At 58.5% G+C, this 56,096-nt stretch carries 56 protein-coding genes and 2 tRNA genes (1 of these 58 cut by a window edge); 24 read left to right on the top strand and 34 right to left on the bottom strand.

The genetic code is table 11. From position 1 onward, the window contains the following. The 3 genes from B3R00_RS04330 to B3R00_RS04320 form a co-directional block, all read right to left on the bottom strand. Positions 1-25, bottom strand: the start of a protein-coding gene (locus tag B3R00_RS04330; RefSeq protein WP_219162998.1) for a DUF1840 domain-containing protein. 338 nt of this gene lie to the left of the window's left edge; only the first 25 of its 363 coding nucleotides appear in the window; the start codon lies at positions 23-25; the stop codon falls past the left edge of the window. 4 nt (positions 26-29) lie between these two features. After that, on the bottom strand, positions 30-1,292 hold the full coding sequence (locus B3R00_RS04325) for a class I SAM-dependent methyltransferase (RefSeq protein WP_286997637.1): 1,263 nt from the start codon (positions 1,290-1,292) through the stop codon (positions 30-32). Positions 1,293-1,418: 126 nt separating this feature from the next. Continuing rightward, positions 1,419-2,033 (bottom strand): hypothetical protein, encoded by a 615-nt coding sequence (locus tag B3R00_RS04320; RefSeq protein WP_174862339.1) that lies wholly within the window; start codon positions 2,031-2,033, stop codon positions 1,419-1,421. 118 nt (positions 2,034-2,151) lie between these two features. Between B3R00_RS04320 and B3R00_RS04315 the strand changes: the two genes are divergently transcribed. Then, on the top strand, positions 2,152-2,445 hold the full coding sequence (locus tag B3R00_RS04315) for a polyhydroxyalkanoic acid system family protein (RefSeq protein ID WP_174862340.1): 294 nt from the start codon (positions 2,152-2,154) through the stop codon (positions 2,443-2,445). Between the two features lie 193 nt (positions 2,446-2,638). Here B3R00_RS04315 and B3R00_RS04310 read toward each other — a convergent pair whose 3' ends face one another. Continuing rightward, positions 2,639-2,893 (bottom strand): acyl-CoA-binding protein, encoded by a 255-nt coding sequence (locus B3R00_RS04310; RefSeq protein WP_284213749.1) that lies wholly within the window; start codon positions 2,891-2,893, stop codon positions 2,639-2,641. 330 nt (positions 2,894-3,223) lie between these two features. Between B3R00_RS04310 and B3R00_RS04305 the strand changes: the two genes are divergently transcribed. After that, positions 3,224-5,260: a molybdopterin-containing oxidoreductase family protein gene (locus B3R00_RS04305; protein ID WP_286997635.1), complete on the top strand. Its 2,037-nt coding sequence runs from the start codon at positions 3,224-3,226 to the stop codon at positions 5,258-5,260. Positions 5,261-5,445: 185 nt separating this feature from the next. Here the strand turns inward: B3R00_RS04305 and B3R00_RS04300 are convergent, their stop codons facing one another. Next, complete coding sequence (locus B3R00_RS04300) at positions 5,446-5,844, bottom strand: winged helix-turn-helix transcriptional regulator (protein WP_286997634.1); 399 nt, start codon at positions 5,842-5,844, stop codon at positions 5,446-5,448. Between the two features lie 179 nt (positions 5,845-6,023). Here B3R00_RS04300 and B3R00_RS04295 point away from each other — a divergent pair, with 179 nt between their 5' ends. The 5 genes from B3R00_RS04295 (at position 6,024) to B3R00_RS04275 (ending at position 10,444) form a co-directional block, all read left to right on the top strand. Then, a complete protein-coding gene (locus B3R00_RS04295; protein WP_286997632.1) occupies positions 6,024-7,031 on the top strand; it encodes a zinc-dependent alcohol dehydrogenase family protein in 1,008 nt (335 codons plus the stop codon). 275 nt (positions 7,032-7,306) lie between these two features. Further along, positions 7,307-8,851, top strand: coding sequence for a sensor domain-containing diguanylate cyclase (locus B3R00_RS04290; RefSeq protein WP_286997630.1), 1,545 nt, complete (start codon positions 7,307-7,309; stop codon positions 8,849-8,851). A 60-nt stretch (positions 8,852-8,911) separates the two neighbouring features. After that, the gene (locus B3R00_RS04285; RefSeq protein ID WP_286997629.1) at positions 8,912-9,319 is read left to right on the top strand and encodes a hypothetical protein; all 408 of its coding nucleotides are present in this window, start codon (positions 8,912-8,914) and stop codon (positions 9,317-9,319) included. 7 nt (positions 9,320-9,326) lie between these two features. Further along, positions 9,327-10,277: a hypothetical protein gene (locus B3R00_RS04280; protein ID WP_286997628.1), complete on the top strand. Its 951-nt coding sequence runs from the start codon at positions 9,327-9,329 to the stop codon at positions 10,275-10,277. Continuing rightward, complete coding sequence (locus B3R00_RS04275) at positions 10,235-10,444, top strand: hypothetical protein (RefSeq protein ID WP_286997627.1); 210 nt, start codon at positions 10,235-10,237, stop codon at positions 10,442-10,444. The genes B3R00_RS04280 and B3R00_RS04275 overlap by 43 nt, the downstream gene beginning before the upstream one ends. A gap of 182 nt (positions 10,445-10,626) precedes the next feature. On the opposite strand, the gene B3R00_RS04270 is transcribed toward B3R00_RS04275, so the two are convergent. Continuing rightward, positions 10,627-11,652 carry a fumarylacetoacetate hydrolase family protein gene (locus B3R00_RS04270; protein WP_286997626.1) on the bottom strand — a complete coding sequence of 342 codons (1,026 nt, stop codon included), beginning with the start codon at positions 11,650-11,652 and terminating at the stop codon, positions 10,627-10,629. A gap of 135 nt (positions 11,653-11,787) precedes the next feature. Between B3R00_RS04270 and B3R00_RS04265 the strand changes: the two genes are divergently transcribed. Together B3R00_RS04265 and B3R00_RS04260 are read left to right on the top strand one after the other, a co-directional pair. Further along, positions 11,788-12,597 (top strand): DUF3108 domain-containing protein, encoded by an 810-nt coding sequence (locus B3R00_RS04265; RefSeq protein ID WP_286997625.1) that lies wholly within the window; start codon positions 11,788-11,790, stop codon positions 12,595-12,597. Between the two features lie 149 nt (positions 12,598-12,746). Then, a complete protein-coding gene (locus tag B3R00_RS04260) occupies positions 12,747-13,043 on the top strand; it encodes a BTH_I0359 family protein (protein ID WP_219163012.1) in 297 nt (98 codons plus the stop codon). A gap of 80 nt (positions 13,044-13,123) precedes the next feature. Here B3R00_RS04260 and B3R00_RS04255 read toward each other — a convergent pair whose 3' ends face one another. Next, the gene (locus B3R00_RS04255) at positions 13,124-15,463 is read right to left on the bottom strand and encodes a putative bifunctional diguanylate cyclase/phosphodiesterase (protein ID WP_286997624.1); all 2,340 of its coding nucleotides are present in this window, start codon (positions 15,461-15,463) and stop codon (positions 13,124-13,126) included. Between the two features lie 53 nt (positions 15,464-15,516). Between B3R00_RS04255 and purU the strand changes: the two genes are divergently transcribed. The 3 genes from purU to B3R00_RS04240 all read left to right on the top strand — a co-directional run bounded on the left by purU (position 15,517) and on the right by B3R00_RS04240 (position 19,063). Continuing rightward, complete coding sequence (gene purU, locus B3R00_RS04250; protein WP_174862348.1) at positions 15,517-16,365, top strand: formyltetrahydrofolate deformylase; 849 nt, start codon at positions 15,517-15,519, stop codon at positions 16,363-16,365. A 148-nt stretch (positions 16,366-16,513) separates the two neighbouring features. Continuing rightward, on the top strand, positions 16,514-17,434 hold the full coding sequence (locus tag B3R00_RS04245; RefSeq protein ID WP_286997623.1) for a LysR substrate-binding domain-containing protein: 921 nt from the start codon (positions 16,514-16,516) through the stop codon (positions 17,432-17,434). 144 nt (positions 17,435-17,578) lie between these two features. Continuing rightward, complete coding sequence (locus B3R00_RS04240) at positions 17,579-19,063, top strand: FAD-linked oxidase C-terminal domain-containing protein (RefSeq protein WP_286997622.1); 1,485 nt, start codon at positions 17,579-17,581, stop codon at positions 19,061-19,063. Here B3R00_RS04240 and B3R00_RS04235 read toward each other — a convergent pair. Then, positions 19,060-19,194: a hypothetical protein gene (locus B3R00_RS04235; RefSeq protein WP_286997621.1), complete on the bottom strand. Its 135-nt coding sequence runs from the start codon at positions 19,192-19,194 to the stop codon at positions 19,060-19,062. The two genes, B3R00_RS04240 and B3R00_RS04235, sit on opposite strands and share 4 nt — an antisense overlap. A 157-nt stretch (positions 19,195-19,351) precedes the next feature. On the opposite strand from B3R00_RS04235, the gene B3R00_RS04230 reads away from it, so the two are divergent. The 4 genes from B3R00_RS04230 to B3R00_RS04215 all read left to right on the top strand — a co-directional run bounded on the left by B3R00_RS04230 (position 19,352) and on the right by B3R00_RS04215 (position 25,406). Continuing rightward, on the top strand, positions 19,352-20,956 hold the full coding sequence (locus tag B3R00_RS04230; RefSeq protein ID WP_286997620.1) for an EAL domain-containing protein: 1,605 nt from the start codon (positions 19,352-19,354) through the stop codon (positions 20,954-20,956). Between the two features lie 314 nt (positions 20,957-21,270). Beyond that, positions 21,271-22,962 (top strand): OmpA family protein, encoded by a 1,692-nt coding sequence (locus B3R00_RS04225; protein ID WP_286997619.1) that lies wholly within the window; start codon positions 21,271-21,273, stop codon positions 22,960-22,962. Between the two features lie 286 nt (positions 22,963-23,248). After that, positions 23,249-24,541, top strand: coding sequence for a hypothetical protein (locus B3R00_RS04220; protein ID WP_286997618.1), 1,293 nt, complete (start codon positions 23,249-23,251; stop codon positions 24,539-24,541). Positions 24,542-24,551: 10 nt separating this feature from the next. Beyond that, positions 24,552-25,406: a hypothetical protein gene (locus B3R00_RS04215; RefSeq protein WP_286997617.1), complete on the top strand. Its 855-nt coding sequence runs from the start codon at positions 24,552-24,554 to the stop codon at positions 25,404-25,406. A gap of 160 nt (positions 25,407-25,566) precedes the next feature. On the opposite strand, the gene B3R00_RS04210 is transcribed toward B3R00_RS04215, so the two are convergent. Next, on the bottom strand, positions 25,567-26,559 hold the full coding sequence (locus tag B3R00_RS04210) for a TauD/TfdA family dioxygenase (protein WP_286997615.1): 993 nt from the start codon (positions 26,557-26,559) through the stop codon (positions 25,567-25,569). Positions 26,560-26,895: 336 nt separating this feature from the next. On the opposite strand from B3R00_RS04210, the gene B3R00_RS04205 reads away from it, so the two are divergent. The 3 genes from B3R00_RS04205 to B3R00_RS04195 all read left to right on the top strand — a co-directional run bounded on the left by B3R00_RS04205 (position 26,896) and on the right by B3R00_RS04195 (position 30,489). Continuing rightward, positions 26,896-27,249, top strand: coding sequence for an ankyrin repeat domain-containing protein (locus B3R00_RS04205; RefSeq protein ID WP_286997614.1), 354 nt, complete (start codon positions 26,896-26,898; stop codon positions 27,247-27,249). 74 nt (positions 27,250-27,323) lie between these two features. Beyond that, positions 27,324-27,779 (top strand): hypothetical protein, encoded by a 456-nt coding sequence (locus tag B3R00_RS04200; RefSeq protein WP_286997612.1) that lies wholly within the window; start codon positions 27,324-27,326, stop codon positions 27,777-27,779. 544 nt (positions 27,780-28,323) lie between these two features. Beyond that, the gene (locus B3R00_RS04195; protein ID WP_286997610.1) at positions 28,324-30,489 is read left to right on the top strand and encodes a TonB-dependent receptor domain-containing protein; all 2,166 of its coding nucleotides are present in this window, start codon (positions 28,324-28,326) and stop codon (positions 30,487-30,489) included. A gap of 158 nt (positions 30,490-30,647) precedes the next feature. Here B3R00_RS04195 and B3R00_RS04190 read toward each other — a convergent pair whose 3' ends face one another. The 3 genes from B3R00_RS04190 to B3R00_RS04180 form a co-directional block, all read right to left on the bottom strand. Further along, entirely contained in the window at positions 30,648-31,052 is a 405-nt protein-coding gene (locus B3R00_RS04190; protein ID WP_286997609.1) for an FKBP-type peptidyl-prolyl cis-trans isomerase, read from the bottom strand. Positions 31,053-31,087: 35 nt separating this feature from the next. Beyond that, complete coding sequence (locus B3R00_RS04185) at positions 31,088-32,239, bottom strand: aminotransferase class V-fold PLP-dependent enzyme (protein ID WP_286997608.1); 1,152 nt, start codon at positions 32,237-32,239, stop codon at positions 31,088-31,090. A gap of 188 nt (positions 32,240-32,427) precedes the next feature. After that, positions 32,428-33,150 carry a YggS family pyridoxal phosphate-dependent enzyme gene (locus B3R00_RS04180; protein WP_286997607.1) on the bottom strand — a complete coding sequence of 241 codons (723 nt, stop codon included), beginning with the start codon at positions 33,148-33,150 and terminating at the stop codon, positions 32,428-32,430. A 94-nt stretch (positions 33,151-33,244) separates the two neighbouring features. Between B3R00_RS04180 and B3R00_RS04175 the strand changes: the two genes are divergently transcribed. Both B3R00_RS04175 and B3R00_RS04170 read left to right on the top strand, forming a co-directional pair. Continuing rightward, on the top strand, positions 33,245-34,288 hold the full coding sequence (locus tag B3R00_RS04175) for a type IV pilus twitching motility protein PilT (RefSeq protein ID WP_174862365.1): 1,044 nt from the start codon (positions 33,245-33,247) through the stop codon (positions 34,286-34,288). A gap of 28 nt (positions 34,289-34,316) precedes the next feature. Further along, positions 34,317-35,453, top strand: coding sequence for a PilT/PilU family type 4a pilus ATPase (locus B3R00_RS04170; protein WP_286997606.1), 1,137 nt, complete (start codon positions 34,317-34,319; stop codon positions 35,451-35,453). 79 nt (positions 35,454-35,532) lie between these two features. Here B3R00_RS04170 and B3R00_RS04165 read toward each other — a convergent pair whose 3' ends face one another. The 3 genes from B3R00_RS04165 to B3R00_RS04155 all read right to left on the bottom strand — a co-directional run bounded on the left by B3R00_RS04165 (position 35,533) and on the right by B3R00_RS04155 (position 37,305). Then, on the bottom strand, positions 35,533-36,195 hold the full coding sequence (locus B3R00_RS04165) for a BON domain-containing protein (protein WP_286997605.1): 663 nt from the start codon (positions 36,193-36,195) through the stop codon (positions 35,533-35,535). Then, complete coding sequence (locus B3R00_RS04160; RefSeq protein ID WP_284213774.1) at positions 36,195-36,791, bottom strand: SIS domain-containing protein; 597 nt, start codon at positions 36,789-36,791, stop codon at positions 36,195-36,197. Before B3R00_RS04160 ends, B3R00_RS04165 begins: the two co-directional genes overlap by 1 nt. A gap of 118 nt (positions 36,792-36,909) precedes the next feature. Then, a complete protein-coding gene (locus B3R00_RS04155) occupies positions 36,910-37,305 on the bottom strand; it encodes a YraN family protein (RefSeq protein ID WP_286997604.1) in 396 nt (131 codons plus the stop codon). On the opposite strand from B3R00_RS04155, the gene rsmI reads away from it, so the two are divergent. Continuing rightward, entirely contained in the window at positions 37,305-38,228 is a 924-nt protein-coding gene (gene rsmI / locus B3R00_RS04150; RefSeq protein WP_286997603.1) for a 16S rRNA (cytidine(1402)-2'-O)-methyltransferase, read from the top strand. The genes B3R00_RS04155 and rsmI overlap by 1 nt on opposite strands. A gap of 202 nt (positions 38,229-38,430) precedes the next feature. On the opposite strand, the gene B3R00_RS04145 is transcribed toward rsmI, so the two are convergent. Beyond that, on the bottom strand, positions 38,431-39,681 hold the full coding sequence (locus B3R00_RS04145; RefSeq protein ID WP_286997602.1) for an Hsp70 family protein: 1,251 nt from the start codon (positions 39,679-39,681) through the stop codon (positions 38,431-38,433). Positions 39,682-39,970: 289 nt separating this feature from the next. On the opposite strand from B3R00_RS04145, the gene chrA reads away from it, so the two are divergent. Further along, complete coding sequence (chrA, locus tag B3R00_RS04140; RefSeq protein ID WP_286997601.1) at positions 39,971-41,182, top strand: chromate efflux transporter; 1,212 nt, start codon at positions 39,971-39,973, stop codon at positions 41,180-41,182. Positions 41,183-41,560: 378 nt separating this feature from the next. Here the strand turns inward: chrA and B3R00_RS04135 are convergent, their stop codons facing one another. The 3 genes from B3R00_RS04135 to B3R00_RS04125 are packed head-to-tail and all read right to left on the bottom strand — an operon-like array spanning position 41,561 to position 47,310. After that, a complete protein-coding gene (locus B3R00_RS04135) occupies positions 41,561-42,988 on the bottom strand; it encodes an efflux transporter outer membrane subunit (protein WP_286997600.1) in 1,428 nt (475 codons plus the stop codon). Continuing rightward, entirely contained in the window at positions 42,985-46,146 is a 3,162-nt protein-coding gene (locus B3R00_RS04130; RefSeq protein ID WP_286997599.1) for an efflux RND transporter permease subunit, read from the bottom strand. The genes B3R00_RS04135 and B3R00_RS04130 overlap by 4 nt, the downstream gene beginning before the upstream one ends. Before the next feature lie 9 nt (positions 46,147-46,155). Continuing rightward, positions 46,156-47,310: an efflux RND transporter periplasmic adaptor subunit gene (locus B3R00_RS04125; protein ID WP_286997598.1), complete on the bottom strand. Its 1,155-nt coding sequence runs from the start codon at positions 47,308-47,310 to the stop codon at positions 46,156-46,158. Between the two features lie 227 nt (positions 47,311-47,537). On the opposite strand from B3R00_RS04125, the gene B3R00_RS04120 reads away from it, so the two are divergent. Continuing rightward, positions 47,538-48,311 carry an IclR family transcriptional regulator gene (locus B3R00_RS04120; protein ID WP_286997597.1) on the top strand — a complete coding sequence of 258 codons (774 nt, stop codon included), beginning with the start codon at positions 47,538-47,540 and terminating at the stop codon, positions 48,309-48,311. Between the two features lie 178 nt (positions 48,312-48,489). On the opposite strand, the gene B3R00_RS04115 is transcribed toward B3R00_RS04120, so the two are convergent. The 15 genes from B3R00_RS04115 to rpsH all read right to left on the bottom strand — a co-directional run bounded on the left by B3R00_RS04115 (position 48,490) and on the right by rpsH (position 56,085). Beyond that, a tRNA-Met gene (locus tag B3R00_RS04115) sits at positions 48,490-48,566 on the bottom strand. Positions 48,567-48,740: 174 nt separating this feature from the next. Beyond that, positions 48,741-48,817, bottom strand: a tRNA-Met gene (locus B3R00_RS04110). A gap of 24 nt (positions 48,818-48,841) precedes the next feature. Further along, positions 48,842-49,222, bottom strand: a complete 381-nt coding sequence (rplQ, locus tag B3R00_RS04105; protein WP_286997596.1) for a 50S ribosomal protein L17 — start codon at positions 49,220-49,222, stop codon at positions 48,842-48,844. Between the two features lie 127 nt (positions 49,223-49,349). After that, the gene (locus B3R00_RS04100) at positions 49,350-50,351 is read right to left on the bottom strand and encodes a DNA-directed RNA polymerase subunit alpha (protein WP_174862332.1); all 1,002 of its coding nucleotides are present in this window, start codon (positions 50,349-50,351) and stop codon (positions 49,350-49,352) included. A 116-nt stretch (positions 50,352-50,467) separates the two neighbouring features. Next, positions 50,468-51,091, bottom strand: coding sequence for a 30S ribosomal protein S4 (gene rpsD / locus B3R00_RS04095; RefSeq protein WP_219163034.1), 624 nt, complete (start codon positions 51,089-51,091; stop codon positions 50,468-50,470). Between the two features lie 90 nt (positions 51,092-51,181). Next, entirely contained in the window at positions 51,182-51,583 is a 402-nt protein-coding gene (rpsK, locus tag B3R00_RS04090; protein ID WP_174862330.1) for a 30S ribosomal protein S11, read from the bottom strand. 17 nt (positions 51,584-51,600) lie between these two features. Beyond that, positions 51,601-51,966 (bottom strand): 30S ribosomal protein S13, encoded by a 366-nt coding sequence (gene rpsM / locus B3R00_RS04085; protein WP_219163035.1) that lies wholly within the window; start codon positions 51,964-51,966, stop codon positions 51,601-51,603. Positions 51,967-51,988: 22 nt separating this feature from the next. Continuing rightward, entirely contained in the window at positions 51,989-52,102 is a 114-nt protein-coding gene (gene rpmJ / locus B3R00_RS04080) for a 50S ribosomal protein L36 (protein WP_003050535.1), read from the bottom strand. A gap of 139 nt (positions 52,103-52,241) precedes the next feature. Then, positions 52,242-53,555, bottom strand: coding sequence for a preprotein translocase subunit SecY (gene secY / locus B3R00_RS04075; protein ID WP_219163036.1), 1,314 nt, complete (start codon positions 53,553-53,555; stop codon positions 52,242-52,244). Positions 53,556-53,577: 22 nt separating this feature from the next. Next, entirely contained in the window at positions 53,578-54,009 is a 432-nt protein-coding gene (gene rplO / locus B3R00_RS04070) for a 50S ribosomal protein L15 (RefSeq protein ID WP_174862334.1), read from the bottom strand. An 11-nt stretch (positions 54,010-54,020) separates the two neighbouring features. Beyond that, the gene (rpmD, locus tag B3R00_RS04065; protein ID WP_003050517.1) at positions 54,021-54,203 is read right to left on the bottom strand and encodes a 50S ribosomal protein L30; all 183 of its coding nucleotides are present in this window, start codon (positions 54,201-54,203) and stop codon (positions 54,021-54,023) included. A 14-nt stretch (positions 54,204-54,217) separates the two neighbouring features. Continuing rightward, positions 54,218-54,739, bottom strand: a complete 522-nt coding sequence (rpsE, locus tag B3R00_RS04060) for a 30S ribosomal protein S5 (protein WP_174862328.1) — start codon at positions 54,737-54,739, stop codon at positions 54,218-54,220. 15 nt (positions 54,740-54,754) lie between these two features. Beyond that, the gene (gene rplR / locus B3R00_RS04055; protein WP_174862327.1) at positions 54,755-55,120 is read right to left on the bottom strand and encodes a 50S ribosomal protein L18; all 366 of its coding nucleotides are present in this window, start codon (positions 55,118-55,120) and stop codon (positions 54,755-54,757) included. 11 nt (positions 55,121-55,131) lie between these two features. Next, complete coding sequence (gene rplF / locus B3R00_RS04050) at positions 55,132-55,665, bottom strand: 50S ribosomal protein L6 (protein WP_174862326.1); 534 nt, start codon at positions 55,663-55,665, stop codon at positions 55,132-55,134. A gap of 24 nt (positions 55,666-55,689) precedes the next feature. Further along, complete coding sequence (gene rpsH, locus B3R00_RS04045; RefSeq protein WP_174862325.1) at positions 55,690-56,085, bottom strand: 30S ribosomal protein S8; 396 nt, start codon at positions 56,083-56,085, stop codon at positions 55,690-55,692. Positions 56,086-56,096 lie beyond the last annotated feature (11 nt).

The following is a 56,096-nucleotide window of genomic DNA, read 5'->3' as shown; positions in this document are numbered from 1 at the left end:
CACGCGATTGGAAGGTGTATGCCATGTTCTTATCCTTTGTACATGTATTGCCGTTGAAAAGGGTAATTCGATTGTGCGCCACGCAAAGCGCCTTGCACCAAATCCCCACTGGGGTGGATGACCAACATTTGATGCAGCCCCATCCACCCTTGCTCAAACCCCATCGCAGAGCCTGCCAGATAAAGGCGGTAGGCACGCAAAGCACGGTCAGAACGCTCGGCGTCGGTCTGGGCCGTCAGGATGTGTTGCGCCTGGGGCAGTTGTGACTCCAGGGCGTCCGACCACGCCCACAGCGTGCGCCCGTAATGCGGGCGCAGGTTTTCTGTATCCACCATCTCCAGCCCCGCCTCGGCCATCGCGTGCAACACGGCGCTGACGTGCACCAGCTCTCCGCCGGGAAAGATATAGCGCTCGATAAACTCCCCCATGCCTGCGCCCAATTCGCGGTTGTGCGTGCCCCCGGCGGTAATGCCGTGGATCAAGGCCATGCCCCCGGGCTGCAACAAACGCCGCACGGTGCGAAAGTATTCGGCCAAGTTGGCGTGCCCGACATGCTCAAACATGCCCACCGACGCCATTTTTTCAAAGGGCTGGCCTGCCATCTGCCGGTAGTCGCACAGCTCAACCTGCACTTGCGCCTCCAGCCCCAACTCCTGAATGCGCTGACTCACATAGTTGTACTGGTTGCGTGACAAGGTAATGCCTTTGGCTTTGACGCCATAGTGCTGCGCCGCCCAAATAATCAAACCACCCCAGCCGCAGCCGATATCCAGAAACCGCTCGCCCGCCTGCAGCCCCAGTTTGCGGCAGATGTGATCCAGCTTGGCTTCTTGGGCCTGTGCCAGCGTCATCGCTGCGTCGCGGTAGTAGGCACAGGAATACACGCGCCGGGGGTCTAGCCACAGCGCATAAAAGTCATCGGACAAGTCATAGTGAAACTGCACTTGCTGGGCATCGCGCTCGAGCGTGTGCAAGGCCATGGAGCGGGCACGTTGTATGGCCTGCGACCACCAACTGGCATTGCCCCGCAAAGGATCGGTTTGCAGCAGGCCGTTGGCCACCGCCATCACGTTGCGCATGCTGCCTTGCAAGTCCACCCAGCCTTCCACCACCGCAGCACCCAGCGAGCCGATCTGGCCCTGCGCCAAAGCCATGAATGCGGCTGGCGAGCGCAAGGTCACACGCACCTGAGCGTGCTCGGGGCCAATGCGCTGGCCACTGGGCAAGTCCACGGTCACGCTGACAGGGAGTGCAGCCAGTCGGCGCTCCAGTGCGGCAAGCATGTTGTTCATGCCAGCTATTTTTGGGACAGCCCATGCGCTGCGTCAATACGCCGTTGCACGCAGGCGTGACAGGAATTTTCCCGATTCGCGTGTTTTGTGGTTTTTAAGAGGCGACCCGCCGCAGCTTCGCCGCTCTCACCCCTTGCCAATCAAGCGCTGGTAGGCCTGCAAAGTGCTGGGTGCGACCGATTTGAGCACCTGCTCATACGGGGTTTTCTGGCGCGCCATCAGGCGCATGGAGGCAATGGTGCGGGTTTTGCAAAACCAGTGGCAGGTGTGTTGCAGCAAGAGCAGCTCTGCCGTCATGGTGAAGGCCATGCGCTTGCGAGTCGCCAGATCCACATCATCCGGGGCACACGCTGCACGCACGGCTTTGGCGTGCAGACGCAAGGCTTCGCGCATGTCAAAGGTGTGCGATGGCATCAAACGGTCAAAATAAGGCAGTGCCAGCGGCAAGGTGCTCACCCGCGTGTCTTCGGCTTTTTCTTGGGCAAAGGTCTCCGACAGACGCTGGAGTTGGTCGGCCAGGGTTTTTTCGCTGTTGTCCAAAATGGCCCACACCTGCTTGCTGCGCTCGGCATCTTTTTCATCCAGCGCGCGCATATACCCTTCGATCAGGCCGCCCATGAGCTTTTCTACCTGCGTCGGCGCCAGGTGCGCGCCCAGCAAGCGCACACGGCGGCGGTGCTCTATGCCTTGCAGCACATACACCGCCATCGAGCCCACAATAATCCACGTCAAAAAATCCATAGCGCTACGCCTGCCCCGTCAAAACCAAACCCTAAGTGTATTCAGCCCTTGCCCATGCCTGGGCCAAGCGGACTTTTATGATGCACGCCTTTGTCCCCCGTCTTCAGAGATTTGGCCCGTGTCCCACATCACCATTGAACGCCAGCACACGCTGGGTCTGCCCGCCGCCCGTCAACATGCCCAGACTTGGGCTGAAAAAGCCCATGCCAAATTCGGTGTGCAATGCCGCTATGAAGCTGGCGCGCAATCCGATGTGCTGCACTTTGACGGCAACGGCATGCAAGGCCAGCTGCACGTGAGCGCCAGCCACCTCAAGCTCGACGCGGAGCTGGGCTTTTTGGCCGCCATGTTCCAAGACAAAATCGAAGCCAAGCTCAACGAACAATTCGATGAGATGGTGCAGCCTGCATAAAACCATAGCTGCCAGCGCATGCATTTAAACAGTTTCAGATGGTTTTATATCTGAAACCATTGTTTTACTTGCGTGAGCAGCTATTGCTTTTAGCTTTTGGTCGCACCCATGCGCCACGAAAAAAGGCAGCAGCAAGGCTGCCTTTTTTTGCGTAGAACCTTGCGCCTGCTGGCGCTGTTCGCGCTGCTGACGATCAGCGCAGCGAGTTGATCAGCTCAATGTATTGCTGCTTAGCCTCGTCCTGCGTGGTGTCCTTGAGCTTTTCCCACGCGTCCCACTTGGCGCGGCCCACCATATCGGTAAAGCTGGGTTTTTTTGCCTCGTTGTCGCCTTCGGTGGCTTGTTTGTACAGCGCGTAAATCTTCAACAACGTGGCGTTATCGGGGCGCTCGCTCAGCGCGGTGGAGTTTTTGACAGCTTCTTCAAACGTAGCATTGAGGTCGGACATGCGACGGTCTCCTTATGGTTGGTATCGGCGCAGTGTAGCCAAATTTTTCCAAAAAAGTACGATCGTTCTAAACATTCAAACCACAGCTTTGCGCGCCGTGTTGTGCGCTGCACAGCGCACTAGCTTCCAACCATCCCACGCCGTACTTGCATCCAAGGCAGCACCGTAGCGGTGAGCGGTGGCGCGCACTCGGTGGACGGCTCGCCGGTGGCCGCATGCCAAAGGCCGAACGTGACAAAACCACACCAAGTGCACGCGCTGTGCCACGCTGCGCATGTGGCACATGCTTAAATCTGCATTCTCTAATTTTTGGCTTTGCAACGCACCACCATGACTGCCACCACCGTTCTTGGCGCCTGTCCCCACGACTGCCCTGATACCTGCGCACTCGTCACGACCGTAGAGGGGGGTGTCGCCACCAAAGTGCAAGGCAACGCTAACCACCCCATGACCGGCGGCGTGCTGTGCGCCAAGGTCAGCAAGTACGCCGAACGCACCTACCACCCGGAGCGCGTGCTGACGCCCCTCAAGCGCATCGGCCCCAAAGGCAGCGGGCAGTTCACCCCGGTCAGCTGGGACGAAGCCCTGAGCGACATTGCGCAGCGCCTGCATACGATTGCGCAGCACCAGCCCGAGGCCATCTTGCCCTACAGCTACGCAGGCACCATGGGACTGGTGCAAGGCGAGAGCATGGATCGGCGCTTTTTCCACCAGTTGGGTGCCAGCCTGCTGGACCGCACCATCTGCGCCAGTGCGGGCAGCGAGGCGCTGCTGCACACCTATGGCGGCAAGCTGGGCATGCATGTGCAGTTTTTTGCCGAAAGCAAGCTCATCCTGATATGGGGCAGCAACAGCATTGGCAGCAATCTGCACTTTTGGCGCATCGCCCAAGAGGCAAAGCGCCACGGTGCCAAGCTGGTGTGCATCGACCCGCGCAAATCCGAAACTGCCGACAAATGCCATGAACACCTGCAATTGCTGCCAGGCACCGATGCGGCCCTGGCGCTGGCGCTGATGCACGAGTTGATCGTGCACGACTGGCTGGACCACGACTACATCGCCCAGCACACGCAGGGCTGGGACGCACTCAAAGCCCGCGCGCTGCAATGGCCGCCCGAGCGTGCCGCCCAGGTCTGCGGCCTGCCCGTGGCGCAAATCACGCAACTGGCGCGCGACTACGGCACCACCCAGCCCGCCGCCATCCGGCTGAACTACGGTGTGCAGCGCACCCGCGGTGGGGGCAATGCCGTGCGTGCCATCGCGTGCCTGCCCGCGCTGGTAGGTGCCTGGCGCCACCGTGCCGGCGGGCTGCTGCTGTCCACATCGTCCAATGCCCCCGTCCAGCGCGCGCGCCTGCACATGCCGCAGTTGTTGGGGGAGCGCCGCCCGCGCACCATCAATATGAGCACGATTGGCAATGCGCTGCTGGACACCCAAGCGCCCCGCATTGAAGCGCTGGTGGTATACAACAGCAACCCGGTGGCCGTGGCACCGGAATCTGCCCAAGTGGCCGCTGGCTTTGCCCGCGAAGACCTGTTTACCGTGGTGCTGGAGCACTTTCTGACCGACACCGCCGACTACGCAGACTATGTGCTGCCCGCCACCACACAGCTGGAGCATTGGGACATCCACACCAGCTACGGCCATACCGACGTACTGCTCAACCAACCGGCGATTGCCCCGGTGGGGCAGGCCAAGAGCAATACCCAGATCTTTCGTGAACTGGCCGCCCACATGGCGCGCTACGACGCAGCCTTTGCTGCCCCCCACTTTCACGACCGTGACGAAGACTTGTGCCGCCAGGCCCTGGAGGGCAGCAGCATCGACTTTGCACAGCTGCTGCAGCACGGCTTTGCGCAGCAATCGCTGCCCGATGCGCCGTTTGCACAAGGCGGCTTTGCCACCCCCTCGGGCAAGTGCGAGTTTTACAGCCCAGCGCTGGAGAAAATGGGCATCAACCCGCTTCCAGACTACCTGAGCAACTATGAAATGCAGAGTGAGCACTACCCGCTGGCAATGATTTCGCCACCGGCGCGCAACTTCTTAAACTCCACCTTCGTGAACGTCAAAACCCTGCGCCACATCGAAGGCCGGCCGGAGCTGGAAATCCACCCCGCTGACGCGGCGGCACGCGGGGTTGCCGACGGCGATCTGGTGCGCGTTTTCAACGCCCGTGGCGCCCACGTCTGCCATGCCGCCGTGAACGGGCGCGCGCGCCAGGGCGTGGTGGTGGGCTTGGGCATCTGGTGGCGCAAGGATGGTGCCAACGGTACGAATGTGAACGAACTCACCCACCAGCAGCTCACCGACATCGGCCGTGCACCGGCGTTTTACGACTGTGCGGTGCAGGTAGAACGCCAGCACTGAGGGCCGCCGACCGCCCCCTCCTGCGTGACCTTGACCGCTGGCCCACAAGCCCTGCACACATGCTCCTCAGCCCGCACGCTGCGCCCGTCTGCGGGCTGGGTCTGCCTTACACCGCAGCGCAGCGAGCGCGCTGCTGCGTCACGCAATATAAAATTTAATAGCTGCCTGCGCATACCCACATTGCCTCAGCGGCATTTTTGCTCAATATCTCTGTGATCTGTCTGATCTGCGTGACCATCGGCAGACACATCAGACTCCTGCCCCTGGCTGCGGGCGTAACTATTGCCCCAGTCCCGCAGCGCCACCAGCACCGGCTGCAGCGAATGCCCCAGCGGCGTCAGCGCGTAATCCACGCGGGGCGGCACTTGGGCATAGACCGTGCGCAACACAATCCCGGCGTCTTCCAGCTCACGCAGCTGCAAGGTCAGCATGCGCTGCGTGATACCCGGAATCAACCGCCCCAGCTCCCCAAAACGCTTGGGCCCATGCATGAGGTGAAAAAGGATGATGGGCTTCCATGTCCCACCCATGACCGACAGCGTGACCTCTACGGCACAACCGCTTTTGCTACTCAACCGTTTCATAGCGACTCCCGCGCACCCACACTGTGGTGATGTGCGCTGCACAAGCTAGCGCAACGCCTGCCAAGCAGGCATTACTTACATTTTTAATACTAGCTGACAAATATGTTGGTACTGGCCTGAAACGCCAGCTCAACGCACCATGTGCAGCCCACCATGTCTTACCCGCAAGAAAGCACTCCATGAAAGCCATGCAACTGTCCGCCCCCGGCGGTTTAGACCATCTGCACCTGACCACCTTGCCCGCAGCGGCAGCACCGCAAGCCGGTGAAATTCAGGTGCGTATCCACGCCAGCTCACTCAACTACCACGACCTGCTGGTTGCCACCCAGTCCAATGCCACGGCGGACGGCCGTATCCCCTTGGCCGATGGCGCGGGGGTGGTGACGGCAGTGGGCGCAGGCGTCACCGAATTCGCCGTGGGCGATGCCGTGGTCTCCACGTTTTTTCCGCAATGGCAAGCAGGCAAGCACATGCCCTGCGACTTCCAACGCGTGCCCGGAGATGGCGTCGATGGCTTTGCGCGGGAGTGCGTCACCCTGCCTGCCACGGCATTCACCCATGCGCCCCAAGGCTGGTCACACGCCGAAGCGGCCACACTGACTACGGCAGGCCTGACCGCCTGGCGTGCCCTCGTCGTTGATGGCCGCTTGCAAGCCGGTGACACCGTGCTGGTACTGGGCACCGGTGGTGTCTCCATTTTTGCGTTGCAAATGGCCAAAAGCATGGGTGCACGCGTCATCGCCACCACATCCAGCGCCGCTAAAGCCGAGCGCTTGAAGGCCTTGGGGGCTGACGTGGTCATCAACTACCAGGCCACCCCTGAATGGGGCAATGCCGTGCTGGCTGCCACAGAGGGCCGCGGTGCCGACATCGTGGTGGAAGTGGGCGGCCCCGGCACCTTGGCACAGTCGATCCGCGCCTGCGCCGTAGGTGGCCACATTGCTCTGATTGGCGTGCTCACCGGCTTTGCAGGCAGCATCCCTAGCGCCGAGATGATGGCCAAGCAACAAACACTCCAAGGTTTGATCGTGGGCAGCCGTGAGCACCAGCAAGACATGGTGCGCGCACTGGAGCAATTCACCTGGCGGCCGCTGATTGACCGCCGCTATCCGCTGGAACAACTGGCCGACGCCTTCCGCCACCAGCACAGTGGGCAGCACTTTGGCAAGATTTGTATCGAATACTGACCCACTGCCCCTGCACGCGGCATACCTCACTTTTCGCACACCCGGCATGCCGATGCATGCGGGGCCGCATCGCGCAACGATAGCCTGGGCTTCGTAGCAGGTAACCGACACACTGCAGCAGCCAAGCGGTCAATAATTGCTGCACTGCGCAAGTCCTTCTGTCGCCACAGTCAGTCCCTTCGCGCCAAGACCGTATGCACCTATCGCTGCATACGGAACACCGATAGATCGCTTTGGATGGGTTGACGGCAGGCCTGCGCCGCTGCTGTGTTGCTATGAATTTACGCCGACTGATTTTGGTGCTGACGCTGTGCAGCGCTTTGCTGCCTTTTGCCAATACTTTCTATGCGGGCTACACCGTTCAACGCCAGCAGTTGATCGATACCACCCAGGAAAGCAACGCGGCCTATGCCCGCAAGCTGGCCCAAAGCACCGATGATTTTTTGCAGTCAGCCCTGCAGCAGTTGGGCTACACCGCCCAGCTGCTGGCAACCCATATGGGGGATGAGCCCATGCTGACGCAGGAAGCGACACGCTTGCGCTTGCAAACCAAGAGTTTTAACTCGGTGACCATCTACAACCCGCAAGCCATCGTCCTTGCAACGTCACCGGAGGCACTGCAGATCAAAGGCCGCATGCTTGACAGCGCAGCCGTGCAAGAGTCCTTGCGCACACGCAGCACCGTCATTAGCCAGGCCTTTATGTCTGCGGCAGGCAACCTGATTGTTTTCATCTCGCACCCCATCTTTTCACCCAGCGGCGAATACCTGGGCGCCATCGGCGGCAGCATCTATCTGAAGCAAGAAAGCATGCTCAACCGCCTGTTGGGCACGCATTTTTATGCGGATGGCTCCTACCTGTACGTGGTGGACAAGTCCAAACGCATCATCTACCACCCCCACCCCGAGCGTGTGGGCCAGGTCATCACGGGCAATACCGTGATTGACCGGGTGATCTCAGGCGACTCGGGCTATGCGGCCGTAAACAACAGCCAAGGCACCCCGATGCTGGCAGGTTTTGCCCAAGTGCCAAGCTCTGGCTGGGGCATCGTCGCACAGCGGCCTCAGCAGGCCACATTGGCTCCTCTGGATACGCTGATGCGCACCATGCTCTACAAAACACTGCCGCTGACCTGTGTGCTGCTGCTTGTGATCTGGTGGGGCTCACGGCGTATTGCCCAGCCTTTGCGGCAACTGGCCAATGGCGCCCACACCATGGACCGCGCCGACACGGCCCAAACCATTCAGTCGGTGCAATCGTGGTACTACGAAGCGCAAGAGCTGAAAAAAGCCATGCTGGTTGGCCTGGGCCTGCTGCACCAGAACATGAGCCAGCTGCGCCAAGACGTCTCGACCGATCACTTGACGGGGCTGGGCAACCGCCGCCACATCGATGCGGCTTTGGCCCGCTTTGCAAGCCATGACATTCCGTTTGCGGTGGTGGCGATCGATATCGACCACTTCAAACACGTGAATGACACTTTCGGCCATGACGTGGGCGACATGGTGCTCAAGCAGCTGGCAGCACAAATGCGCGACGTCTGCAGGGCAGACGATGTGCCTTGCCGGGTCGGCGGCGAAGAGTTTCTGCTGCTGCTGCCCAAAGCCTCACTGGCAGATGCCGCGCAAGTGGCAGAGCGTTTGCGCCATCTGGCCGAAATCACCGAGCTTCCTGTGGTCGGCCACATTACGATCTCGGTGGGGGTTTCGCACTGGCCACACTGCAGCCCCAGCCAGACCACCGTGTTCAAACAAGCCGATGACATGCTTTACGCCGCCAAGCATGCCGGGCGCAACCGGGTACAGGTGTATCCCAGCTGATTCACCGCCACCGTGTCACCCGCCGCAACCCGCAACACTGCCTCGAAGGGTTTATGCTGAATGGCATTGACCCACGCTGAGAGGCCTATGCTGCATGCCGCTGTTGTTGCTGTTCGGGAAGTCGCGGTTGAGCGCTCAATGGCCCGCCGTGGCAACAACCCCTTGCGCCTGGGTGACTCCATGCGAGAGTGCATGGACTTGGCAAGCAAATCCCACATCTCCATGCCTGCCGGTATGGCACGGCGGTTCAAAGCTATGAAGACGACAGATATCCCCCAAACACTGCGCCTGCTGCTATCTTTGGCCGTGGGGGCGCGTGCTTTCATTGGGGGCATTGGCCCGAGCTGGCTTGCCTGGAATATGCGCCTCTGGGGCGTTCCGGCATTTTCTGCACTCGGCAGTTGCGGGTCAGCCATCCGCCTGGCGATGGGGGGCCTGACCCTGCGCAGGCACCAGGCCTTGGATTGATACCACCATGTCAAAGCGCCTTGTGGTGGGAATGACTGCGCTGGTGGCGGCGGCGCACTGGGCGCTGCTGTTCAGCCCCTGGTTCGGGCCTGCGACAACCCCCCAATCTTCTGCAAACACCCCGAATGTGCTGGAAGCGGTCTGGCTTCCACTGCCGCCACCCCGTCCAGCGGCCCCCCCTGCATCCGTGGTACGCCCTCTGACGCCGACGCCACCCAAGCCAAGGGCACCAGCACCTTCGTCTCCCGTACAAGCACCCTCGGCGCCCCCCAAAAAACCGATAGTGGATACCCCATCGTCAGCCCCCGCCACGACGCTGACAACCACGAGCAACGCTCCAGATGCGCAGGCGGCGCTACCACCACAGGCTGAAGAGCTGCTGGCTGAAGCCCCCCCCGCCAGCGCTGCCGCCGCCCACAGCCCAAACACCGGCCCGCGCCTGCATGTCCAAGATGCAGCAGGCGCACCCGTCACATTGGCGCTGCCCTCCGATGGCTCTACGCTGGCGCAGCACAAGTTGCTACGCTTTCAGGTGGCAGGTTTTGTCAAAGGCATGCAATACCACGCCCAAGCAGAACTGGAGTGGCACATCGACGGGAACCGCTACCAAGCGCGGCAGCGCATCAGCGCGTTCCTCTTAGGCTCCATGGAGCAAACCAGCCAAGGACTGCTAACCCCCCTGGGCTTGCAGCCGCTGGAATTTACCGACCGCCGCTTTGCCAAAAAACGCTCCGTCACACTGGACTGGGAGGCGCAGCAAGCGTCGTTCACGCCCCTGCAACCGACAACGCCGATTGGCCCCGGCACACAAGACCGCCTGAGTGTTTTCTTGCAGCTGGCTGCAATCTTGCACAGCACGCCAGACCTGCGTGCCGCTGGCAACGCCTGCAAGTTCCCACCCTGGGCTCACGCCGCATGCAGATATGGACCTTTGAAGTACAAGCGCCGGAAATACTAGATTTGCCCGGTGGAGCCAGACCAACACTGCGCCTGCGGCGCATTCCACCCGCTGGCGAGGCAGAACAAGCGCTGCTGTGGCTCGACGCCACACAAGGCTATGCGCCGGTGCGCATTCACATGGAAGAGCCCAACGGCGACGTGATGGATTTCGTCCTCCAAGACTGAGCGCAGCTGCACACGCCCACACACCACAACACGCATCAGCAGCGACAGCACCCCTGTACAAGGGGCACAGCCAAGGCGTCAATATCAATGCGCGCCAACAGCGCTCACAGCAGCAACCCTGAAACATCTAAAAAATGAGCTACCAGCGCTTACCCAGAAAGCGCCAGAAGGCATTTTGATGCTTAAGACGCGCTGCTGCCCTCACCCAACGGGGACACAATGGTTTGCTCGATGGAACCAAAAATACTGAGCCCGTCTTTGTTTTTCATTTCAACGCGCACCGTGTCGCCAAACTGCAAATAGCCGGTGCTGGCCACATCGCTTTGTTGCAACTCCATCGCGCGCTTTTCAGCAATGCTGTGATAGCCCTTGGGCCAATCGGTGCGCCGTGAGGAGGCTTTGCCGGTGGTGGCTCCCACATTGCTCACCACCCCGGTTCCCACCATGCTGCCAGCATGCACCGTGCGTGTTTTGGCAGCGTGCGCAATCAGTTGGCCAAAGTGAAACGCCATATCTTCCCCCGCGTCACACATGCCTACCTTGCGCCCATTCCAGCTGGTGTGCAGGGGCAAATGCACCTTGCCACCGCGCCACGCATCGCCCAGCTCATCGACCGTCACGGCCACTGGGCTCAAGCCCACCGCAGGCCAGCTTTGCACATTGCCCCACGCATGGCCGGGTGCGCTGGGCATGAGCTGGCGCAAGCTGAAAGTGTTGCTCAGCATCAGCAATCGAATGCCGTACAGCGCCTGTTCTGCGGACGCGCCCATGGGCACATCCGCTGTCACCGCCGCCAAACCCGCGCCAAAGTCGATCCCCATGGCTGCGCTGCCCAAGACCACTTCATCACAGGCGCCGACCAAGCTATCGCCCGCGCCTTGGCGCATCGTCGGCTCGGTCACACTCAGCGGCCATTGCGGCTGCGTCAACGCCAGGTGAGATGGATAGGCCGCCGCTTCCAGCCATTGATGGCTGCGCGGCAGCGGTGCCATGCACTGCGAGGCATCGAATGCGAAAACATGCTTGGCTCTGCCCGCATTGAGCTGCGTGTACACGTCCTGCAATTGGGGCGCCATAAAACTCCAGTCGTCCAGGACCTGCTGCATTCGTGAAGCAATGCCGGTGGCGTAGCAGGCCAAGCGCAGGTCACGCGACACCACGATCAGTTGTCCATCGCGGGAGCCATCTTTGTAAGTAGCAAGTTTCATGGGCTAAGAGTTGTAGACGCTAGGGCCATACCGCAGCAGCCACAGCGGGCTACTGCCAAAATAGGAGAACTGGGGTGGACGGCATGCACTGGCACACCGTCCACGGTGCAATCCCGCAAATTCTAAGGTTCACCTATGCCATCACGTTTTTTACGGTGGAGCGCTGCACTGCGCAGCGCCCCCAGCGGCCTTGCATTGTCGCTGGCCTTGAGTGCAGGCGCGCTGCACGCGCAAACCACCACCGCGCCGATTGAAGTGCGTAACGCGCAAGGCAAGCCGGTGGCGAGCGCACTGGCGTGGAAAGCGCCCGCTGCGGCACGCATGCAATTTACGGTGCAGGGCAAATTCAAAAACCTGCCCTATCAAACCAAGGCCCAGCTGGACTGGCTGCCGCAAGGCCAGCGCTATGAAGCCTCGCAGGAAGTGCAAATTCCGGTACTGGGCAGCCGCCGTCAGGCCAGTGTGGGCACGATCAATGCCAACGGATTGCGCCCAGAGATCTTCTTGGACCGCAGCCGCAAAGAAAACAGCGCCACATTTGATGCGCAAGCAGGCCAAATCCGCTTCAGCCGTGGCAGCGAACCCGCACCCTTGGTGCCGGGCACGCAAGACCGCATGAGTGTGTTTTTTCAGCTAGCGGGCATGCTGGCTGCAGCGCCCAAGGCCTATCCACCCGGCACGCGCATCACGGTGCAAGCCGCCAGTACCAGCCGCGTCGCCCCTTGGACATTTACGGTGCGCGGCACAGAAAACCTCGCTTTGCCTGCAGGGCGCATGGCGGCCATCAAGCTGGAGCACAACTCCGAGAGCAATGATGCCGAGGGCGTGCAATCGGCCTTGTGGATTGCGCCCAGCCTGGGTTACCTGCCGGTGCGCATTCGCATGGTGGAAGACGGCGGACGCGATGAGCTGGACCTAAAGCTCACGTCCCACAGCAACCCTTAAGCCCCACTGACGGGGTGCCCGCACACGGTTTGCCTATTCATGGAATACTGGCCTGGCATGCATTTCGTCATGCTGCTTGAAACTGTCGATAGTGCCTTCATCTAATGACTTCGCAGGCACTGTCAGGCAGACAAGAAAGGAGGGCCACCATGCAAATGCTTTATGACTCGGATTCTTTTGTGGTGCTCCATCTCAAGCCTGATTTGGGTTTGCCTACAGAAGTGATGCTGGCCGACGGAGAAACACCCGCACCCGCGCTGCCTCGCCACGGTTTTGAAATCGTCGACAAACGCTCGGGCAAAGAGGTCTATCTGGATGGGTCTTGGGCTGAACTCTTTCAGCAAGTCATTCAGGAGTGGCAGCGTAACTCTCCCAGCGAAGAAGAGGTTGAAGACACGCTGGAGCGCTATGCACAGCTGGCACAAAACCCTGTCTTGATTCATTAATCAAACTCTGTCTTTCACAAAAAAGAGGCCTCCAAGGCCTCTTTTTTTGTACCCGGCGAGGTGCTGCACCACATCAGATGTCACAGGTATTTATTGCCTCCAGCGACTTGCTGCTGCCGGTGCTGCTCCCGCTCCAGCAAACGTGTGAACTCCGCACTCGGCAATGGCTTGCTACACAGATAGCCTTGGTAAAGGTTGCAGCCATGCTGGCGCAAAAACTCCAGCTGTGCAGCAGTTTCCACGCCTTCGGCCAGCACTTCCATGCCCATGCTCTGGCCCATGGCAATCACAGCATGGCTGATGGCCATGTCGTCGGGGCTGTTGGGAATATCGCGGATAAAGCTTTGGTCAATTTTGAGCAGGTCAATCGGAAAGCGCTTGAGGTGCGCCAGCGATGAATAACCGGTACCAAAATCATCCACTGCCAGGCGCAGACCCAGGCTCTTGAGGTTGCGCAACACATTCAACGCTTCATCGGGGCGCTCTGCCAGTGCGCTTTCGGTGATCTCCAGCTCCAGGCACACCGCTGGGAAGCCCGAGCTCTCCAGCGCCTTGCGCGTGCAGCCAACGATGTCGGTGAGCAAAAACTGGTGCAGCGAGACATTGACTGCCATCGAAATCGCAGGCAGCCCTTGACTGCTCCACGCTTGCGCCTGGCGACAGGCTTCGGTCAGCGCCCATTCGCCCAAGGGGCCAATCAGCCCTGAAGTCTCCGCCACAGGGATGAAGCGCGCCGGGGAGATCATGCCCTCCACGGGATCGAGCCAACGCATCAACGCCTCGCAGCCCACAATATTGCCAGTCGCAATATCAATTTGGGGCTGGTAGAACATCTGCAAATGCCCTTGTGCCAAGGCATGGCGCAAGCGCGATTCCAGCGCAATCCGCTCACGCGCAGCCTGCGTCATGTCTTCATTGAAGAAACACCACAAATTACTGCCGCCCTTGCCTTGCTTGGCGCCATACACCGCGGCATGCGCACCCTGCACCAGCAGTGCCGCCGTCTGCGCGTGCTGCGGATAGCAACAGATTCCAGCGCTCACACTCACCACCACCGCAAAGCCATCTGGCGACTTCCAGGGCTGGGCCGCCGCATGGATCAAGCGCTCCGCAATATCCGAGGCATCTTCGCAAGACGTCAACTGGCGCGCCAGTACCACAATTTCATCTCCCGCCATACGTGCAATCAAATCGCCCGGGCGCAATCCGGATTGAACCTGGCGGGCAATGTGGCGCAACACCTCATCACCGACGGCGTGGCCGTAGCTGTCGTTCACGTCCTTAAAACGGTCCAGGTTCAGCAAGATGACCGCCATCTTTTCACTGCGCACTTGCGCCACTTCCACGGAGCGCGCCAGCTCCTGGCTGAACCAAGCGCGATTGGACAGGCCCGTCAACGCGTCGCGGTGTGCCAGAAACTGCAACTGCTCCTCACGCTGCTTCTCCTGGGAGATGTCGGTGAACATGCACACGTAATGGGTGGTTCTGCCGTGCTCGTCCTTGACGGCGCTCAGCGACATGCGCTCGGGAAAAATCTCGCCGTTCTTGCGCTTGTTCCAGATCTCTCCACGCCAGTGCCCGGTGAGGTGCAGGCTGGACCACATTTCGTCATAAAACGCTTTGTCGTGCCGCCCCGACTTGAAGGCCGAGGGGCGCTTGCCCAGCAACTCAGAAGATTCATAGCCCAAAAGCCGTGAAAACGCCGCATTGGTCGACAAAATATTGCTGTACGCATCCGTCACCACAATGCCTTCGGCCGTGTTGTCCACCACGGTGGCGGCCAAGCGCAAGCGCTCTTCTTCTTGGCGCTGCTGGGTTTTGTCCGAAATAATCCCGGAAAAACGCACCAGCTTGCCACTGTCATCCACATGGCGCGTGCCGCGTGCCTCATACCAGCGGTATTCACCATCAAAGCCTTGCAAGCGCGCTGTGACCACAAACGGTTTGCCCGTCCGCAGCGCCATGCGCACCTCGGCACCGACTGCAGCACGGTCTTCGGGGTGCAGACGGGCACGGAAATGGAAGTCCCGGCCAAAGTCATCGCCTTGGTAACGCAGGATGCTGGCCATGCCTTGCGAAAAGGTATGGCATTTGCGCACCATGTCCCAGTCCCACATCCCGCTGCCGCTGCCATCCAAGGCCAAACGCAGCTGCTCTTCGCTTTTGACCAGCTCCTGGCGCGCAGCCAAACGGTACTGCTCCGCACGCATGGTGCGCCGCACCAACCATCCCGCCAGGCAGCCAGAGGCAACCACAAAAATATAGTCTTGTGCTTGTTGCAGCGTGATGTACAGATCCCGGTCTTCTACCAGCAGCGGCATGATGAAGTCGCCCGCACCAAACCACAGCAAGCCAGTCACCAGATACAGCAGCAATGCACGTAAAGGCGCCAAGCGTGGGACAGCGTCCTCTTGTTGCATGTATTTCCTCAATTCCCTCTAGCCCCCGGCCATGCTGCGACAATCGCTGTGCTATGACCCAAGCCTATATCCTTACTCTTTCTTGCCCTGACCGCCGTGGCCTGGTGCATGCCGTCTCCGGATTCCTGCTGGAGCAAGGCGCCAATATCGAAGAAGCTTCCCAATACAACGACAGCGCCACCGGCCTGTTCTTCATGCGCGTGCAATTCGCCTGCGAAAGCTCCGACATTGCTGCGCTGAAAGCAGCCACCGCCACGCTGGCTGCAACGTATGACATGAAGTGGAGCCTGCATTCCAATGCCGAGCGCATGAAGACCGTGCTTATGGTCAGCCGCCAGGGCCACTGCCTCAACGACTTGCTGTTCCGCTGGAGTTCAGGCCAGTTGCCGATCGACATCAAGGCCATCATCAGCAACCACCGCGACTTCTACCAACTCGCGGCCAGCCACAACATCCCGTTCCACCACATCCCAGTGACTGCTGCCACCAAAGCACAGGCCGAAGCCAAGCAGTTCGAGATTATCGAGGCGGAAGGCGCAGAGCTAGTGGTACTGGCCCGCTATATGCAAGTACTTTCTAATGACTTGTGTCAAAAACTATCGGGACGTGCCATCAACATTCACCATAGTTTCCTGCCCAGCTTCAAGGGTGCCAAGCCCTACTACCAGGCGCACGACCGTGGCGTAAAACTGATTGGAGCGACCGCTCACTACGTGACCGCAGACCTGGACGAAGGCCCGATCATTGAGCAGGACGTGGCCCGCGCTGACCACACCGACACCGTGGAAGACCTCACCACCCGTGGCCAGGACACCGAAAGCCAGGTGCTGGCGCGTGCCGTGAAGTGGCACAGCGAGCGCCGCGTGATCTTGAACGGTCACAAAACGGTGGTCTTCCGCTAAACGGCACTGCTCTTCAATTAAAAGCAGCTAGCGCTCTTTGATTCTTGTTTTCGCATTGATTACATACTGAAAATAAGTAATAACAAGCGCTAGCAGCTTCTAAAAACAGAGCATCCTAAGCACCTCCACACCGCCCGCGGTACCGAACATGTCAACTCCACGCAACAACGGCCAACGCCCCACCCGTTTTTTTGACAGCAGATCGGCGCGGCGCATTCCCCCCATTCAATGTCTGCTGACCTTTGAAGCCCTGGCGCGCCTGCGCAGCGTGACGCTGACGGCCGAAGAGCTCAGCGTCACGCCCAGCGCCGTCAGCCACCGCGTGCGCCAGCTGGAACAGGTGCTGGGCACCCAGCTGTTTGGCCGCACCGACTTTTCGCTGACCACCGACGGGCAAAAGTACCTGCAGCAAGTGCGCGAAGGCCTGGGCGCGCTGCAATGCTTTCCCAACCACCCGGTGGCCAGCGGCCGCACCCGCCTGAAAATTGCCGTCACACCCACTTTTGCGCGCTGCATGCTGATTCCGCGGCTGGCGCAGTTCACCGAGGCGCACCCCGAAATTGATCTGACGCTGCAAGTCGCCATCCCGCTGCTGGACGTGGTGGCCGAAGATGCCGACCTGATGGTGCGCTACGGCGTGGGCCACTACGCCGACGTGGAGCACCTGGAAATCGCGCGCGATGTGTACACACCCGTCGCCTCACCCGCCTTTTTGCGCCAGCACGGCCCCATCACCAAACCCGAAGACCTGCAAGAGCTGCCCCTGCTGCGCAGCCCGCTGGAGTCGTGGCGCCCGTGGTTCCTCGCCGCCGGGCTGGACTGGGCCGAACCCACCGAGGGCTCGCAATTCAACGACGTGGGCCTGCTGTGCGACGCCGCAGCCGCAGGCATGGGCGTGGCCCCCGTGCGCCTCAAGCTAGGTGCCCCCTGGCTGGATAACGGCACCCTGGTGCGCCTGTTTGACCTGGAAATCCCCAGCCCCCACGCCCACTACCTGTGCTGGCGTACCGGCACCATGGACCGCTGGGAATGCAAAGCCTTCGCCGAATGGGTGGCGCAAACCATGTAAGCAAAAACAGCTGCTAACGCTTATAACGCCTGCGTTAACAGCTATTTTTTTAATTGCATCCTGCGCCACCAGCGTGGCGCTTTCACACAGGCTTGCAAGAAAAATCACAGCGCACCGCCCAGGCTTGCCCTACAGTCATTGCCCATGACAACCGCCAGCCTTTCCGAACGTGCTGCCCGCCAAGCCGAGGTGGTGCAAGCCCTGTCCCAGCATGTGCCTGACCATGCCCTGCTGTGGAACGCCGAAGACACCACCCCCTATGAGTGCGACGGCCTGACCGCCTACCGCCAGCGCCCGCTGGTGGTCTGCCTGCCCGAAACCTATGTGCAGGTGCAAGCCGTGCTCAAAGCCTGCCACGCCATCAACGTGCCCGTGGTGGCACGCGGCGCGGGCACCGGCCTGTCCGGCGGCGCCATGCCCCATGCCATGGGCGTGACGCTGTCGCTGGCCAAGTTCAACCAGATTCTTGACGTCGACGCCTACAGCCGCACCGCGGTCGTGCAATGCGGCGTGCGCAATCTGGCCATCAGCGAGGCTGCCGCCCCCTTTAACCTGTACTACGCCCCAGACCCCAGCAGCCAGATTGCCTGCACCATCGGCGGCAACGTGGCCGAAAACTCTGGCGGCGTGCACTGCCTGAAATACGGCTTGACGGTGCACAACATCCTCAAGGTCAAAGGCTTCACCATCGAGGGCGACCCGGTCGAATTCGGCTCGAATGCGCTGGACGCCCCCGGCTACGACCTGCTGGCCGCCATGATCGGCAGCGAAGGCATGCTGGCCGTGGTGACCGAAGTCACCGTGAAACTCATCCCCAAGCCCCAGCTGGCGCGCTGCATCATGGCCAGCTTTGACGACATGCGCAAAGCCGGCGATGCCGTGGCCGCCGTGATTGCCGCCGGCATCATCCCCGCCGGGCTGGAGATGATGGACAAGCCCATGACCGCCGCCGTGGAAGACTTTGTCAAAGCCGGCTACGACCTGACGGCCGAAGCCATTTTGCTGTGCGAATCCGATGGCACGCCCGAGGAGGTGGAGGAAGAGATCGCCCGTATGAGCGAGGTGCTGCGCGCCGCCGGCGCCACGGCCATCAGCGTGAGCCAGAGCGAGGAGGAACGCCTGCGCTTCTGGAGCGGGCGCAAGAACGCCTTCCCCGCCAGCGGCCGCATCAGCCCCGACTACATGTGCATGGACTCCACCATCCCGCGCAAGCGCCTGGCCGACATCCTGCTGGCCATCCAGGAGATGGAAAAGAAGTACCAGCTGCGCTGCGCCAACGTGTTCCACGCCGGCGACGGCAATCTGCACCCGCTGATCCTGTTTGATGCGAACGACCCCGATGAGCTGCACCGCTGCGAGCTGTTCGGCGCCGACATCCTGGAGACCAGCGTGGCCATGGGCGGCACCGTCACGGGCGAGCACGGCGTGGGCATTGAAAAGCTCAACTCCATGTGCACCCAGTTCACCACCGAAGAGAACCTGCAGATGTTTGCGCTGAAAGCTGCGTTTGACCCCGCAGGGCTGCTCAACCCCGGCAAGGTCATTCCCACCCACAACCGCTGTGCCGAATACGGCAAGATGCTGGTGCGCGGTGGGCAAATCAGTCACCCGGATTTGCCGCGTTTTTAAGCGATTACGCGCAGCGCCACAGGCTTTGCTGCCCTGCATTCCATGCAGTGCTGCAAAGCCTTTTTTACGGATAAAAATGACCAAATCGCCAGCACCCACTTACGCTGATTGCTATGTTTTTCAAAATCCATACAGACGCCAACCGCCCGTCCACAGCATCCATGAAAGCGCGATAGTGCGTACGCCCTGATTTACACATAATGGTTCGTGGGTGCTGGCCCGCTCGCGCACTGCGCGAGTCCTTCATTCCTGCTGCTGGCACGGTGGCAGAGGTTTTCAAGGAGCTATATGGGTGATACCGGCTTAGTACGCCATGTCCCAGGCACAGGCAAAAGAACGGCCCTCTGGATTGCCGTAAGTGCCGGCCTGCTGGCAGTTGCCCTCCCCATTGTGTTTTCCATCTATTGGGCTTGGAAACTCAATCTCAGCAACCAGATTGATTTCACTGCCTCGGTCGCTAAGGAGGTATTACGTAAAAGCAGTGAGGGCATTGAGCAGATGGAACGCATCACTGCTACCTTGGCACGCGCTGGCATGTCGGACCCCTGTTCGCTCGAAAGCCTGCGCCTGATGGGTACGCTGAAGCTGCAGTCCGACCAGATCCAAGCGGTCGGCTATGTGCAAGACAATGTGCTGCAGTGCACCGCCTTCGGGCGGCACAACATCTATCTGGGAGAGCCGACGTTTGTCACGCCCCTGGGCTCCAAGGTGTGGTCAGCCCATGAACTGCCGACGCAGCCGGGTTCCTCGTTTTTGATCCTGGCACCCCGAGCTAGAGGCTATGTCGTCATCATCCTGCCCAAAACCTTTCTGGATGTGTTTACCGATGATGCCCACATGTCGCTGGGGCTGTATTCGCTGTCGGCCCAGCGCGTCATCGTCAGCCGCGGGGAGTGGGAGCCCCAGTGGCTGGAGCGGCTGGGCAATGCGCAACAGGTGCAGTTTGTCGACAACGACAACTTTGTGGTTATCCGCCGCTCCGGCAAGTTTGAATTTGCCTCCTATGTGGCGGTGCCCGTGGTGAAGGTCGATGAAGGCCTGTACCGCATGGCCGCCCTCCTCGTGCCTGTCGGGGTGCTCGCTGGCACCCTGCTGGCGCTGGCCGTGCTGCATCTGGCACGGCAGCAACTGTCCTTGGCCGGGGAACTCAAAGTCGCGTTGAAGCGCAAAGAGTTCGTGCTGCACTACCAGCCCATCGTCGATTTGCAGACTGGCCAGTGGGTGGGTGCCGAAGCGCTGATCCGCTGGCTGCGCCCCACCGGCGAGATGGTGCCTCCGGATGTCTTCATCAAGGCCGCCGAGGAAACGGGCATGATCCGCGACATCACCGCGCAGGTCATAGCGATGGTGGGCCACGATGCACAGCACTTTTTTGCACGCTACCCAGACTTTCACATTGCCATCAATTTGTCGACGGCCGATCTAGAGTCGCACGCCACCGTGGAAAAGCTGGCCCGCCTGCGCCAGCAAATTGGTGCGCGCCCCGGCAACCTGATGGTGGAGGCCACCGAGCGCGGCCTGATGAAAGCGGACATAGTCCAACGCATCCTGAGCGAGATACGGTCGCTGGACATCTACGTCGCGATTGATGACTTTGGCACCGGCTACTCCAGCCTGTCGTATCTGGAAAAGTTCGATCTGGATTACCTGAAGATCGACAAGTCTTTCGTCGACACCATGGGCCAAGACTCCGCCTCCAGCCAGGTGGCGCCGCACATCATTGAAATGGCCAAGTCGCTGAATCTGACCATGATTGCCGAGGGGGTCGAGACCCCCGCACAAGCCCAGTATCTGCGCGAGCGCGGGGTGCACCTGGCACAGGGCTGGCTGTTTGCCAAACCCATGCCTTTTGCCCAGTTGCTGGAAGGTCTGGCCGCATCGCACCGCACGTGAGTAAGGCAGGCGCATAAGGGCGGTTTTGAAGCAAGGCCGCCGCCACGTCCCCTGGGGCTTCACACGGTATGGCCCAACACCCTGATCCACCCACCAGCCTGCAGCTGCTGAAGCAGCTGCGTGCAGCCCCTTCCAAACAGATAATTTTTTTCGAGCTAGCGCTTGAGCCGATGCTGAAAGTCATGCGTACGCAAAGCCATCTAAGCATCAATTAATTGCAAGTGCTCACACACAAACCAATCAATTCTTGGTAATAAGTTGTTATTTTTAAGTTTTTTTGTTACATTACAAAAAAATCACCATTAAAAAATCACATGGCAATGACAAGCAATAAATCGCTGAATTCACGAAAAATTTATTATAAAAATAATATATCTCGCCATATTAAAATTACTGCTGCTACAGCTATTTTACTGACCGCAACAGGCTGCCAAACCACACAAAGCGGTGGAAATATCATTAAAGATAATTTCGCTAGCGAAGACCCATGCTCTAATAATTCCAGAAATATTGGTATAGCAGTGGGTGTAGTCGGCGGAACTATTTTAGGAAAAGTATTAGGTGGTGATAAAACAGGTATGGTAGTTGGCGCTGCCGTAGGCGGTTTGCTAGGCGGATTAATTGGAAATGATATTGACCGTCGCCGCTGTGATTTATACAAAATAGCCAAACAACACCAAATTGATATGCAGGTAGACGATATCAATGAAGTGCAGGCAGATAAAAACAGCAGCAAAAAAGGGATGAGTGTTTCCGTGCGTGATAACAGCGAGCAATTTGCAGTCGGCTCCGCCAAACTCACTTCCAGCGGTACAGAAGCATTCAAAGCGATTGCCCAGAGCTACATGCCGTCACCCGATCCAAAAAATGCAGCGGCCACGCGTGAACGTACGCAAAAAATGCGCATTTTGTTGGTGGGGCACACCGATGACACGGGTTCATCTGCACAGAACGCGCAACTGTCTGAAGCACGCGCCCGTGCAGTGGCTGAAATTTTTGCCCGCCAAGGGTTTGATCGCAGCCAAATCTTCTACCAAGGTGCCGGCGAGACGCTCCCTATAGCCAACAATATCGATGAAGCTGGCCGTGCTCGCAACCGCCGGGTAGAAATTCTGGATTTGAGCGACGACACCGCGTTTGACAACTACCTCTCTGGCGGCCGCAGCACCAACACTGCGTTCTACCGTGAAGCTACGCCAGAGCAGCAAAAAACGGTGAGCACCAGCAGGGCCAAACCGCGCGCAGCAGGCAAAGCCCAAGCTGATAAAAACAGCACGGCCCAAAAGACTGTGACCTCCCCGTCATCCACCATCAGCGCCCACCCGCACATCATCGCTCCATCAGCGCATGCTGCGCCCGCAGTGACGCTGGCTACACCCTCAACGCCTGCACGCACTGCCCATGTACCCGCCGTCGGCATAACGCGCACCAGTATCAAACCGGGTGCAGTGGACTTTGGCGGTACGCCCGTCAACGGACGCCCGGCGGTGCTGGCACTGGGAGGCACAGCGCCCACTAGCACTTTTTCAATCATCTCGACAGCTCAGGCCGATGAGGCCGCAGGCCTGCTTAGTTGCTTGCAAGACCGCCCACGCGTTGCGCGGGGCGTGAAGTCTCTGCGCACCGACAAGCTGCGCACCACGGACTACTTGCCCGGCGTCTATGACAGCAGTTGGGTGGCCAGTGTCAACGGCCACCTGCTGGCACTCAACCACGTAGCCGTTTTGCGCGATGGCGCTGTGCCTGCGCGCAACCCTGATTTGCTGGTCTATCGCGACTACCAAGGTGACGCCAAGGCACGAGCAGATTTCACTAGCAAACCCGAAGTCAACGCCTATATGGGCAAAAATGGGCTGCTTTATCGTGTGTTCTCTGCAGGGCCAGTGCAGTGTATGGACATCTTGATTCCACACCAAAAAGCAACCACTGCCAGCAGCGGGAATCTGATTTACCCCGGCCAAGGTGATTATTTCCAAAAAGATTTTTCACCACGCCTGGCAAAATAAATAATCAAACATTACAATAGGAATAAAAATGGAAAACATTATAGATTTCATAACAAAAAATATAGTTGCCATAGGTACACTGATGGCAGTGGCACTGGTATTTATGGCTTATATTTCCAACAATCGATTTAAATTATGGGTAGTTGATTTTTGTGTCACATTCCCAGTCATTGGACATATTGCACGCCTGTCTAAAGATAAAACCCAAGGAACACCCGGCTGGTTGCGCTCTGAAGAAAAACTGTGTGCCAGCTATAAGCCTTTTGTGAATTTAATGACACGCGATATGTTCAATCAGCGTATTGAATACTTGCGCAAGGCTGCTGATTTGGGCCGCTCGCCCACACCATTTTTTGTGTGGACACTGCTGGTTGTACTGGTGATTGCCGAAGGCTTGGGATTTTCTTACCTGTTGGGCTCTTGGATGGCCCGTGAAGGCAGTGCCAACACCCACACTTTGCTGATGTTTGCCATCGTTTTGGTGTTGTGCGTGATTTTAGTGGCACTGACCCACTTTGCTGGTCACCAGTACTACCGCACTTCCTTGCTGCGTTCGTGCTTCGCCCGTTACAAAGAACGCGGTAGCGATGAATATTCCGTCAGCACCGTGTCTTTGAATATGGACCAATCGGTGGACTCCAAAGATCCAGACTTCAAGCAAACCATTAATCGCGTGGGCAAGCATTCGCACGACGTAGGCAGCTATGCCGGCGGCATTATTGCGATCATCGCGATTGCATTTATCGCCGTGGTGTCCACCTACATGCGCGTGAAAAACATGGAAAGCGAGCTGATCCGTGAAACAACGGGCCATACCGTGCAGGCACAAGCGGCTGCAAGTTCTGGCAACCCCTTTGACACCATGGTTCTACCCACCGAAGTGCAAGCGTCTCAGCAAGATGCGGACAGCAAAGCGCAAAATGAAGCGCTGGATGCCGTCTCCAGCGAAGGGTTGGCTGCATTTGCCATGCTGGGCTTCATCTTTGTGATCACACAAATCGTGGGTATGGGGGCAGGCTACAAGTACGAATTTGCAGGTCGCGAATCGCAAAAAGCGTTTAACGGCCTGGGCGGCTTTTCTACCTACGAAGACTATTTAGCTTACTTCCGCCCACTGCGTGACATGGTCAATGGCCGTTTGAAGGATTTGCAACAGCGCATTGAAAGCAAATCGCACACCAAACTGGAATTGCGCAACTCTTTTGACGATTACCTGCGCGAACAACGCCTCAAGGACCGCGAAGACAGCCAAATCAACTTTGACCCAATCGCTGCCGATCGTACCCCTATCGCTGCAACTACGGCCCAAGTGCCACCTGCTGTGCCAGTGCCAGTGCCCGTAGCATCTGTAGCGCCCGCAGCAGTTTCCGTTGCAGCTCAGGCATCGCCAGCACTGACCGTTGCCGATGTACTGGCTGCCATGCAGGCCATGAACAACGACACAGAAGCAGAGAAAGCATATTTCTTGAGTCTGCCCGACAGCATGCGCAAGGACCCCGAACTGCTGTCCTGGCTGAAGGAGCGCAAGGCTGCACGTGAGGCCGCCGCCAACCAAGCTGTCGTCAATGACCTGTTCTAAGGCAAGAGTCATGAATTTGCTGAAAACATGCATTTTCACGGCCCTGTGGGGTGCGGCATCTTGGAGTATGGCCAGCACCATCAACTCTGTGCCCAGTTGCTACGCAGCCAACAAGCTGCCCATGGCCGCGCCAGCGCCTGAGCGTGAAGTGTTCATCTTGCTAGACCAGACTACGCCGCTGGATGCCAGCTTGCAAAAATCCGTCATGGACAACGCAGGCCGCCTGATCCAGCCGGGCACGGCCTATTCGATTGCCACCTTCTCCTCGTTTGGCCAAGGGCGTTATCTGGAACTGCTCTCTGCCGGCACCTTGGAGGTACCCCTGCCTGAAGCGACACGCAGCAGCGTGGGTGTGAAAGTGCTGCGCAGTCTAGATGCTTGCCTGACCGGCCAACAAAACTATGTGCGCAAGGCAGCTGCCACAGCGCTGCAGCAAGCCATGGCCGGTATCAGTGCGGACTATGCCAAGTCCGATGTGATGGCCAGCGTCAAAGAGATGTCTGCGCGCATCAACCAGTCGCCCGCGCCTTCCAAGATTTTGTTCTTGGTCTCTGACATGCTGGAGAACTCTGGCGTCAGCAGCTTCTACGCCAACCGCAACGTGCGTTCACTCAACGCCAACACAGAGCTGCAAAAAGCAGCGTCTGCAGGCATGCTGGCGGACTTGGCTGGAGCACGCGTATTTGTACTAGGTGCTGGTCTGGTGCAAGACGCCAACAGCAAAGGCTTTGCCAAAGACAGCGGCATCTACCGCGACCCGAAGACCATGGCTGCACTGAAAGATTTCTGGTCGCAGTACTTCCAACGCAGCGATGCCAAGCTGCAAGAGTTCGGAATGCCCGCTCTGCTGGTGCCAGTGCAGTAAACATTCAACGCGGTCGATGCGTTCGATGCAGCTCATCACTACCCAGCATCCATCACATCGCACCCCATTAAAAAGAGAGCAGTTAGCGCATATGCAAAGAGGCTTTCAGCATTTATAGATTCTGAAAGCCTCTCACAAAAAGCGCTAGCTGCTCTCTTTTTTATTTATATGCTGCCGGTGCCGCGAACCCATTGCGCCCCGGGAACTCGGGGGCCAGCGCTCGCGCATTCGGCATCTTCAGCCACAGGCGCAGCAGCTTGCGGCGCTGCTGCGGCGCGTCATGGTCTTCAAACCCATTGCGCGAATGCAGCACCGCGTAGTTGTTGGCAAACTGCATGTCGCCAGGCTCCAGCATCATGTCCAGCCGCAACGCAGGCATGTGCATGGCGTGGTCGAACACATCCAGCGCCTGCACTTCTACAGGGGTGAGCGGCAGGTTGCGCATTTCGTGGCCCAGCTCGAGGTACTGGCGCAGGTAACGGCACGTGAGCTTGCCTTGGTGGTAGCTGAAGATCGGGGTCAGGCCCGGCTCGGTACCGGTTTCGCACAGGTGGGCGCAGTACCACTGACGGTAGTACAGGCCCAGCAACTCTGGATGGGTACGCAAAATTTCGTTGTAGATGGCACCCACACTCACCAAGCTGGAGAGGCCCCCCTCTTTGGCTTTGCGCACGCACAGCAGGCCCACCACGTCGGAAGGGTCGGTGTGGTAGGGCAGGTAGCTGTTAGTTTCGTACACGCGGGTGGTTTTTTGCGTTTTGTCACCCACATTCATCACCAGCCCCAGCAGGTCACCGCGCGGGTTTTGCCGCACAGGCTGGCCCAGGTGCAGGCCAACGCCGTAGTAGATGGCGCTGATCTGCTCATCGCTATAGCGCGCTACGGGCAAGCCACGCAGCAGGACAAAACCGCGGCCGTTTTCCAGCGTATCTGCGTGTTGCGCCAGCTCGGCCCGGAAAAACGCGGGCAGCGGAAAGTTCGCTTGCGTGAAGTGGGGAAACGCCAAGCCCTGCTGCTGCAAATGGGCCAAGGCCGCATCCAGCGCAGCAATGGCTTGCGCGCTGAGGTGGTGAATCCATGTCGTGTCGCCCGCCAAGTCGTCACCGCGCCATGCGGCAGGGCCTGTCACCGGGGTTTGAAGAATGATGCTCACGCTGTACTTTCCGTCTGACTGAAGGCAATTCAGGGTTAACCCGTAAAACAGCCATCCTAGTGCGCAAACCGCCAGGCTGCAGAGCGGTGCAATCGCCATCGAAGACGTGAGGCATCACTGGTTTTTTTGCAGCCTGCACGGCCGCGCAATGATCGTGATGAAAAGTTCTTTGCAGGCGTTTTTCTTTCAGCCGTTCGCTTTTGCTGTGCAAGCCGTTTTTGCGCACGACCCATTCGGCACAGTTTTTCGCCATGGGACTGCATGGGCAAAAACCCAGTTTTCGCCCCCCAAGGCCCTGCTCTACAGTGAGGCATTCGCTATTTGCTGGGAGGCGCCATGGCCAGTGCTGGGGGTGATTGGAAAGACATGTACTACGCCGCAGAGCGCGGCGATGTGGACTGCGTGCGCTTTCACCTGCGTGAAGGGGTGGATGTGAACTACCAGCACCCCGAGGCGATGATGTCCGCCTTGGTCATCAGCATCTTGAACGGTCATGCTGATGTGGTGTGCGCGCTGCTCGAGCATGGGGCCGACGCCAATCTGCCCGCCGAACTGGGGAGCATCACGCCACTGCAAGCTGCACAGCAGCAACAGCGCGCAGACCTGCAAAGACTTTTGCAGCAATTTGGCGCCCATGCACCACCGGCCCCCAGTCGCATCCATTTTTGGCGACGCTGGCTGCCGCTGTAAAAAGGCCGCCACGCCCCTTTGTTTCCGGCTCCGCGCCACAATGCCGGTTTTATGCAGATGGTTGCGCCCACCTTATGACTGAACTGAGCTTTGAAGAACACCTGCAAGCAGGCAACACCTTGGTCGCGCAGGCCCAGCAAGCCGCCACGGTAGATTTTCAGCAAGCACGCGCCCTGTGGCAGCAGGCGGGCAAGCATTTCTTCCACGCCCACCAGCTCGATGGCGGCGATGCTCAAGCGGCCTTCCGGCTGGCACAGGCCTGGATGGCCGAGGCCTACGCGCTGCAAAAACAAGAATCCAGCAACGCCCTGGTGATGTGGAGCAACGCCGCCGCACAATGCGAGCTGGCGTTTGACCTAGCGCCCGAAAATGGCCGCATCGCCATGACGGCAGCCAGCTGCCACCACTTTGCCGGAGAGCACGATGCCGCCAAAGCCTGGAAGCAAATTGGCACGCATTTGCTGGCTGATGAACAAGCCGTCGCCGAGCAAGACAACGCGGAGGACAGCAAGGCCGAAGGCGCAGCGTAAAACGCGCCGACTTTCGTCTGCTTCAACACCCGGCGCAGGGTACGGTACCGATTAGCGTGCGCTCCACCTGCTGGTCTTGCACATCGCCTGCTGCGCCAGCTGCATACGATGCGCAAGCTGGGCCAAGGCAAACAGCCATCCCAAAAAACAGGAGCAGGCCGCGCCCCAGCAGCTTGGCTGCGGTGCACATTATTGCTTGCACTCCAGTTTCGGTATATGTAACGGCCGACCGCCCCCAGCGCACTGGGCGGTTCACTCATGCAAGCTACGCAGTGGCCAGAAAACACCGCCGAAGCAAAACGGGCAGGCACACCACACAGCAATGCGCGCTCCCCTCCGCGCGTTTGTTTTGCGCTACAAACTGCACAGAAGTTCAAGTTAATGAGAATAAGTAGCATTACGAAGTGCAATAATCAGTGCACTTCACGTCCACCCAAAAATTCATAACAAGGACATCGCAGCCCCCATGCCCACGATACGGCGGCTGCGGCTCTTCACCGTTTTCTAACCTGTCTGAATGCCAGCACTGCTGGCAGGTTTTGCCATGTCTAAAAAATCACCTGTGTTCTCCATCAAGCCTACGCTGCTCGCTGTGGCTGCGGCAGCTTGCGCATCTGCTGCCGCACAAGAAGCCAGCCAAACACTGTCCGAAGTGGTGGTTTCCGCTTCGGGTTTTGAGCAAGACATCAAGGAAGCGCCTGCGTCTATTACCGTTATCACCCGCAAACAGCTGGAAGAAAAGCGTGTCAGCAACTTGGCGCAGGCACTGGAAGACGTGGAAGGTGTAGATGTCGGAGCGGGAACCGATAAAACCGGTGGCCCGAACATCAGCATTCGCGGTATGGGAGCGGATTACACACTGATCCTGATTGATGGCCGTCGCCAGAATGCCGCTGGCAACGTTACGCCCAACGACTTTGGCGGCACACAAACCAGCTTCATTCCTCCCGTTTCAGCAATTGAGCGTATTGAAGTCATTCGTGGCCCTATGTCCACGCTGTACGGCTCCGATGCCATGGGCGGCGTGATCAACATCATCACCCGCAAGGTCAGCAAGACCTGGGGGGGCTCCATCACGTTGGACGGCTCACTCCAAGAAGAGTCCTCTTTTGGTGATACGTATGGCGGCAAGTTCTACCTCAGCGGCCCTATTAAGCAAGATGTGCTCGGCTTAGCCTTGCGCGGTAGCAATGCCAACCGCGAATCCGCCGACATCACTTACTTAGATGACCTGGGTGCAGAAGTGACGCCCGGAATGGCAGCCAACCCGGTCAAGTCTGAGATCAATACGTTGGGCGTTCGCCTGTCCCTGACACCCAATCGCCAGCACGACATCATTTTGGATGTGGAGTCTGGCCGCCAGCGTTACGACAACTCCAAGGGCCAGATGGGCACGTTGGGTGCTGCGGGCGGTTACACCCAAGAACAGAAGTACAACCGTGACCAATGGTCGCTCTCGCACACTGGCCGCTACGCCTTTGGGGTGTGGGATACCAGCTACATGGAAAACAAAACAGAAACCATTGGCCGAATCAATCCAACGACGCTGACTGGCGCTGGACTGTCGGGCGGTGGCTTGCCGCGTCAACTGGAAACCACTAGCAAAGTGTTGGACTCCAAGGTAGTCATGCCTTTGGGCAATCATTTGACAACCTTAGGTGGCCAGTACATGCAAGTGGAAATGATCGATGGTGTCTCGACCACTGGCAAGTGGAATTTTAAGCAGCACGCATTGTTTGCCGAGGACGAATGGAGCTTGACCGACAGCTTCAAGTTGACCTTGGGTGGCCGTTATGACCACCACAGCGAATTCGGCAGCCACTTCAGCCCACGCATTTACGGTGCGTGGAAGGCGAACTCTTTCTGGACGGTTAAAGGTGGTGTCAGCGAAGGCTACAAAACTCCTCGCGTAGAACAGTTGTCGCCAGGTATCAATGGATTCGGAAGACAAGGCGCATTGCCGCTGATCGGCAACCCAGACCTGACGCCAGAAACAAGCCGCAGCACTGAATTGAGTTTCCAATTCGACGATGCGCAGCGCTTCTCCGGCGGTATCACGCTCTTTAACAACGAGTTTAAAGACAAGATCGCTTCAGGCGATCCACGCCCGAACTGTACTTATACAACCTTGCCCAACCAGCCCAACTGTATCAACGTAGGTAACTGGCCAACCATTGCAGAGTTCGGCCAGTCGATCAACATTGATGAAGCCGTTACGCGTGGTATTGAGCTGAATGGACGCTATGTCATCAACTCCGCTTGGAGCTCCAGTGCCAACTACACCTACACCGAAAGCGAGCAAAAGAGTGGGGAAAACAAGGGAGAGCCGCTGACTGACACACCCAAGCATGCATTCAACTTACGTTTTGACTGGAAGCCTTCTACGCAATGGAGTGCATGGGCCCGTGCTGAATACCGCAGCGAGAGATACCGTGGCAACCCAAATTCTTCCGATGCCGCAACTGCGGCTGCGGCACAAGCCTTGGGCGACTACAAAGCCTTTACGCAATTCCACATTGGCGGAAGTTACAAGCCAAGCAAACAACTGACCTTCAACGCAGCCATCTACAACTTGTTTAACAAAAACTTTGTTGACTATGGCTCGTATCAGTACATCAACCGTGGCGCTATGACTACTGCTTACAGCAACCGCTATCGCAACCCACAAGAAGGCCGCCGCCTGTGGGTTTCCGGTACTTACGAGTTCTAACTCTGAACTCAAGCCATTAAAAAGGGAGGACTCGCGCCTCCCTTTTTGCATCCCCATCTCCATAAAAATAGCTGCCAGCGCTTATCCAATCAGCATCTCCAATAGTTTTCACATCGAAAGCTATATTTAACCTGCGCTAGCTGCTACTTTTTTATGGATTACTTACCCTTCACACCCAGCAGTTCCACCTCAAAATTCAGCGTGGCATTGGGTGGAATCACGCCACCTGCACCACGGCTGCCGTAGGCGATGCTGGCGGGGCAAGTCAGTTTGGCTTTGCCGCCCACTTTCATTTTCTGCACGCCTTCGGTCCAGCAGGGAATGACGCCATTCAGGGGAAAGTCGATGGGCTGGCCACGGGCGATGGAGCTGTCAAACTCTTTGCCGCTTTCGGGGAACCAGCCGCGGTAATGCACCCGCACGGTATCGGTGGCTTTGGGCTGGGCGCCGCTACCCTCCTTGATCGCTTCATAGACCAAACCACTGGCCGTGGTTTCAGGTGCTGCGTGTACGCTGCCCAGTGCCAGCACGCTGGCGGCAGCCAAAACAAACCATTGCTTCATCATCGGAACGCTTTCATTCAATCATCAACCAGGGATCACGCCTTGGCAGGTGCCACACCGATGGCATCGAGGGCAGCACGCACATGGCCCACCGTGCGATCCACGTTATGCCATTTTTCCAGTCCAAACAGCCCGATGCGGAAGGTCTGGAAGTCCGCACCTTCATCGCACTGCAGGGGCACACCGGACGCGGTCTGCAAGCCCACCTCCAGGAACTTCTTGCCGCTTTGGATGCCCGGATCGGTGGTGTAGCTGACCACCACGCCGGGGGCCTTGAAGCCTTCGGCGGCCACGCTGGGAAAGCCGCGTGACTCCAGCAGCGCACGCACCTTGGTGCCCAGCTCGATCTGCTCCTGGCGCACCTTGTCGAACCCATAGGCGCGGGTCTCCAGCATCACGTCGCGCAGGCGCACCAGCGCATCGGTCGGCATGGTGGTGTGGTAGGCGTGCTGGCCCTTCTCGTAGCCCTCGGCAATCTGCATCCACTTCTTCAGGTCGCAGGAGAAGCTGGAGCTTTGCGTGCCGTCGATGGCCTGGCGGGCGCGTTCGGACAGCATCACCATGGCGCAGCAAGGCGAGCTGCTCCAGCCCTTTTGCGGCGCGCTGATCAGCACGTCCACACCGGTCTTGACCATGTCCACCCACATCGCGCCGGAGGCCACGCAGTCCAGCACCATCAGGGCACCCACCTCGTGTGCCGCATCGCTGATGGTGCGGATGTAGTCGTCGGGCAGCAAGATGCCGCTGGCGGTTTCCACGTGCGGGGCAAACACCACCTTGGGCTTTTCGGCGCGGATGGTCGCAGCCACGTCTTGCGCGGCGCATGGCGCCCACGGGTCGTGGCTGCCGGCACCTTGCTTGCGCGCCTTGCAGACCACCGCACCGCCGCCCAAGCCGAAGTTGCCGACCTCAAAAATCTGCGTCCAGCGGTAGCTGAACCAGCCGTTGCGCACGATCAGCACCTTCTGCCCGTTGGCGAACTGGCGCGCCACGGCCTCCATGCCGAAGGTGCCGCTGCCCGGCACCAGCACAGCCGTGTGGGCATGGTAGACCTCTTTGAGCGTGCCCAGAATGTCTTGCACTACGCCGGTAAAGCGTTTGGACATGTGGTTGAGCGCGCGGTCGGTGTAGACCACCGAGAATTCCAGCAGTCCATCGGGATCGATATCGGGCAAAAGTCCAGGCATGGTTTCTCCAAAATTTAATAAGGCCGCGATGCGGCCTGTTTGCTATAAAAATCAGCTTAGCACGGCACTTTTTGCAGCGCGAGCAAGCTCGTGACTTTGGTATACCCCGCATATGCCGATGCGTATGTCGATGCGTATGCCGCTTGTGCCATATCAAAGACCGTTTCTCAGGCTGGACACCTGCAGCCTCAGGCCTGGCTGCTGTAGTCGCGGGCTCCAAAAATACCACTGCCCACACGCACCATGGTGCTGCCTGCGGCAATCGCCATCTGCATATCTGCAGTCATGCCCAAGCTCACCGTATCCCACTGCTCCAACCCCACGATCCCCGCAGCGCGAATACGGTCAAACACGGCCACCACCTTGCGGTGGACGGCCAGCATGGCATCGTGTGAGGGTTGCGGATCAGGAATACTCATCACCCCGCGCAGTTGCAGTCTGGGCAGCGCCGCAATGCACTGCGCCAGCGCCAGCGCCTCCTCGGGGGAGCAGCCCGATTTGGTCTCCCCACCATCCACATTCACCTGAATGCACACTTGCAGCGGTGCCAAATGCTCAGGCCGCTGTGCATCCAGCCGCTGGGCAATTTTTTCGCGATCCACGGTATGCACCCAGTCAAAGTGCTGGGCGACCAGTTTGGTCTTGTTGCTTTGAATCGGGCCAATGCAGTGCCACTGCAAAGGAGGTACATCGGGCATTGCCTGCACGGCGGCGATTTTTTCCACCCCTTCCTGGATGTAGTTTTCGCCAAATGCGCGCTGCCCCGCCAAGGCGGCCTCGCGCACCGCCTCTGCGGGAAATGTTTTGGATACCGCCAGCAAAGTCACTTCTGTGGGCTGCCTGCCGCACTTTTGACATGCATCGGTAATCTGAGCGCGAACGCTTTGGAGCTTGCTGGCAATCGTGGTCATAATCTTTCGAAGCGTACCAAACCAACCAGCTACTTCCATCAAGTTGCCCTCAAGAGGCACTGCATTGAGGTGGCATTCGAGAGGGAGATCTGTTGTGGACATCACCACCCTGCTGGCTTTTAGCGTTAAGAACAAGGCGTCCGACCTGCACCTCTCCGCAGGTCTGCCTCCCATGATTCGGGTGCACGGTGATGTGCGCCGCATCAATGTAGAGCCACTGGATCACAAAGCCGTGCACGCCATGGTCTACGACATCATGAACGACGGCCAGCGCAAGGCCTATGAAGAAAACCTGGAGGTCGACTTCTCCTTCGAGATTGCAGGCCTGGCACGTTTTCGTGTCAACGCTTTCAACCAATACCGCGGCGCAGCAGCTGTTTTCCGTACCATTCCCAGCAAAGTTTTGACGCTTGAAGACTTGAACGCGCCCAAAATTTTTGCGGAACTGGCCATGAAACCACGCGGCTTGGTGCTCGTCACCGGCCCCACGGGATCGGGTAAATCGACCACCCTGGCCGCCATGGTGGACTATCTCAACCACAACGACCATGGCCACATCCTGACGGTGGAAGACCCCATCGAATTTGTACACGACTCCAAAAAATGCCTGGTCAACCAGCGTGAAGTGGGGCCCATGACCCATTCATTTGCCGCTGCCTTGCGCTCTGCACTGCGTGAAGACCCCGACTGCATCTTGGTGGGTGAAATGCGTGACCTGGAAACCATACGCCTGGCGATGACCGCCGCAGAAACCGGCCACTTGGTGTTTGGCACGCTGCACACCTCCAGCGCTGCCAAAACCATCGACCGTATCATCGACGTCTTCCCTGCCGAAGAAAAAGAAATGGTGCGCGCCATGCTGTCGGAGTCGCTGCAGGCAGTGATTTCGCAGACCCTGTGCAAAACCAAAGATGGCAATGGCCGCGTTGCAGCGCACGAGATCATGATTGGCACCAGCGCCATCCGCAACCTGATTCGCGAAGGCAAAGTGGCACAGATGTATTCGACCATCCAGACCAGCAGCAATGTGGGCATGCAGACGCTGGACCAGAACCTGACGGATTTGGTGCGCCGCAACCTCATCAGCGCGGCAGAGGCACGCAGCAAGGCCAAGTCACCGGAAAACTTCCCCGGTTGAGCCCCTACAGGTATTTGGAAAGAGCAATATGGAACGCGATCAGGCCAGTAAATTTATCAACGATCTGCTCAAGCTCATGGTCTCCCGCAAGGGCAGTGACTTGTTCATCACCGCAGAATTTCCGCCCGCCATCAAGGTCGACGGCAAGGTCACGCGCCTGATGGATCAGCCCTTGGTGGCTGCACATACTTTGTCGCTTGCGCGCTCCATCATGAGCGACAAGCAAGTCGCAGAGTTTGAGCGCACCAAGGAATGCAATTTTGCGATCTCGCCTGCAGGGATTGGCCGTTTTCGCGTGAACGCCTTCATTCAGCAAGGCCGTGTTGGCATGGTGCTGCGGACCATTCCGGCCAACATACCCACCATCGACGGCATGGGCCTGCCCCAGGTGCTCAAAGAAGTGGCCATGACCAAGCGGGGCCTGTGCATCTTTGTGGGCGCCACGGGCTCGGGCAAATCCACGTCGCTGGCAGCCATGGTGGACTGGCGCAACGAACACTCGCAAGGCCATATCGTGACGGTGGAAGACCCCATCGAGTTTGTGCACCCGCACAAAAACTGCATCATCACCCAGCGCGAAGTGGGGCTGGATACTGACAGCTGGGAAGCGGCATTGAAAAACTCTTTGCGCCAGGCGCCCGATGTGATCCTGATGGGCGAAATCCGCGACCGTGAAACCATGGAACACGCCATCGTGTTCTCGGAGACCGGTCACTTGTGCCTGGCCACCTTGCACGCCAACAGTGCCAACCAAGCGCTGGACCGCATCGTCAACTTTTTCCCGGAAGAGCGCCGTGAGCAGCTGCTCATGGACTTGTCGCTCAACCTGCGCGGCATGATTTCACAGCGCCTCTTGCCCAAAGAAGGCGGCACAGGGCGCGTGGCGGCGCTGGAGGTACTGCTCAACACCCCACTGATCTCTGACCTGATTGCCAAGGGTGATGTGGTGGAGATCAAGGAGATCATGAAAAAGAGCCGTGAACTGGGCATGCAGACTTTTGACCAGTCGCTGTTTGACCTGTACGAGAGCGGCGCGGTCATGTACGAAGACGCGCTACGCAATGCAGACTCCGTCAACGATTTGCGCCTGCAAATCAAGCTGCATAGCAAGCGGGCGCACAACATTGACCTTGCAGCCGGCACCGAGCACTTCCGCATCATGTAGGGCTTTAGCTGCGGCTTTCGCATAAAAAAATCCCGGTCAGTGCCGGGATTTTTTTATGCGGTTTGCACACTAAGTGTGATCAATTCTGCGCGGCAGGATCTTGCTCTACAGGCGCCTCGTCTTGGCGTGTGCGGTACGACGCCAGCTCTTCTTCAGAGACGTTTTCAAACACCCGCACCACCTTGCGCACATCGTTCACCCCGCGGGCAATTTCTGCCGCACGCTTGGCTTCACGGGGCGTCACAATGCCCATCAAATACACCACATTCATCTCCGTCACCACCTTGATGGTGTTGGCCTGCAAGTCCTTGGCATCCAAAATGCTGGCCTTGACCTTGCTGGTGATGAACGCATCTTTGCTGCGCTGGGTGATGGAAGAGATAAACGGCACCACCTCCAGCTCGTTGACCACGCTGCGCACATTCTCCACGCCTGCTACCGTGCGCTCAACCTCCGCCTTCACAGCCGCAGAGCGCACTTCCCCCGTGAGTAGCACCAAGCGATTAAAACTGGTCACGCTGACGCGTTCATCCTGCTTCACCACGGAACGGATCTGCGACGCTGCAGCTTGCTCAATGCGTGTGTCTTCCAGGTACATACCGGAAGTGCGACGGTCCGAGGCCACCAACGCTGTCGTGACTGCGCCCCCACCCACCAGCAACGGCACACACGCTGTCAGGCCTCCCATCAGCATTGCTGCAGCCACAACGGCCCAACCTGTTCGACGCCATTGCTCTTTCATTACATCTCCTGTTCGCCAAGTAATTGGGTATCCACACCATCGCACAAGCAGTTCAGCACCAAATCGTGCACTTCGCGCACGCGTGCTGGACGCTCATGCGGCACACAAATCAGCACATCCGTCTCGCGCATGCGACCTGCCAAAGCACCGCCGGTGTGGCCGGTCAGCGCCACCACCATCATGTCGCGTTCATGCGCTGCATCCACAGCCTCCACCATGCTGTTTTCTTGCCCACTGACCGAAATCAGCAGCAGCACATCACTGGCCTGCCCCAAAGCACGCACTTGCCGCGCCACATAATGGTTAGACAAGTTGGCAGCCCCCGAGAGCGAGCCCAGAAACCCGCTGTCTGACGTCAGGGCCACAGCCGCCAGCTCAGGGCGATCGCGTTCAAAGCCACTCACACACAGGCTGGCAAACATCTGTGCTTGGCTGGCAGAGGCACCAGAGCCGCAGGCCAAGATTTTTCCGCCGCCGGTAATACAGGCCAGCAAGGCCTGCACCGCCGCAGAAATTGGCAAGCTCAGTGACTGCGCAGACTGGTATTTCAAGTCTGCACTGTCGATGAAGTGTTGTTGGATTTGTTGCTCAAGCATGGGGTAGGAATGATACCTGCGTGCCTTATCGATTTTTGTAGCGTTCGGTTAACACTGCATAGGTGTGCATCCTGCAGGCAAAGTTCCTGCAACGTGCTGTAACCCATGGCACCAGCCCTCACCCCGCATCAAACGCGGCAGGCAGCCACTCGAGTTGCGCGCCATTCAGCAATACGGCATCAAAGCGGCATGCCTGCCCTGCCCCATGCTGCAGCAGCCAATGCTGGGCTGCCAGCACCACACGCTGGCGCTTGGCCGCATTGATGCTGCCGCCCGCCCCGCCAAAGCCGGTGCTGCTGCGGCTGCGCACCTCCACAAACACCACCGTGCCATTGCTTTCTTGCAGGATTAAGTCGATCTCGCCCCCTCCGCGCCCGGGCGTTCGATAATTGCGGGCAAGCAAACGCAGGCCTCGCGCCTGCAGATAGGCCAAAGCTTGGTCTTCAGCAGCTTGGCCACGTGCCGTGGTCGTGCCGCTGACGTCTGGTTGTGGCTTTTTCCCAAGGAAGAACATTGAGCGCCTCTTTCGCCTCGGCATTGACAGCAGCACGCGACGCGGCTGCCTCCCAAAATTATCCGCAAGGTGTGCTGTATGTGGTGGCTACGCCCATCGGCAATCTGGCTGATATCTCGCTGCGCAGCCTGCATGTGCTGCAAATGGTGGATGCGATTGCCTGCGAAGACACGCGCCACACCCAAGGCATGTTGCGCAGCTATGGGCTGGAGCGCCCCGGCCACCAACTGCTGGCCGTGCACCAGCACAACGAGGCAGAGGCCGCAGCCGGCATCATTGCCCGCCTGCAACAAGGCCAGCGCATTGCGTATGTGAGCGATGCGGGCACCCCCGGCGTCAGCGACCCCGGCGCGCGCCTGTGCGCGGCCTTGACCGCAGCAGGCCTGCGCTCCATGCCGCTGCCCGGCGCCAGCAGCATCACCAGTGCCATCAGCGTGGCGGGCTGTGTGCCGCCCGGGCACACCGATGGCGGCTTTGTATTTGCGGGCTTTTTGCCCACCAAGAACGCCGAGCGCCAAGCTGCCGTGCACAAGCTGGCTGCGGAGCCGCGCTGCACCGTGCTGCTGGAGGCGCCCCACCGCATCCAGGAAATGGCCAAGGCCTTGGCCGTGCTGGGTGCGCGTAAGGTGACGCTGGCGCGTGAAATCACCAAACAATTTGAACAAATCACCACGCACGCTGCCGTGGATGTGGCGGCCTGGCTGGATGCCGAAGCCAACCGCAGCAAAGGTGAGTTTGTGGTGGTCTTGCACCCGGTAGAGGTGCAGCAAGAAAACGGCGAAGCCGAACGGGTGCTGCGGCTGTTGCTGGCGGAGTTGCCGACCAAGACGGCCGTCAAGCTCACCGCGGAGATTACAGGCGGCAACCGCAACACCTTGTATGACCGGGCGCTGGAGATCAAGCGTGAGGGCGAAGACGCTTAAGCCTTGCGGCTTCCTGGGTTGTGCTGCTTCTTCGCTTGTGCTTCGCGTTTGATTACAGGGACCAGGTCTCGCACGGCGGGGCGACAAACCGGCGCAGCCCTCCCCCACACAGCACCCGTCCAAAAAGGCTTGAAACCTACCAAACGGTTTCAAGCCTTTTTAACCTGTATCGCTTATCCATCCAGCGCTTGCAGCTATGGTTTTAAGCGTAAGCCAAGCCCGAAGCCACGCCCCCAAACAAGTCCCCCTCCACCTGTGGCGTAGCCAGGAACGCCACCGCCAGCGCATCGCGCAGCGTCTGCAACGCGGACGAGCCCCCCGTCAAATACAGCGCCGTAATCTGCTCCTTGCGCAGCCCGGCGTTCGCCACACATTCCTGCGCACACTGCACCACATCCGCCAATTGCGCTTGCAGGTGCTGTGCCAAACCTTCAGGGGTGATTTGCGCGGCCAAACCAGCCTCAATCCAGCCCAGCTCCAGCCGTGCATCGGCAGCGGTGCTTGATGCCGTGATCTTGCCCTGCTCCACCGCATCGGCCAGGCGGTGCCCGGCCTGCGCTTCCAGCACACGCATCAGGCGGGCGTGCAAGTTGCGGTCGCTAAAGTCGCTGCGCAGGGCTTGCACCTCGCGCATGGATTTGGCGGTGTACAGCCACTGAATCAGGTGCCAGGTGGACAGGTCATAAAACACACGGCTGGGCACCTCACGCCCGCTGGGGCCGTGGTGGCCCAGGCCCAGCAAGGGCTGCACTTCGGCCACGTTCAGCTTGTAGTCAAAGTCTGTGCCGCCAATGTGCACGCCCGTGGTGGCCAGAATGTCTTGCGTGCGATCACGCTTGCCTGCGTGCTGCGGGCCCAAGCGCACCACGGTGAAGTCGGACGTACCGCCGCCGATGTCCACCACCAAAATGCATGCTTCTGCGCTCAGGCGCTGCTCATAGTCCAGCGCCGCCGCAATCGGCTCCAGCTGGAAGGCCACTTCCTTGAAACCTGCGGTATGCGCCGCCGCTTCCAGCGAAGCCTGCGCCTGCGCGTCGCGCTCGGGGTTGCCATCGACAAAATGCACGGGACGGCCCAGCACCACGCGCTCGGGCAGACCGCCCATGTGCTGCTGCGCTTGCGCCGCCAAATGCTGCAAGAACATGGCGATGATGTCTTGGTAACTCACCAGCTTGCCGTGCACGGCGGTTTTGTCTTGCAGCAAGCTGCTGCCCAGCAGGCTTTTGAGCGAGCGCATCAAACGCCCCTCTTCCCCCGCCAAATACTGCTGCATGGCATCGCGCCCATAGTGCGTGCTGCGGTCTTCGTAGTGGAAGAACAAGGCCGTGGGCATGGCAGCCGCCTTGCCCTCCAGGGGCACCAACTGCGCAGCCTGCCCGGCTGCGCGCCACGCCATGGCGGAGTTGGACGTGCCAAAGTCAATGCCCAAGGTGGTCTGGGGAAGCATCTGCATTCTGAAAACTCTCTACACTGGCAGCACCAAAAACAAGAGCTGCCAACGCTTGTGAAATAAGCTTTTCAGATACTTATCTATCTCAAAGCCTTCTTTGACTAGCGCTAGCAGCTTCTTTTTTTAAAAGCTGCCCTATCAAACAAAGGGGCGCCATTGTGTCAGCTTGGGGATGCCCTTGCAGCGCATCCATCAGCCACTTGGGTGGCGTGCAGGATGCAGCGCCAATCGCAGCCCACGGCCTGAAGCAGGCTTTCCTAAATTTCAGCGTATGGATGGACAATCCATCACCATGCGTACACCTTCACAGCCAACGACCCGTCAAAAAGCCAGTGTGCTTGAAGTTCTTCTGGTCTTTTTCCAGCTTGGTCTCACCTCTTTTGGCGGGCCTGCAGCCCATTTGGGCTATTTCCGCGAGGAGTTCGTCGGCCGACGCAAATGGCTCGACGACAAAAGCTACTCTGACCTGGTAGCGCTGTGCCAGTTCTTGCCTGGCCCGGCAAGCAGCCAAGTCGGCATGGCCTTGGGATTCGGGCAGCGTGGCTGGCTGGGAGCAATCGCTGCGTGGATAGGCTTTACCTTGCCTTCTGCTGTGGCACTGATTCTTTTTGCGCTGGGTATCTCCGAGTGGGAGGCGCTGGCGCAATCAGGCGCAATACATGGCCTCAAAATTGCCGCCGTTGCCATCGTTGCGCAAGCCGTCTGGGGCATGAGCAAGAGTTTGTGCCCGGACAAAACTCGTGCATGGATTGCGGTGATCGCCACCCTCATCGCTATTGCGCTGCCCTCATCGCTCGGCCAAATACTCGCCATTCTCATCGGGGGTGTGGCCGGGGTAAAGCTGGTGCGTGTGGATGCCCAGCCCCCTGCCCTGCCTCACCCAAATGTCAAGGGGAAGGCTACGGGTGTCGTGCTGCTGGGCGTTTTTAGCGCACTGCTATTTCTCTTGCCGCCAATCAGCTCCATGACGGGCTCACCTGTGTTGCAGGCATTCAGCGATTTTTACCAAGCCGGTGCCTTGGTGTTTGGGGGTGGGCATGTAGTGCTACCGTTGCTGCAAGCCAGCGTGGTGCCAACGGGCTTGGTTTCGAATGAAGCATTTCTTGCAGGCTACGGGGCGACACAAACCGTACCCGGCCCCTTGTTCACGTTTGCGGCGTATTTAGGCAGCATCATGCCGGCCCCCATGGGCGGCTGGATAGGTGGTTTGACGTTGCTGTTTGCCATCTTCCTGCCTGGCTTCTTGCTCGTCATGGCCGCGCTTCCTTACTGGGAGTCTCTGCGCCTGCGAGTGAGTGTGCAAAAAGCGATGGCGGGGGTGAACGCGGCTGTCGTCGGTATCTTGGCAGCCGCACTCTATGACCCCGTTTGGACCAGCGCGATTCAATCCAAGGCCGACTTTGGTGTGGCGCTCTTCGCGTTTGCACTCCTTGTTCATGCAAAGTTGTCGCCTGTTCTGGTGGTGCTTTTAACCGCCGCTGGAGGTTGGCTGCTGGCGCAATAAGGCAGCAATGTGGATGGCTGCTTGGGCGCAAGGCTGGGTGAAATGCGCTGAAGCCTTGCGCCAAGCAGCTGAATGGTCGCTGGACACAGACCCAAGGCAGGTACTGATAAGCCTTGCGCCCCACCTGTGTGGCACAGCTCTCATGTTTGCGGCGGTCTATTGGAACGCAGCGCTGTAAGCCCAAAGTGCACTCCGCCGGAGTGCTGCTCAGGCCTCTGCCGCCCCACACCCATCACAATAACAATAGCTACCTACGCTTACTCCACAAGCATTACACGCCAAAAATACACTTCAAAAAAAGCCACCCCAGAACACCGCCCGGAGTGGCTTCGATTGCAACGCCTGCAAAGAAGTTTTCAGTTCAGCGCAACCATTCCATCATGCGGCAGGCGCTGGCTCCAGTACACCGCCACCCAAGGCCTTGAACAGCGACACCTGCGCCAGCGCCTGCTGCAAAGCCGTTTGCACCTCCCCCAGCTCGGCACTCAGCAAGCTGCGCTGCGCATCAATCACGGTCAGATAGGCATCCACGCCCGCGTCATAACGCAGTTGGGCCAACTCCAGATACTGAGAAGAAGTTTTCACCAAACGCTGGCTGGCCTCTCGCTGATCGACGTAGGTGGTGCGCGCCGCCAAACCATCGGCCACTTCCTGGAAAGCAGTTTGGATGGCTTTTTCATACTGCGCCACACGCACGTCTTTTTGCAGCGTGGCGTAGTCCAAGCTGGCCTGCAGGCGGCCACCCGCAAACAAGGGAATGTTGATCTGCGGTGCAAAACTCCATGCCCCCGCGCCGCCCTTGAACAGGCCCGACAACTCGGTGCTGGCCGCGCCTGCGCTGGCGGTGAGCGAGATGCTGGGAAAAAACGCTGCGCGCGCAGCACCGATGTGGGCGTTGGCGGCTTTGAGTTGCTGCTCTGCCGCCAAGATGTCGGGGCGCTGGGCCAGCACCTGGGCGGGCAAGCCCACCGGCACATCGGCCAATTGCCAGTCTTGCGCGGGCAAAGCGGCGTGGCGCACGCGGGCGGGCAACTCGGTACCTACCAAGGTTTGCAGCGCGTTCAGGTCTTGCGCCACAGCGCGGGTGAGCTGGGCAAGCTGGGCACTGCCGCTGTCTACGGCGGCTTGCGCCTGGTGGCGCTGCAAGTCGGTGGCAATGCCGTGGTCGACCTGCGCCACGATCAGCTCCAGTGCTTGGTGATTGGCTGCCAGGGTGCGGCTGACCACGTCCAGCATTTGCTGGTCGGCCTGCCAGGTCAGCCATGCGCTGGCGACAGCAGCCACCAAACTCAGCTGGGTGGCCTTGTGTGTGCTGTCCATCGCCAGATATTGCTGCAAGGCCTGCTCATTCAGGCTTTGCACACGGCCAAACAAGTCCAGCTCGTACGACACCAGCCCCACGCCGCCGGTGTAGGTGCTGGCGGTGACGGCATCGGGTGCCTGGGCCACATCGGCCGGTGTGCGCTGGCGCGAGCCCGCCACTTGCGCACCGATGGTGGGTGCGCTGTCAGCCTTTTGGATGCGGTACAGGGCCTGGTAGGCCTGCACATTCAAGGCGGCAGCGCGCAAATCGCGGTTGTGCTCCAGCGTGAGCGCAATCACTTCACGCAGTGGGGCATTGCCAAAGACGGCTTGCCATTGCACGGGCGCAGCGGCAACGGCATCGGTGCTGGCAGCTGGAGTGCCTGCAGACACCGTCCAGTTTGCAGCGACAGGGGCCGCAGGGGTTTCATAGGTCGGGGCCATGGAGCAAGCGCTCAACAGCCCCGCCAGCGCCAAGGCGCCAGTCAGGGTGTGCAATTTCATGCGTGGGACTCCTCGCCGGAGGCATGGGTGGCTACGACAGGCGCAGGTGGGCTTTGGCGAAAACGCGCCACCACGCTGGCCACCACATAGAAGAACAAAGGCACAAAGAAGATGGCCAGGAAGGTGCCCGCCAAGGTACCGCCCACCACGCTGGTGCCAATCGAATGCTTGCTGCCGCTGGATGCGCCCGTGGCCAAAGCCAGTGGCACCACGCCCAAGACAAAGGCCATCGAGGTCATGATGATGGGGCGCAGACGCAGGCGGGCGGCTTCTACGGCGGCTTCAAACAATGGCTTGCCTTCTTGCTCATGCAGCTCCCGCGCAAACTCCACAATCAGGATGGCGTTTTTGGCCGCCAAGCCCATGGTGGTAATCATGCCAATCTGAAAGAACACGTCATTGGTCAACCCGCGGCCCAGCGTGGCCAGCACCGCGCCCAAAATACCCAGGGGCACGACCAGCATCACCGAGAAGGGAATCGACCAGCTCTCGTACAAAGCCGCCAAGCTCAGGAACACGATCAACATGGACAGCGCCATGATCCATGCGCTTTGGTTGCCGGCCTTGATTTCTTCGTACGACAACCCCGTCCACACCAAGTCCACGCCCGGAGGCAATTGCTGGGCCAGGCCTTCCACGATCTTCATGGCTTCACCCGTGCTCACGCCGGGCGCAGTGCCGCCCACGATTTGCACCGCCGAGACGCCGTTGTAGCGCTCCAGCTTGGCCGGGCCGTACACCCACTTGCCCGTGGCAAAGGTGCTGAAGGGCACCATCTTGCCGTCGCTATTGCGCACAAACCACTTGGCAAAGTCGTCCGGCCCCACGCGCGATGCGGCTTGGCCTTGCAGGAACACTTTCTTCACGCGACCACGGTCAATAAAGTCGTTGATGTAGGCCGATCCCCAGGCAATCGACATGGTGGCGTTGATGTCACTCAGGCTCAGCTTGAGCGCACGGGCCTTTTCCTCGTCGATTTCGATTTGGTACTGCGGCTCATCCGACAAGCCATTGGGGCGCACCATCGCCAGTTGCGGCGTTTGCGCCGCCATGCCCAGCAGTTGATTGCGCGCCTGCATCAGCACCTCGTGGCCGGCGCCGCCGTTGTCTTGCAAGAAAAAGTCAAAGCCCGTGGCATTGCCCAGCTCCACAATCGCCGGAGGAATAACAGGGATGACCATTGCATCGTTCAACTGACTGACAAAGCCCCAGGTGCGGCCATGCAATGCCTTCAGGTGCTGGTGTGCACTGGTGCGCTCTGTAAACGGCTTCAGCTCTACAAACAGCAGACCGGAGTTTTGCCCACGGCCCGCAAAGTTAAAGCCGTTCACGGCCATCACGCTGTTGACGGTGTCTTGCTCGTGCTCCAGCAAATGCTGGGTCACGGCTTGCAGCACCTGATCGGTGCGCGCGGCGGTGGCGTTCGGTGGCAGCTGCACTTGCACAAACAGCGTGCCCTGGTCTTCTTCGGGCAAGAAGGCCGTGGGAATGCGGGCAAACAAGGCCACCAGCGCAGCCAGCAGCAGCACATACACCAACAAGAAGAACTTGCTGCGCTTCAAGATGCCTTCCACGCCAATCGCATAGCCGCTGGCACCTGCGTTGAACACACGGTTGAACCATGCAAAAAACGGGGCGGGCTTTTTGCCCGGCACAGGTGCTTTCAAGATAGTGGCACACAGCGCGGGCGTAAATACCAAAGCCACCAACACCGACAGCGACATAGCCACCGCAATCGTGATGGCGAACTGGCGGTAAATCACACCGGTGGAGCCATCCATGAACGCCATCGGCACAAACACGGCGGAAATCACCACGCCAATACCGACCAGCGCGCCGGAGATCTGGCCCATGGATTTGAGGGTGGCCTCCTTGGGGGACAAGTGCTCGTCGTGCATCAAGCGCTCGACGTTTTCGACCACCACAATCGCATCGTCCACCAGCAGGCCAATTGCCAGCACCATGGCAAACATGGTCAGCAAGTTGATGGTGAAGCCCGCTGCCAACAGCACGCCGAAAGTGCCCAGCAACACCACAGGCACGGCCAGCGTAGGAATGAGGGTGGCGCGCACGCTCTGCAAAAACAGCAGCATGACCAGGAACACCAGCACAATCGCTTCGACCAGGGTGCTTACCACCGAGTCGATGGACACCTGCACCACCGGCGCAGTGTCATACGGGTAGACCACCTTCACGCCGGGCGGGAAGTTGGGCTCCAGGCTGGCAATCGTGGCACGCACAGCGGTTACGGCCTCCAGCACGTTGGCACCTGTCGCCAAGCGCAACGCCAAAGCCGCAGAAGGCTGGCCGTTGTACTTGCTGGAGATGGCCGTGAACTGGCCTCCCAGCGCTACATCGGCCACGTCTTTGAGGCGCACTTGCGCGCCATTGGGCTTGACCTTGAGCATGATTTCACGGAACTCATCCGCCGTTTTCATGCGCGTTTTGCCCAGCACCGTAGCTTGCAACTGCACCTGGTGATTGAGGGTGGGCAGCCCGCCCAGAGACCCTGCCGAGACCTGCACGTTCTGGGCTTGGACGGCAGCTATCACATCACTGGGGGTCAGTTGGTAGGCATTGAGCTTGGCCGGATCCAGCCAGATGCGCATGGCATAGGCCGAGCCGAACAAGGTGAAGTCACCCACGCCCTTGGTGCGCGAGACCGGGTCTTGGATGTTGGAGGCAATGTAGTCCGCCAAGTCTTCGCTGTTCATGGCGCCGTCTTCCGACACCAAGCCGGCCACCAGCATAAAGTTCATCTGATATTTGGCGACGCGAATGCCTTGCTGCTGCACTTCCTGCGGCAGCATGGGGGTGGCCAGATTCAGCTTGTTTTGCACCTGCACCTGGGCAATATCGGGGTCGGTGCCTTGTTCAAAGGTGACCACGATTTGCATGGAGCCGTCCGACTCACTGGACGAGGTGATGTAGCGCAGGTTATCCAGCCCGTTGAGCTGCTGCTCAATGACCTGCACCACCGTGTCTTGCACGGTTTGGGCGGAGGCGCCGGGGTAAGTGACCGAAATGGCAATCGCAGGCGGTGCCACATCGGGGTATTGGCTGACGGGCAAGGCCTTGATGGCCAAGGCACCTGCCAGCATCACCACCATTGCCAGCACCCAGGCAAAAATGGGGCGGTTGATAAAAAACTTGGACATGGCGTTTCCTTAGGCGCCTTGGCCCGCAGGCGCTGCAGCAGGCGCAGGGGCGTACAAGTCCGTCACGATGTCCACATTCTGGGCTGGCACCGGGTTCACAGGCATTTCGCCACGCAGCTTTTGCAGGCCTTCGGTAATCACTTGCTCCCCGGCTTGCAAACCGCCTTCGACCAGCCATGTATTGCCCACGGTTCGCACTGCATTCACAGGGCGTGCCTTGGCGATCTTGTCGTCGCCCACCGCCCATACCATGGCCTGGCCCTGGTTATTGCGCCATACGGCTTGCTGGGGCACCAGCAGCGCCGCATCCCGTGCAACGGTTTGCACCTGTGCACGCACAAACATGCCGGGGCGCAGCAGCCCATCGGGGTTGGCAAACGTCGCGCGCAAGGTGACAGAGCCTGTGCTCTCATCCACCTGCATTTCGCTGAATTGGAGCGTGCCTTGCAGCGGATAAACGCTGCCGTCTTCCAGTACCAGGCGCACCTTGGCATTGCCCTTGGCGCCGCTTTGAGCGTTCTCTGATTGCAAACGCAGGATGTCGGCCATGGACTGCTGCATATCGATGTGGATCGGGTCCAACTGCTGCACCGTCGCCATTTCTTGCGACTGTCCCTGGGTGACCAGGGCGCCTTCTGTCACGAGGGAGCGGCCAATACGCCCTGCAATCGGCGAAAGCACCTTGGCATAGACGGTATCGATACGCGCCAGCTCTACATCCGCCTGCGCATTGCGCCATGCGCTCATGGCATCGTCGTACTGCTGCTGACTGATGGCGTTTTTGGCACGCAGCACCTCATAGCGCCGGGCCAAGTTTTCTGCACTCAGCAACTGTGCCTGCGCTTTGGCCAACTGCGCATTCATGGTGGCCGGGTCAATTTGGTAGAGCGCCTGGCCTTGCTTGACCATGCTGCCCTCTTCAAACCAACGCTTTTGCACGATACCGCTGGTCTGCGGACGCACCTGCGCCACGCGCGAAGCCACCGCGCGGCCGGGCAGCTCGGTGGTCAATGCCACGGCCTGCGCCTGCACGGTATAGACACCCACGGCTGCTGGCCCTTGCGCGCCCGGTTGCGGCCCCGCTGGGTCGCCACAGGCCACCAACATGGCCACAGCCGCCACGGGCCATGCCGTACGCGCTGCATTGAAAAGCTTCACGCTCATGAAATCACACTCCTTGCTAACGCCAGCTAATTGCTGGCAGATTTAGGTTGAGACGACAAAAGGACGGCGTTTTCAGGCAAAAACGCCGTCCTTTGTATTGCATTGCGGTTCAGTGTATCAATACATGGTTAAGAATCGCTGCAGCCATCCTCTTTCAACCCTGCTGGCACCGAAGGCGATAAGCTCGGAACTTGACCATTCCTCTGACTTCTGAACAAAGACAGCCCATGACCGATCACCCTGTCGACGACGCGGATGAACGCCAACACAGTGGCATCCAAGTGATTGCGCGCAGTAGCAAAATCATGCGCACCCTCAGCGCACATGGCCTGCCCTGCGGCATGAGCCTGGCAGCCATTGCCAGCGCGGTGGATTTACCGCGCTCCACCGTGCAGCGCATCATCAATGCGCTGGCGGCAGAGCACTTGGTAGAGCCCGCAGGGGCTTCGGGTTTTCGCTTGGGGCCCGCACTGGGGCAAATGCTCTATCAAAGCAATGCCGATGTGGTGTCCGTCATCAAGCCTTATGCCGAGCAGTTGTCGCTGTCGCTGCAGGAGACGGTGTGCCTCGCCAGCCTCAACCTGAACAAGCTGCGCATCATCGAATCCTTTGTGGGAGAGCAGCCTTTGCGCGTGGTGCCGCAAATCGGCATCGCACCGCCGCTGCACGTCACCGCAGCGGGCAAAGCTTTGCTGGCGCGCATGGACGACACCACCGTATTGGAGTGGCTGGCGCGCGAAGAGCAGCCCCAAACCACGACACCCGAAGCACTGCTGCAAGAGCTGGCACAGGTGCGGGCACAAGGTTTTGCGCAAGATATGGATGATGTGGTGCTGGGCGTCAGCGCGATTGCCGTCGCCATCAACACCTACCGCGGCCCTTACGCCCTGATGCTGCTGATCCCTACCGCACGCCTGCAGCGCGACATTTCCTGCTTTCAACAGGCAATGTTCGGGTTGCGTGATGTGCTGGAGAAGCTACTGAGCAATGCAAGGCCTTGACCCAGACGCAGCGAACTTGAATTTTCGTGAGCTACTTGCGCTGTGTTTACAAGGTTTTCAATAGGTTTTGGCATTGAAAGCCTTGTGGAGCAAGCGCTAAGCGCTCTATATTTTTATTAAACGGTCAAAGCAACATACAAAAAAGCCCTGTCGAATTGCTTCAACAGGGCTTTTAATTTGGTTGCGAGGGCTGGATTTGAACCAACGACCTTTGGGTTATGAGCCCAACGAGCTACCAGACTGCTCCACCTCGCGATATGCGTCAATTATAGCGCGCCCTTGGCGTGCAGCGCTGCAAAAGCCAGAAGAAACCCGCATACGGGCCTCAGTATTCATTCGCCAGGAGGATGAATGCCAAGCCCAGCTTGAGTTATTCAAAAATGCGCCAACAAAAAACCCTGTTGAACTGCTTCAACAGGGTTTTTGATTTGGTTGCGAGGGCCGGATTTGAACCAACGACCTTTGGGTTATGAGCCCAACGAGCTACCAGACTGCTCCACCTCGCGGTATTCCAAAATTATAGCACAGATTTATTCTGCTGCTTGAGTTTCTTCGGCTTGTTCCACCAATTGAACAAAAGCCATAGGAGCGTTGTCGCCCACGCGGAAACCCATCTTCAAGATGCGTGTGTAGCCGCCAGGACGCTTTGCGTTGCGGGGACCCAGCACGTTGAACAACTTGGTGACGCTGTCGCGGTCACGCAGACGGTCGAACGCCAAGCGGCGGTTAGCCACGGTGTCCACCTTGGCCAGAGTGATCATGGGCTCGATCACGCGGCGCAGTTCCTTGGCCTTAGGCACGGTGGTCTTGATCGCTTCGTGTTCGATCAAAGAGTTCATCATGTTCTGCAGCATCGCCTTGCGGTGCGAAGAAGTACGATTCAGTTTACGCAGGCCATTTCCGTGACGCATGGTGCTTTCCTTTTCAGATAGTTTGGTCGAGTGGCCGGATCAGGTACCGCTCGGTGCACTTGTGTAAAAATAACTGGCTCCTAACCTTCTCAGGTCAAGAGCCAGCGATTATAGCTTGGCTAGCGAATTAACGCTTTTCCAAGCCTGCTGGTGGCCAGTTTTCGAGCTTCATGCCCAAGGTCAGACCACGGGAAGCCAAAACTTCCTTGATTTCGTTGAGCGACTTGCGACCCAAGTTAGGCGTCTTCAGCAACTCATTCTCGGTGCGCTGGATCAGATCACCGATGTAGTAAATGTTCTCTGCCTTCAGGCAGTTGGCGGAGCGTACGGTCAGTTCCAGCTCATCCACAGGACGCAGCAGGATCGGATCGAACGTCTGAGCGTTAGCGCGGCTGTTGCTACCACCACCCAAAATGCCACCTTCGCCAAACTCGCCATCCAACTGCGCAAACACAGCCAGTTGCTCCACCAAGATCTTGGCGGATGCGCGCACTGCGTCTTCAGCGTTGATAGCGCCGTTGGTTTCGATTTCGACAACCAGCTTGTCCAAGTCGGTGCGCTGTTCCACACGTGCAGATTCCACGGTGTAGCTCACGCGACGAACGGGCGAGAACGATGCGTCCAACACGATACGGCCGATCGACTTGGTCGATTCGTCACCGTAGCGGCGTACGTTACCGGGCACATAGCCACGGCCCTGTTCCACCTTGATTTGCATATCCAGCTTGCCGCCTTGCGACAGGTTGGCGATCACGTGGTCAGGATTGATGATCTCAACGTCGTGGGGAGTCTGGATGTCACGCGCAGTCACTACGCCTTCGCCATCCTTGCGCAGACTCAGAGTCACTTCGTCACGGTTGTGCAGCTTGAACACCACGCCCTTCAGGTTCAGGAGGATGTTCACCACATCTTCTTGCACGCCATCGATGGACGAGTACTCGTGCAGCACGCCAGCAATCGTGACTTCCGTCGCTGCATGACCCACCATGGACGAGAGCAAAACGCGGCGCAGGGCATTGCCCAGCGTATGGCCATAGCCACGCTCAAAAGGCTCCAGCGTCACCTTGGCACGGTTGTGGCCAAGCTGCTCAACATTAATCGTCTTGGGTTTCAGCAGATTTGTTTGCATGCAGACTTCCTCTCAATACCCCCGGCTCGTTACACCGGTAAGGCTGGTGAAGCACCTAAACCGCGATGCCTCGCGGTTTAGGAACGGGATGGTTGATTGCTCAACCGAAACTACGATTAACGCGAGTACAACTCAACGATCAGGGATTCGTTGATGTCGGCTGCGAATTGATCGCGGTCAGGCACTTGCTTGAAGGTGCCTTCAGCCTTGTCCAGGCTCACTTCCACCCAAGCGGGGAAGCCAACTTGCTGAGCCAATTGCAGGGCTTCAACAATACGGGCTTGCTTCTTGGACTTTTCACGCACAGCAATCACGTCACCAGCCTTCACCAGGTAGGAGGGGATGTTCACGGACTGGCCGTTCACAGTGATGGCCTTGTGGGATACCATCTGACGCGCTTCAGCACGTGTAGAGCCAAAGCCCATGCGGTAGACCACGTTGTCCAGACGAGTTTCCAGCAGACCCAGCAGGTTCGCACCGGTGTTGCCCTTCTTCTGGTCAGCAGCTTCGAAGTAACGACGGAATTGCTTTTCCAGCACGCCGTACATGCGCTTGACCTTCTGCTTTTCACGCAGTTGCAGACCATAGTCGGACGTACGCTGACCGGATGTGCGACCGTGTTGGCCGGGCTTGGTGTCGAACTTGGCCTTGTCCGCGATCGAGCGACGAGCGCTCTTCAGGAACAGGTCGGTGCCTTCACGGCGGGAGAGTTTGGCCTTAGGACCGATATAACGTGCCACTTGAGTTTCCTTTGATTCATCTACCGTGCTTACACACGGGAGCCACCCGGGGTGCCAAAAACAACCCGGGTGGCGGTGGGCTTACAAAAATTAAATACGACGACGCTTTTGAGGGCGGCAGCCGTTGTGCGGTACCGGTGTCACGTCCGCGATAGAAGTGATACGGATACCCAGAGCACCCAAGGCGCGAACCGAGGATTCGCGGCCAGGACCGGGACCCTTGATTTCTACGTCCAGGTTCTTGATGCCCTGTTCGATAGCAGCACGACCTGCCACTTCCGATGCAACCTGGGCTGCGAAAGGAGTCGACTTGCGCGAACCCTTGAAGCCCTGGCCACCCGAGGAAGCCCACGACAGAGCATTGCCCTGGCGGTCAGTAATGGTGATGATCGTGTTGTTGAACGAAGCGTGCACGTGTGCAATACCGTCAGAAATGTTCTTACGAACTTTCTTACGTACACGCGCAGCAGCGTTGTTTTGTGCCTTAGCCATAGTGATCTCTCAATCCCTTATTTCTTCAGTGCCGCTGCGCCTTTGCGAGGACCCTTGCGAGTACGGGCATTGGTGCGTGTACGTTGACCGCGCATAGGCAGGCCACGACGATGACGGAAACCGCGGTAGCAACCGATGTCCATCAAACGCTTGATGTTCATGGTGGTTTCGCGACGCAGATCGCCTTCCAAGGTCATGCCGTTCAACTGGTCACGAATCTTTTCCAGATCAGCATCAGTCAGGTCTTTAACCTTCTTGGAGTACTCGATACCGCAAGCTTCGCAGATCTTGCGAGCAGTCGTACGACCGATGCCGTAAATGGCGGTCAGGCCGATTTCAGCATGCTTGTGGGGCGGGATGTTAATACCAGCAATACGTGCCATATTAGTCCTCTAATACTTTCAATCAGCCCTGGCGCTGCTTATGGCGCTGGTCTGTGCAGATCACGCGCACCACACCTTTGCGGCGGATGATCTTGCAGTTGCGGCAGATTTTCTTGACCGAAGCCGAAACTCTCATTTCATTCTCCTAAAACTTTGCATCCGTATTCACTTTTTCGACCTGGGCACTGCCTGTGACCGCGAAAAAATGTAGAGCACTCATACTTGCTGTTATTGGATTCCTTTTGGTTTTACCCAAAAGGAATGGCCTTCATATCTCAGTGACCTGATGCCTTGAAGTTGGCCTTCTTGAGAAGGGACTCATACTGCTGCGACATCATGTAGTTCTGCACTTGCGCCATGAAGTCCATGGTCACCACCACAATAATTAGTAGCGATGTACCTCCAAAGTAAAACGGAACGTTGTACTTCAGGATCAGGAACTCTGGCAACAAACACACGAATGTGATGTAGACGGCGCCAGCCAGTGTCAAACGCACCAGAATCTTGTCAATGTAGCGGGCAGTCTGGTCACCGGGACGAATGCCTGGGATGAAAGCACCACTTTTCTTCAGATTATCAGCGGTCTCGCGGCTATTGAACACGAGTGCTGTATAGAAGAAACAGAAGAAAATGATTGCGGCGGCGTAGAGCATCACATAAATCGGCTGACCTGGGGTCAGCGTCGCTGCAATGTCCTTCAACCAGCGCATGGATTCCCCTGCACTGAACCAATTCACCACGGTTGCTGGTAGCAAGATGATTGACGAAGCGAAGATGGGAGGGATTACACCCGCCATGTTCAACTTCAGTGGCAAGTGCGAAGACTGACCACCGTACACCTTGTTGCCAACTTGGCGGCGCGCGTAATTCACCAAGATCTTACGTTGACCACGCTCGACAAACACGACGAAATACGTCACGGCTGCCACAACGAGGACAATGAAGATCGCAGCCAGGATGCTCATGGCACCGGTACGAACCAGCTCCAGCAGTCCACCAATCGAACTGGGCAAGCCTGCGGCAATACCAGCAAAGATCAGGATGGAGATGCCGTTGCCCAGACCACGTTCAGTAATCTGTTCGCCCAGCCACATCAGGAACATGGTGCCAGCAGTCAGGCTCACCACCGCAGTCATGCGGAAGCCGAAACCTGGATCCAGCACCAGTCCTGGAGAGCTTTCCAAAGCCACGGCAATACCCAACGACTGGAAAAGTGCCAAGGCTAAAGTGCCGTAGCGGGTGTATTGGGTAATCTTGCGACGCCCCGCCTCACCTTCCTTCTTCAGTTGTTCAAATGTAGGAACGACATACGTCATTAGCTGCATGATGATCGATGCCGAAATGTACGGCATGATCCCCAGTGCGAACACTGTGAAGCGCGAAAGTGCTCCACCCGAGAACATATTGAACAGGTTGAGAATGCCCTGCTGGCCATTGAACAGCTGCTGCAGCTGCGCTGGGTCGATGCCGGGCACGGGGATATGGGCCCCGATGCGGTATACGACCAGCGCAAGCAACAGAAAAACCAGTCGGCGACGCAAGTCACCAAACTTGCCGGTTTTTGCAATTTGAGCTGCGCTAGTAGCCACGGATGTCTCTTTCAGAACTTAATCAGGCGATGCTGCCACCGGCAGCTTCGATGGCAGCCTTGGCGCCAGCTGTGGCACCAATGCCGTTCAGCTTTACAGCCTTGGTCAACTCACCGCTCTTGATAACCTTCACCACCAGGGCGTTGGAAGCTACCAGACCTGCTTGCTTCAGTGCAGCGACGTCGACTTCCGCCAGACCCAGTTGCTCCAGAGCAGCCAAAGTCACTTCGGCGTTGAACTTCAAAGTCATGGACTTGAAACCACGCTTAGGCAAGCGACGCTGCAAAGGCATTTGACCGCCTTCGAAGCCTACCTTGTGGTAGCCACCCGAACGCGATTTTTGACCCTTGTGACCACGACCGGCGGTCTTACCCAGACCAGAACCGATACCGCGACCCACGCGACGTGGAGCATGCTTGGCGCCTGCTGCTGGCTTGATGCTATTGAGTTCCATCATCAATCCCTTCACAGAACCTTCACCAAGTAGGCGATTTTGTTGATCATGCCGCGAACTTCAGGTGTGTCCTGCAGTTCGCTGACGCTATTCAGCTTACGCAGACCCAGGCCACGCACAGTCGCACGGTGCGACTCTTTGGTGCCAATGGGGCTACGAACCAGCTGAATTTTGACAGTTTGTTGTGTTGTCATGTGCTGGACTCCGATCAGGCGGTGAAGATGTCTTCAACCGACTTGCCGCGCTTTGCAGCCACTTCCGAAGGGGTTGTGGAATTCTTCAAAGCGTCGAGTGTGGCGCGAACCATGTTGTAAGGATTCGAAGAACCGTGGCTTTTGGCCACGATGTCGGTAATACCAACGACTTCGAATACAGCGCGCATGGGGCCGCCGGCGATGATACCGGTACCCTTGGGAGCTGGGTGCAGTTCCACGCGAGCAGCACCATGATGACCCATCACAGAGTGGTGGATGGAGCCGCTCTTGAGCGACACCTTCATCATGTTGCGGCGGGACTCTTCCATGCCCTTTTGCACGGCCACAGGTACTTCCTTGGACTTACCTTTGCCCATGCCAATGCGGCCATCACCGTCGCCAACCACGGTCAGTGCTGCGAAGCCGAGAATACGACCACCCTTCACAACCTTGGTGACGCGGTTTACCGCAATCATTTTTTCGCGCAGACCGTCGTCACGACCTTCGTCTTGCACTTTGGGGGAAAACTTTGCCATTTTTGTCCGCTCCGCTTAGAACTGCAGGCCCGCTTCGCGAGCGGCTTCTGCCAAAGCCTTCACGCGGCCGTGGTATGCAAAACCAGCGCGATCGAAAGCCACTTTCTCAACGCCGGCAGCCTTAGCACGCTCGGCAATCAGCTTGCCGATTTGTGTAGCGGCAGCCACGTTGCCACCCTTGCCTGCGGCGCCCAGTTGTGCGCGCACAGCAGCTTCGGCTGTCGAAGCTGTGGCCAACACCTTGGTGCCATCTTCGGAGAAGACGCTGGCGTAGATGTGGAGGTTCGTGCGGTTCACGCTCAAACGCGCCACGCCTTGCTGTGCAATGCGGATACGTGTTTGGCGTGCACGACGCAGACGCTGCTCTTTCTTGGTCAACATATTGCAGCTCCTTACTTCTTCTTGGTCTCTTTGATCACGACCTTCTCATCCACATAGCGGATGCCCTTGCCCTTGTAAGGCTCGGGAGGACGAACGGCGCGAATCTCAGCAGCCAGCTGACCTACCACTTGGCGGTCTGCACCCTTGATCACAACTTCAGTTGGAGTGGGGGTAGTGATGGTGATGCCTTGAGGGGCTTCAAAGTGCACAGGGTGCGAGAAGCCCACGTTCAAGTTCAGCTTAGCGCCCTGCACAGCGGCCTTGTAACCCACGCCAATCAGGCTCAGCTTCTTTTCGAAGCCTTCGGTTACACCCTTCACCATGTTATTGACGAGCTGGCGGAAAGTACCGGCCAGTGCATCAGCATCACGAGAATCGTTAACAGGTGCGAACGACAGCTTACCGTCGTTGTTGCTGATTGCCACCAAAGCGTTCAGAGCCAAAGACAGTTCACCGCCCTTGCCCTTCACCTTGATGGTGTCAGCAGTCAAAGACACATCCACGCCAGCGGGGATGGTCACATTTGCTTTTGCTACGCGAGACATTTCAGTATTTCTCCTTAATGTCCGTTAGGCCACATAGCACAGCACTTCACCACCGACGCCGGTAGCACGTGCTTTGCGATCTGTCATCACGCCCTTAGGAGTGGTAACAATGGCCACACCCAAGCCGTTTTGGACTTGAGGAATTGCGTTGCTGCCCTTGTACACGCGCAGGCCAGGACGGCTTACACGTTCGATACGCTCAATCACAGGGCGACCGGCGTAGTACTTCAGGGTAATAACGAGTTCAGACTTGCCGTCTTCGGTCTTGACTTCAAAACCGTCAACATAGCCCTCGTCCTTCAGCACTTGTGCGATGGCAACCTTCACCTTAGAGGAAGGAACCGACACGGTGGCTTTGGACACCATTTGGGCGTTGCGAATACGGGTCAGCAAGTCGGCGATAGGATCACTCATGCTCATCTTGTATCTCT

The sequence above is a fragment of the Comamonas sp. UBA7840 genome (assembly GCF_002501455.1).
Taxonomy (GTDB): domain Bacteria; phylum Pseudomonadota; class Gammaproteobacteria; order Burkholderiales; family Burkholderiaceae_C; genus Comamonas; species Comamonas jiangduensis.
Note: the sequence above shows the minus strand (reverse complement) of the source record. Positions and strands in the feature narration are given on the sequence as shown.

Bases quoted from the DNA above. Each gene is read 5' to 3' on its own strand.
- B3R00_RS04125 (WP_286997598.1), bottom strand. From the start codon at position 47,310: ATGAGCGTGAAGCTTTTCAATGCAGCGCGTACGGCATGGCCCGTGGCG.
- B3R00_RS04225 (WP_286997619.1), top strand. From the start codon at position 21,271: ATGGCAATGACAAGCAATAAATCGCTGAATTCACGAAAAATTTATTAT.
- B3R00_RS04280 (WP_286997628.1), top strand. From the start codon at position 9,327: ATGTCAAAGCGCCTTGTGGTGGGAATGACTGCGCTGGTGGCGGCGGCG.
- B3R00_RS04245 (WP_286997623.1), top strand. From the start codon at position 16,514: ATGTCAACTCCACGCAACAACGGCCAACGCCCCACCCGTTTTTTTGAC.
- B3R00_RS04220 (WP_286997618.1), top strand. From the start codon at position 23,249: ATGTTCAATCAGCGTATTGAATACTTGCGCAAGGCTGCTGATTTGGGC.
- rplF (WP_174862326.1), bottom strand. From the start codon at position 55,665: ATGTCTCGCGTAGCAAAAGCAAATGTGACCATCCCCGCTGGCGTGGAT.
- B3R00_RS04305 (WP_286997635.1), top strand. From the start codon at position 3,224: ATGACTGCCACCACCGTTCTTGGCGCCTGTCCCCACGACTGCCCTGAT.
- rpsH (WP_174862325.1), bottom strand. From the start codon at position 56,085: ATGAGCATGAGTGATCCTATCGCCGACTTGCTGACCCGTATTCGCAAC.
- B3R00_RS04180 (WP_286997607.1), bottom strand. From the start codon at position 33,150: ATGACCACGATTGCCAGCAAGCTCCAAAGCGTTCGCGCTCAGATTACC.
- rplR (WP_174862327.1), bottom strand. From the start codon at position 55,120: ATGTTGACCAAGAAAGAGCAGCGTCTGCGTCGTGCACGCCAAACACGT.
- B3R00_RS04205 (WP_286997614.1), top strand. From the start codon at position 26,896: ATGGCCAGTGCTGGGGGTGATTGGAAAGACATGTACTACGCCGCAGAG.
- B3R00_RS04260 (WP_219163012.1), top strand. From the start codon at position 12,747: ATGCAAATGCTTTATGACTCGGATTCTTTTGTGGTGCTCCATCTCAAG.
- B3R00_RS04240 (WP_286997622.1), top strand. From the start codon at position 17,579: ATGACAACCGCCAGCCTTTCCGAACGTGCTGCCCGCCAAGCCGAGGTG.
- B3R00_RS04270 (WP_286997626.1), bottom strand. From the start codon at position 11,652: ATGAAACTTGCTACTTACAAAGATGGCTCCCGCGATGGACAACTGATC.
- rpsE (WP_174862328.1), bottom strand. From the start codon at position 54,739: ATGGCAAAGTTTTCCCCCAAAGTGCAAGACGAAGGTCGTGACGACGGT.
- B3R00_RS04310 (WP_284213749.1), bottom strand. From the start codon at position 2,893: ATGTCCGACCTCAATGCTACGTTTGAAGAAGCTGTCAAAAACTCCACC.
- B3R00_RS04230 (WP_286997620.1), top strand. From the start codon at position 19,352: ATGGGTGATACCGGCTTAGTACGCCATGTCCCAGGCACAGGCAAAAGA.
- B3R00_RS04295 (WP_286997632.1), top strand. From the start codon at position 6,024: ATGAAAGCCATGCAACTGTCCGCCCCCGGCGGTTTAGACCATCTGCAC.
- B3R00_RS04200 (WP_286997612.1), top strand. From the start codon at position 27,324: ATGACTGAACTGAGCTTTGAAGAACACCTGCAAGCAGGCAACACCTTG.
- rplQ (WP_286997596.1), bottom strand. From the start codon at position 49,222: ATGCGTCACGGAAATGGCCTGCGTAAACTGAATCGTACTTCTTCGCAC.
- B3R00_RS04325 (WP_286997637.1), bottom strand. From the start codon at position 1,292: ATGAACAACATGCTTGCCGCACTGGAGCGCCGACTGGCTGCACTCCCT.
- rpmJ (WP_003050535.1), bottom strand. From the start codon at position 52,102: ATGAGAGTTTCGGCTTCGGTCAAGAAAATCTGCCGCAACTGCAAGATC.
- B3R00_RS04235 (WP_286997621.1), bottom strand. From the start codon at position 19,194: ATGGATTTTGAAAAACATAGCAATCAGCGTAAGTGGGTGCTGGCGATT.
- B3R00_RS04165 (WP_286997605.1), bottom strand. From the start codon at position 36,195: ATGAAAGAGCAATGGCGTCGAACAGGTTGGGCCGTTGTGGCTGCAGCA.
- B3R00_RS04195 (WP_286997610.1), top strand. From the start codon at position 28,324: ATGTCTAAAAAATCACCTGTGTTCTCCATCAAGCCTACGCTGCTCGCT.
- chrA (WP_286997601.1), top strand. From the start codon at position 39,971: ATGCGTACACCTTCACAGCCAACGACCCGTCAAAAAGCCAGTGTGCTT.
- B3R00_RS04160 (WP_284213774.1), bottom strand. From the start codon at position 36,791: ATGCTTGAGCAACAAATCCAACAACACTTCATCGACAGTGCAGACTTG.
- B3R00_RS04255 (WP_286997624.1), bottom strand. From the start codon at position 15,463: ATGCAACAAGAGGACGCTGTCCCACGCTTGGCGCCTTTACGTGCATTG.
- purU (WP_174862348.1), top strand. From the start codon at position 15,517: ATGACCCAAGCCTATATCCTTACTCTTTCTTGCCCTGACCGCCGTGGC.
- B3R00_RS04290 (WP_286997630.1), top strand. From the start codon at position 7,307: ATGAATTTACGCCGACTGATTTTGGTGCTGACGCTGTGCAGCGCTTTG.
- B3R00_RS04190 (WP_286997609.1), bottom strand. From the start codon at position 31,052: ATGAAGCAATGGTTTGTTTTGGCTGCCGCCAGCGTGCTGGCACTGGGC.
- rpsK (WP_174862330.1), bottom strand. From the start codon at position 51,583: ATGGCTAAGGCACAAAACAACGCTGCTGCGCGTGTACGTAAGAAAGTT.
- B3R00_RS04215 (WP_286997617.1), top strand. From the start codon at position 24,552: ATGAATTTGCTGAAAACATGCATTTTCACGGCCCTGTGGGGTGCGGCA.
- B3R00_RS04170 (WP_286997606.1), top strand. From the start codon at position 34,317: ATGGAACGCGATCAGGCCAGTAAATTTATCAACGATCTGCTCAAGCTC.
- rpsM (WP_219163035.1), bottom strand. From the start codon at position 51,966: ATGGCACGTATTGCTGGTATTAACATCCCGCCCCACAAGCATGCTGAA.
- rplO (WP_174862334.1), bottom strand. From the start codon at position 54,009: ATGGAACTCAATAGCATCAAGCCAGCAGCAGGCGCCAAGCATGCTCCA.
- rpmD (WP_003050517.1), bottom strand. From the start codon at position 54,203: ATGACAACACAACAAACTGTCAAAATTCAGCTGGTTCGTAGCCCCATT.
- B3R00_RS04185 (WP_286997608.1), bottom strand. From the start codon at position 32,239: ATGCCTGGACTTTTGCCCGATATCGATCCCGATGGACTGCTGGAATTC.
- B3R00_RS04265 (WP_286997625.1), top strand. From the start codon at position 11,788: ATGCCATCACGTTTTTTACGGTGGAGCGCTGCACTGCGCAGCGCCCCC.
- B3R00_RS04320 (WP_174862339.1), bottom strand. From the start codon at position 2,033: ATGGATTTTTTGACGTGGATTATTGTGGGCTCGATGGCGGTGTATGTG.
- B3R00_RS04275 (WP_286997627.1), top strand. From the start codon at position 10,235: ATGCAGATATGGACCTTTGAAGTACAAGCGCCGGAAATACTAGATTTG.
- B3R00_RS04120 (WP_286997597.1), top strand. From the start codon at position 47,538: ATGACCGATCACCCTGTCGACGACGCGGATGAACGCCAACACAGTGGC.
- B3R00_RS04130 (WP_286997599.1), bottom strand. From the start codon at position 46,146: ATGTCCAAGTTTTTTATCAACCGCCCCATTTTTGCCTGGGTGCTGGCA.
- B3R00_RS04145 (WP_286997602.1), bottom strand. From the start codon at position 39,681: ATGCAGATGCTTCCCCAGACCACCTTGGGCATTGACTTTGGCACGTCC.
- B3R00_RS04100 (WP_174862332.1), bottom strand. From the start codon at position 50,351: ATGCAAACAAATCTGCTGAAACCCAAGACGATTAATGTTGAGCAGCTT.
- B3R00_RS04135 (WP_286997600.1), bottom strand. From the start codon at position 42,988: ATGAAATTGCACACCCTGACTGGCGCCTTGGCGCTGGCGGGGCTGTTG.
- B3R00_RS04155 (WP_286997604.1), bottom strand. From the start codon at position 37,305: ATGTTCTTCCTTGGGAAAAAGCCACAACCAGACGTCAGCGGCACGACC.
- B3R00_RS04285 (WP_286997629.1), top strand. From the start codon at position 8,912: ATGGCATTGACCCACGCTGAGAGGCCTATGCTGCATGCCGCTGTTGTT.
- B3R00_RS04300 (WP_286997634.1), bottom strand. From the start codon at position 5,844: ATGAAACGGTTGAGTAGCAAAAGCGGTTGTGCCGTAGAGGTCACGCTG.